Origin of the sequence: Shewanella sp. ZOR0012 (assembly GCF_000798835.1) — a bacterium.
Lineage (GTDB): Bacteria > Pseudomonadota > Gammaproteobacteria > Enterobacterales > Shewanellaceae > Shewanella > Shewanella xiamenensis.
This window is the reverse complement of record NZ_JTLE01000094.1, coordinates 2960821-3018491: the sequence shown is the minus strand read 5'-3', so window position 1 is coordinate 3018491 and position 57671 is coordinate 2960821. Positions and strand designations below refer to the sequence as shown.

49 protein-coding genes and 1 pseudogene (1 of these 50 running past the window's edge) are annotated in these 57671 nt (G+C 46.2%); 29 read left to right on the top strand and 21 right to left on the bottom strand.

The window, feature by feature from the left end:
- The 3 genes in view from ftsX to ftsY are tightly spaced (at most 3 nt apart) and all read right to left on the bottom strand, a layout consistent with a single transcriptional unit that may run on beyond the window.
- A protein-coding gene (gene ftsX, locus L976_RS14930; protein ID WP_047537939.1) for a permease-like cell division protein FtsX crosses the window boundary here: on the bottom strand, positions 1-815 show its 5' portion. Its footprint begins 151 nt before the window's first position; the window shows 815 of its 966 coding nt (coding positions 1-815); the start codon lies at positions 813-815; its stop codon lies off the left edge, out of view.
- Complete coding sequence (gene ftsE / locus L976_RS14925) at positions 812-1513, bottom strand: cell division ATP-binding protein FtsE (RefSeq protein WP_037423627.1); 702 nt, start codon at positions 1511-1513, stop codon at positions 812-814. The genes ftsX and ftsE overlap by 4 nt, the downstream gene beginning before the upstream one ends.
- Before the next feature lie 3 nt (positions 1514-1516).
- Positions 1517-3118: a signal recognition particle-docking protein FtsY gene (gene ftsY / locus L976_RS14920; protein ID WP_047537934.1), complete on the bottom strand. Its 1602-nt coding sequence runs from the start codon at positions 3116-3118 to the stop codon at positions 1517-1519.
- Positions 3119-3331: 213 nt separating this feature from the next.
- Between ftsY and rsmD the strand changes: the two genes are divergently transcribed.
- Positions 3332-3979: a 16S rRNA (guanine(966)-N(2))-methyltransferase RsmD gene (gene rsmD / locus L976_RS14915; RefSeq protein WP_047537931.1), complete on the top strand. Its 648-nt coding sequence runs from the start codon at positions 3332-3334 to the stop codon at positions 3977-3979.
- A gap of 1 nt (position 3980) precedes the next feature.
- Positions 3981-4253 (top strand): DUF1145 domain-containing protein, encoded by a 273-nt coding sequence (locus tag L976_RS14910; RefSeq protein ID WP_047537927.1) that lies wholly within the window; start codon positions 3981-3983, stop codon positions 4251-4253.
- Here the strand turns inward: L976_RS14910 and L976_RS14905 are convergent.
- Positions 4210-5223: a GlxA family transcriptional regulator gene (locus L976_RS14905; RefSeq protein ID WP_052184073.1), complete on the bottom strand. Its 1014-nt coding sequence runs from the start codon at positions 5221-5223 to the stop codon at positions 4210-4212. The two genes, L976_RS14910 and L976_RS14905, sit on opposite strands and share 44 nt — an antisense overlap.
- Positions 5224-5307: 84 nt before the next feature.
- On the opposite strand from L976_RS14905, the gene L976_RS14900 reads away from it, so the two are divergent.
- Positions 5308-5844: a cysteine hydrolase family protein gene (locus L976_RS14900; protein ID WP_047537925.1), complete on the top strand. Its 537-nt coding sequence runs from the start codon at positions 5308-5310 to the stop codon at positions 5842-5844.
- Positions 5845-5912: 68 nt separating this feature from the next.
- On the opposite strand, the gene cymA is transcribed toward L976_RS14900, so the two are convergent.
- Complete coding sequence (cymA, locus tag L976_RS14895; RefSeq protein WP_037423641.1) at positions 5913-6476, bottom strand: NapC/NirT family cytochrome c CymA; 564 nt, start codon at positions 6474-6476, stop codon at positions 5913-5915.
- 410 nt (positions 6477-6886) lie between these two features.
- On the opposite strand from cymA, the gene L976_RS14890 reads away from it, so the two are divergent.
- The 6 genes from L976_RS14890 (at position 6887) to L976_RS14865 (ending at position 13487) form a co-directional block, all read left to right on the top strand.
- Positions 6887-7249, top strand: a complete 363-nt coding sequence (locus L976_RS14890; RefSeq protein ID WP_047537921.1) for a hypothetical protein — start codon at positions 6887-6889, stop codon at positions 7247-7249.
- A 90-nt stretch (positions 7250-7339) separates the two neighbouring features.
- A complete protein-coding gene (locus tag L976_RS14885) occupies positions 7340-7795 on the top strand; it encodes a DUF2057 family protein (protein WP_047537918.1) in 456 nt (151 codons plus the stop codon).
- A 107-nt stretch (positions 7796-7902) separates the two neighbouring features.
- On the top strand, positions 7903-8343 hold the full coding sequence (locus tag L976_RS14880) for a hypothetical protein (RefSeq protein ID WP_047537915.1): 441 nt from the start codon (positions 7903-7905) through the stop codon (positions 8341-8343).
- A gap of 218 nt (positions 8344-8561) precedes the next feature.
- Positions 8562-8822, top strand: coding sequence for a heavy metal-binding domain-containing protein (locus L976_RS14875; RefSeq protein WP_047537912.1), 261 nt, complete (start codon positions 8562-8564; stop codon positions 8820-8822).
- Positions 8823-8843: 21 nt separating this feature from the next.
- On the top strand, positions 8844-10334 hold the full coding sequence (locus L976_RS14870; RefSeq protein WP_047537909.1) for an efflux RND transporter periplasmic adaptor subunit: 1491 nt from the start codon (positions 8844-8846) through the stop codon (positions 10332-10334).
- Positions 10335-10343: 9 nt separating this feature from the next.
- A complete protein-coding gene (locus tag L976_RS14865; protein ID WP_047537907.1) occupies positions 10344-13487 on the top strand; it encodes an efflux RND transporter permease subunit in 3144 nt (1047 codons plus the stop codon).
- Positions 13488-13559: 72 nt separating this feature from the next.
- On the opposite strand, the gene L976_RS14860 is transcribed toward L976_RS14865, so the two are convergent.
- Positions 13560-15134, bottom strand: a complete 1575-nt coding sequence (locus tag L976_RS14860; RefSeq protein WP_037423671.1) for a hypothetical protein — start codon at positions 15132-15134, stop codon at positions 13560-13562.
- A 194-nt stretch (positions 15135-15328) separates the two neighbouring features.
- On the opposite strand from L976_RS14860, the gene L976_RS14855 reads away from it, so the two are divergent.
- A complete protein-coding gene (locus L976_RS14855) occupies positions 15329-16498 on the top strand; it encodes a ribonuclease T2 (RefSeq protein WP_047537904.1) in 1170 nt (389 codons plus the stop codon).
- A 232-nt stretch (positions 16499-16730) separates the two neighbouring features.
- Here the strand turns inward: L976_RS14855 and L976_RS14850 are convergent, their stop codons facing one another.
- The 3 genes from L976_RS14850 to plsB all read right to left on the bottom strand — a co-directional run bounded on the left by L976_RS14850 (position 16731) and on the right by plsB (position 21325).
- Entirely contained in the window at positions 16731-17513 is a 783-nt protein-coding gene (locus L976_RS14850; RefSeq protein WP_037423677.1) for a VOC family protein, read from the bottom strand.
- Positions 17514-17645: 132 nt separating this feature from the next.
- Entirely contained in the window at positions 17646-18902 is a 1257-nt protein-coding gene (mtr, locus tag L976_RS14845) for a tryptophan permease (RefSeq protein WP_037423680.1), read from the bottom strand.
- Positions 18902-21325: a glycerol-3-phosphate 1-O-acyltransferase PlsB gene (plsB, locus tag L976_RS14840; RefSeq protein ID WP_037423683.1), complete on the bottom strand. Its 2424-nt coding sequence runs from the start codon at positions 21323-21325 to the stop codon at positions 18902-18904. The genes mtr and plsB overlap by 1 nt, the downstream gene beginning before the upstream one ends.
- A gap of 285 nt (positions 21326-21610) precedes the next feature.
- Here plsB and lexA point away from each other — a divergent pair, with 285 nt between their 5' ends.
- The 6 genes from lexA to L976_RS14810 all read left to right on the top strand — a co-directional run bounded on the left by lexA (position 21611) and on the right by L976_RS14810 (position 27744).
- Positions 21611-22231: a transcriptional repressor LexA gene (gene lexA / locus L976_RS14835; protein WP_037423686.1), complete on the top strand. Its 621-nt coding sequence runs from the start codon at positions 21611-21613 to the stop codon at positions 22229-22231.
- On the top strand, positions 22228-22740 hold the full coding sequence (locus L976_RS14830) for a cell division inhibitor SulA (protein ID WP_037426610.1): 513 nt from the start codon (positions 22228-22230) through the stop codon (positions 22738-22740). The genes lexA and L976_RS14830 overlap by 4 nt, the downstream gene beginning before the upstream one ends.
- A 405-nt stretch (positions 22741-23145) precedes the next feature.
- Positions 23146-24687, top strand: coding sequence for a cytochrome c oxidase subunit II (gene coxB, locus L976_RS14825; RefSeq protein WP_047537899.1), 1542 nt, complete (start codon positions 23146-23148; stop codon positions 24685-24687).
- 9 nt (positions 24688-24696) lie between these two features.
- Entirely contained in the window at positions 24697-26289 is a 1593-nt protein-coding gene (gene ctaD / locus L976_RS14820; protein WP_047537896.1) for a cytochrome c oxidase subunit I, read from the top strand.
- Position 26290: 1 nt separating this feature from the next.
- Positions 26291-26872, top strand: coding sequence for a cytochrome c oxidase assembly protein (locus L976_RS14815; protein WP_047537893.1), 582 nt, complete (start codon positions 26291-26293; stop codon positions 26870-26872).
- Positions 26869-27744, top strand: a complete 876-nt coding sequence (locus tag L976_RS14810; RefSeq protein ID WP_047537890.1) for a cytochrome c oxidase subunit 3 — start codon at positions 26869-26871, stop codon at positions 27742-27744. The genes L976_RS14815 and L976_RS14810 overlap by 4 nt, the downstream gene beginning before the upstream one ends.
- A 28-nt stretch (positions 27745-27772) precedes the next feature.
- Here L976_RS14810 and L976_RS14805 read toward each other — a convergent pair whose 3' ends face one another.
- Complete coding sequence (locus L976_RS14805; protein ID WP_047537887.1) at positions 27773-28003, bottom strand: DUF2909 family protein; 231 nt, start codon at positions 28001-28003, stop codon at positions 27773-27775.
- Between L976_RS14805 and L976_RS14800 the strand changes: the two genes are divergently transcribed.
- The 5 genes from L976_RS14800 to L976_RS14780 all read left to right on the top strand — a co-directional run bounded on the left by L976_RS14800 (position 27948) and on the right by L976_RS14780 (position 32140).
- Entirely contained in the window at positions 27948-28859 is a 912-nt protein-coding gene (locus L976_RS14800; protein ID WP_047537884.1) for an SURF1 family protein, read from the top strand. The genes L976_RS14805 and L976_RS14800 overlap by 56 nt on opposite strands.
- Positions 28860-28926: 67 nt before the next feature.
- The gene (locus L976_RS14795) at positions 28927-29472 is read left to right on the top strand and encodes a hypothetical protein (RefSeq protein WP_047537881.1); all 546 of its coding nucleotides are present in this window, start codon (positions 28927-28929) and stop codon (positions 29470-29472) included.
- Positions 29472-30545 (top strand): COX15/CtaA family protein, encoded by a 1074-nt coding sequence (locus tag L976_RS14790; RefSeq protein ID WP_047537878.1) that lies wholly within the window; start codon positions 29472-29474, stop codon positions 30543-30545. Before L976_RS14795 ends, L976_RS14790 begins: the two co-directional genes overlap by 1 nt.
- Positions 30546-30547: 2 nt before the next feature.
- On the top strand, positions 30548-31450 hold the full coding sequence (cyoE, locus tag L976_RS14785) for a heme o synthase (protein ID WP_037423713.1): 903 nt from the start codon (positions 30548-30550) through the stop codon (positions 31448-31450).
- 60 nt (positions 31451-31510) lie between these two features.
- The gene (locus tag L976_RS14780; protein ID WP_161808791.1) at positions 31511-32140 is read left to right on the top strand and encodes an SCO family protein; all 630 of its coding nucleotides are present in this window, start codon (positions 31511-31513) and stop codon (positions 32138-32140) included.
- 15 nt (positions 32141-32155) lie between these two features.
- On the opposite strand, the gene L976_RS14775 is transcribed toward L976_RS14780, so the two are convergent.
- Positions 32156-33202 carry a polysaccharide deacetylase family protein gene (locus L976_RS14775; RefSeq protein WP_047540553.1) on the bottom strand — a complete coding sequence of 349 codons (1047 nt, stop codon included), beginning with the start codon at positions 33200-33202 and terminating at the stop codon, positions 32156-32158.
- A 22-nt stretch (positions 33203-33224) separates the two neighbouring features.
- Between L976_RS14775 and L976_RS14770 the strand changes: the two genes are divergently transcribed.
- On the top strand, positions 33225-34592 hold the full coding sequence (locus L976_RS14770) for an MATE family efflux transporter (RefSeq protein WP_047537872.1): 1368 nt from the start codon (positions 33225-33227) through the stop codon (positions 34590-34592).
- 77 nt (positions 34593-34669) lie between these two features.
- Positions 34670-36607, top strand: a complete 1938-nt coding sequence (locus tag L976_RS14765; protein ID WP_047537869.1) for an alpha/beta hydrolase family protein — start codon at positions 34670-34672, stop codon at positions 36605-36607.
- Positions 36608-36674: 67 nt separating this feature from the next.
- Here L976_RS14765 and nfuA read toward each other — a convergent pair whose 3' ends face one another.
- The 7 genes from nfuA to L976_RS14730 all read right to left on the bottom strand — a co-directional run bounded on the left by nfuA (position 36675) and on the right by L976_RS14730 (position 43901).
- Entirely contained in the window at positions 36675-37253 is a 579-nt protein-coding gene (gene nfuA, locus L976_RS14760; protein WP_037423725.1) for a Fe-S biogenesis protein NfuA, read from the bottom strand.
- A 251-nt stretch (positions 37254-37504) separates the two neighbouring features.
- On the bottom strand, positions 37505-39253 hold the full coding sequence (urdA, locus tag L976_RS14755; protein WP_047537866.1) for a urocanate reductase: 1749 nt from the start codon (positions 39251-39253) through the stop codon (positions 37505-37507).
- 92 nt (positions 39254-39345) lie between these two features.
- Complete coding sequence (locus L976_RS14750) at positions 39346-40110, bottom strand: nucleoside-specific channel-forming Tsx family protein (protein ID WP_047537863.1); 765 nt, start codon at positions 40108-40110, stop codon at positions 39346-39348.
- A 173-nt stretch (positions 40111-40283) separates the two neighbouring features.
- Positions 40284-41528: a sensor histidine kinase gene (locus L976_RS14745; RefSeq protein WP_047537860.1), complete on the bottom strand. Its 1245-nt coding sequence runs from the start codon at positions 41526-41528 to the stop codon at positions 40284-40286.
- Positions 41515-42192, bottom strand: coding sequence for a response regulator transcription factor (locus L976_RS14740; RefSeq protein WP_047537857.1), 678 nt, complete (start codon positions 42190-42192; stop codon positions 41515-41517). The genes L976_RS14745 and L976_RS14740 overlap by 14 nt, the downstream gene beginning before the upstream one ends.
- Positions 42193-42194: 2 nt before the next feature.
- Positions 42195-42941, bottom strand: coding sequence for a response regulator transcription factor (locus tag L976_RS14735; RefSeq protein WP_047537854.1), 747 nt, complete (start codon positions 42939-42941; stop codon positions 42195-42197).
- 171 nt (positions 42942-43112) lie between these two features.
- A complete protein-coding gene (locus L976_RS14730; protein WP_047537851.1) occupies positions 43113-43901 on the bottom strand; it encodes a ComF family protein in 789 nt (262 codons plus the stop codon).
- Between the two features lie 25 nt (positions 43902-43926).
- On the opposite strand from L976_RS14730, the gene bioH reads away from it, so the two are divergent.
- Both bioH and L976_RS14720 read left to right on the top strand, forming a co-directional pair.
- Positions 43927-44721 (top strand): pimeloyl-ACP methyl ester esterase BioH, encoded by a 795-nt coding sequence (gene bioH, locus L976_RS14725; protein WP_047537848.1) that lies wholly within the window; start codon positions 43927-43929, stop codon positions 44719-44721.
- A gap of 61 nt (positions 44722-44782) precedes the next feature.
- Positions 44783-45337 carry a hypothetical protein gene (locus L976_RS14720; protein ID WP_047537845.1) on the top strand — a complete coding sequence of 185 codons (555 nt, stop codon included), beginning with the start codon at positions 44783-44785 and terminating at the stop codon, positions 45335-45337.
- A 57-nt stretch (positions 45338-45394) separates the two neighbouring features.
- Here the strand turns inward: L976_RS14720 and L976_RS14715 are convergent, their stop codons facing one another.
- The 3 genes and pseudogenes from L976_RS14715 to L976_RS14705 all read right to left on the bottom strand — a co-directional run.
- Positions 45395-47368: an LTA synthase family protein gene (locus tag L976_RS14715; protein ID WP_047537842.1), complete on the bottom strand. Its 1974-nt coding sequence runs from the start codon at positions 47366-47368 to the stop codon at positions 45395-45397.
- Positions 47369-47583: 215 nt separating this feature from the next.
- Entirely contained in the window at positions 47584-49950 is a 2367-nt protein-coding gene (locus L976_RS14710; protein WP_047537839.1) for a Tex family protein, read from the bottom strand.
- Positions 49951-50079: 129 nt separating this feature from the next.
- A pseudogene (locus L976_RS14705) lies at positions 50080-50454 on the bottom strand (GreA/GreB family elongation factor); the annotation flags it as partial.
- A gap of 139 nt (positions 50455-50593) precedes the next feature.
- On the opposite strand from L976_RS14705, the gene gmtY reads away from it, so the two are divergent.
- Genes gmtY through greB form a run of 4 tightly spaced genes read left to right on the top strand, consistent with a single transcriptional unit; the run spans position 50594 to position 57187 of the window.
- Positions 50594-51898 carry a gamma-mobile-trio recombinase GmtY gene (gene gmtY / locus L976_RS14700; protein WP_037425931.1) on the top strand — a complete coding sequence of 435 codons (1305 nt, stop codon included), beginning with the start codon at positions 50594-50596 and terminating at the stop codon, positions 51896-51898.
- Positions 51895-56046, top strand: coding sequence for a gamma-mobile-trio integrase GmtZ (gene gmtZ, locus L976_RS14690; RefSeq protein WP_052184001.1), 4152 nt, complete (start codon positions 51895-51897; stop codon positions 56044-56046). Before gmtY ends, gmtZ begins: the two co-directional genes overlap by 4 nt.
- 1 nt (position 56047) lies before the next feature.
- Positions 56048-56671 (top strand): gamma-mobile-trio protein GmtX, encoded by a 624-nt coding sequence (gmtX, locus tag L976_RS14685; protein ID WP_050991297.1) that lies wholly within the window; start codon positions 56048-56050, stop codon positions 56669-56671.
- 21 nt (positions 56672-56692) lie between these two features.
- Positions 56693-57187, top strand: a complete 495-nt coding sequence (gene greB, locus L976_RS14680) for a transcription elongation factor GreB (RefSeq protein ID WP_037425926.1) — start codon at positions 56693-56695, stop codon at positions 57185-57187.
- The last annotated feature ends 484 nt before the right edge of the window (positions 57188-57671 follow it).

Here is a 57671-nt window from a genome sequence, read left to right as displayed (position 1 = left end):
GCTAGGGCAGAATCGAGATACCAAACCAACAAGTTAATGATAAGCCAAGCTAATACACCGCCAATCACTCCGTACCAAATACCGGTATAAAGGAAGGGACGTTGAATAAATGCCTCAGTTGCCCCGACTAACTTCATCACTTCTATTTCACTACGGCGATTCATAATGGCTAAGCGAATCGTGTTACCTATCACTAATACCACCGCCAAGACGAGTAACGCCGCAATCGCCATTACCGTGCGTTCGAGTAAACGCACCACAGCCTGTAGCCGCTCTAACCATTCAATATCTAAGCGACCAAAACTGATTTCAGGCTCGCGCTCAAGCTTAGTCAATAATTCGCGAGCTCCCACTGGCGTGGAATAGCGCTGGGTTGGTGTCACGGTAATTACCGCGGGAAGCGGATTTTTATCAAGATAGGCTAACGCTTCACCAAATCCAGATAGACGCTGAAACTCCTCAAGCGCTTGATTGCGGTCGATATACTGTACCTTTTCTACCTCGGGATAAGCGCGGATACGCGTTAACAAACTTTGAATAGTCTGCTCGCTGCGATTTTCATCGATAAAAAGTGAAATCTCCGCCGCGCTATTCCAAGAAGTGGTAATAGTCTCGGCATTTTTAACTAGCACTTGCAATGCTGCGGGCAAGCTTAAGCTCACCCCAAGCACAGCCATCGTCATCAAAGAAGAAACGGGACTGCGCCATAACTCGCCCATACTCGCCATGGCTTGCTGCACATGACGAATAAAAAACATCACGATGCGCCCTGAAATGGGCAACTTACTGCGCGTTAATTTGGCGTTATCACTCATAGCGCATTACCTCGAGCAGTCGCGTGTCCATGATGTAATTCCTGGGCACCGAGCATACGCCCTTGCTTCAAGGTAAAAGTGCGGTATTTCATCCGCGCGATCAGTCCCAGATCGTGGGTGGCAATGAGCACGCTCGTGCCTGCATCGTTAAAGGTTTCGAATAGGCGCAAAATATCCATCGACAATTTAGGGTCCAAGTTGCCCGTCGGTTCGTCGGCCAGCAATAGTGGCGGTTTATTAACGATCGCGCGGGCGATACCGACACGTTGCTGCTCACCACCGGATAACATGATGGGGTTATGGCGCTCTTTGCCATATAAACCCACCATATCCAATGCGCCAGCGACCCGTTTGCGGATCTCGCCATGGGAGAAACCTTCAATCACTAATGGTAAGGCAACATTGTCGAATACGCTTCTGTCCATCAATAGATGATGGTTTTGGAAAATCATCCCAATATTGCGACGCAAATAGGGCACGTGTTTGGGGCTGATTTTGGCAATATCGTGGCCATTAATCGCCACACGGCCAGTGGTGGCGCGCTCGATCACTGTGATTAATTTCAACAGGGTACTCTTACCCGCACCCGAATGGCCGGTTAAGAATGCCATTTCACCTTTTTGTAGATGAAAATTCACTTCCTCCAGCGCCATTTGGCCACCAGGATAAATCTTACTGACCTGCTGAAAATCAATCATAAATTAGCTATCCGCTTTCTCTTGAGTGAACAAGGCATCAATAAATTCTTTAGAATTAAAGGTACGCAAATCATCAATTTGCTCACCCACGCCAATATAACGTAGCGGGATTTTAAACTTGTCGGCAATCGCAAACACCACGCCGCCCTTGGCGGTACCGTCGAGCTTGCTGATGGTCATGCCGGTAACGCCAACGGCTTCTTGGAATAGCTGCGCCTGGCTAATCGCATTTTGGCCAGTGCTCGCATCTAAGGTCAGCATCACTTCGTGTGGCGCTTCTGGGTCGAGTTTCTTCATCACTCGTACTACTTTCTTTAACTCTTCCATCAGATGCGACTTGTTTTGTAAGCGACCCGCTGTATCAGCAATTAATACATCAATTTTTCGGGCTTTAGCCGCTTGCAGCGCATCAAAAAGTACCGAGGCACTGTCGGCGCCGGTATGTTGGGCTATCACAGGGATATTATTGCGTTGGCCCCAAACTTGTAATTGCTCCACAGCTGCTGCGCGGAAGGTATCGCCCGCCGCTAACATCACAGACTTACCTTGGCGCTGGTATTGCTTTGCCAGTTTGCCAATCGTGGTGGTTTTACCCACACCGTTAACACCGACCATAAGAATCACATAGGGGCCGTTAGCATTTTCAGGCACTAATGGGATTGCCACAGGATCGAGTGTCTTTTGCATTTCATCACGCAGCAGATCGTATAGGGCTTCGGCATCCTTTAATTGCTTGCGAGACGCGTGTTCCGTCAGGCTGTTAATCAAGCGAGAAGTGGTTTCTACACCTACGTCGGCGATCAATAACTGTTCTTCCAGTTCCTCAAACAGTTCATCATCGATTTTTTTGCCACGAAATAGGCCGATGAAACCGCTACCAATATTTTCGCTAGTACGCATTAAGCCGCGTTTTAGACGCGCGAAGAAGCTTTCTTTGGCGGGTTTGGCCTGGGGTTCGGGTTGTTGCTCAAGGGGTTGTTCAGCTTGGACCTGTGCAGCGGCAATTCGCTCTGCTTCTGCTTGGGCTTCAGCGGCCTGTTCTTCGGCAACTCTTTCGGCTTGTGCTTGTTCAGCGGCTAACTGCTCTGCCTGCGCTTGCTCCGCTGCTAAGCGCGCGGCTTCGGTCGCTTGTTGTTCGGCTAAACGCGCAGCTTGCTCTTCGGCAATGCGCTGGGCTTCCGCTTCTGCTTGAGCTTTTGCCGCTTGTTCTGCTGCAACTCTTTCCGCTTGCGCTTGTTCAGCGGCTAACTGCTCTGCTAGAGCTTGCTCCGCCGCTAAATGCGCGGCTTCGGCGGCCTGTTGTTCGGCTATACGTGCAGCTTGCTCTTCGGCAACACGCTGGGCTTCTGCTTCTGCTTCTGCTTGAGCTTTTGCAGCTTGTTCTGCTGCAACTCTTTCCGCTTCTGCTTTTTCGGCCGCTAATTTGTCGGCTAGAGCCTGTTCGGCGGCCGCCTTTTCAGCCGCGAGACGGGCTTCTTCAGCTTGCTGCTTTGCTAATGCTTCGGCTTGCTCGGTTTGCGATGGAGTAGAGACTGGGGTTTGCTCGACAACCTCATCTTGTGATTTATCTTTACGAAACCAGGAGAAAAAACCTTTCTTTGCCATGTGTAATTCCAGCGCTCTACTTCAGTGTTGAATTTAAAATAAGACCCTGCCGTTATACCAGATTACCGCGGCAATTACGCCCAAAAAGTCGGCAATTAGTTCTGCTCTATCAGCCTTCTCACCTTTTACTAGGAGTTTGATATAAAATAGTGGCCTTTATAAAGGTGGCATAGTCTACCACTTTCTTTCTTCAGGCAAAATCACGGGGGCACTTTGGCTAATAATCGTGCAAACAACAAGCAAGTGACCAAGAGTCAAACGGCCAATAAGAAAGCCGGTAGCGGCCAAGTGCGGATCATTGCAGGACAATGGCGTTCGCGCAAACTGCCCATCCATGATTTAGACGGCCTGCGGCCGACCACAGATAGAGTCCGCGAAACCCTCTTTAACTGGCTTGCCAATGATATTGCCCACGCAAGGGTGCTCGACTGCTTTGGTGGCAGCGGCGCCTTGGCGCTTGAGTCCCTCTCACGCTATGCCAGTTACGCCAAGATTATCGAGTTGCAACGTCCAGCTGCCATGCAACTTAAAGCGAATCTCAATACCCTCAAGTGCGACAATGCCGAGGTACTCAACGCCGATACTTTAGTCGTGCTGCAAAATGGCTGCGAGCAAGGGTTTGATGTGGTGTTTATCGATCCGCCTTTCCGCAAAGGCTTAGCAGAAAAAACCATTCAACTGTTGGACAGCCAAGGTTGGCTTAATGATGGCGCGCTCATTTATGTGGAGGTTGAGTCGGAATTAACTCACATGGCAGTCCCTGCGACTTGGCAACCGCTCAAAGACAAAACCGCAGGGCAAGTTAGCTATCGCTTATATCAATACCAAGCCGAAGACTCTCCGGCTAACACCAAGGAATAGCATGTCGTTACTGATCAATATGGGCAAAGCCATCACCCTAATAGCGTGGCTGATGATGGCTTATAACCTTGTTATGCCTTTTGCTGGCAATATCGGCATTATTCTCAATATCTTGCTCGGCATTACTTGCTTGATGCATTGCTTCCAGGTTGCCATCTTCCATATGCTGTTTAAAAATCTGCTGACGCTGCGCAAACAAGATTATCTGCAAGTGTTTATCTTCGGCGTATTTAGTTTATTGAGCTATCGTCGACAGGTGTTAGCGCAGGCGTAAGCGCACTAAACCTTTGTCGAAAGGCACTCGGTGTTAAACCGGTAATACGAGTAAACGCTTTGCGACAGGCGCTCACATCCTCATAGCCAACTTGATGCGCTATGGTCTCGAAACTCAGTGGACTATTTTCGAGTAAGTCGCAGGCCTTTTGGATCCTGAGTTTTTGTAGGTATTCATTAGGCTTATGCCCTGTCGCTTTCACAAAACGTCGCAAAAAAGTTCGCTCGCCCATACAGCACTGCTGCGCCAAAACCGCAACATTCATCGGCTCACCATAGTCGGTTTGTAGGCGATTTTGCAGACCCAAGATCACAGCATCCCCATGATCTCGTTTAGGTAAAAACTGTTGGTAATAACGCTGTTCACGCCCACCGGTATCGATAACAAGGTACTTACCCAGTTGGCGCATGACTTTCACATGGCAAAACTGCGCGACTAACTCTAGCCCCAAGTCGAGCCAGGACATCATGCCAGCAGCCGTGATGATATCGCCCTCGTTAACCATTATTTTTTCGATCTCGAGTTTCACCTGTGGATATTGGGTTTCAAACGTTTCCACTAATCCCCAATGGGTTGTCGCCTTGCGGCCATTGAGTAAACCCGCTGCGGCCAGCACAAATGCTCCCGCACAGGCAGAACAGAGAATAGCTCCTCGGGCATGTTGCTGCTGTAACCATAATCGCAATGAAGGCGCTGCATTGAAGTAAAGCTCAGTCTCGATGCTCGGCGGGATAATCACTAATTGATAGCACTCTTCGAGATTCATCTCCTCTAGGGATAATCGAGTCACTGCAAAACTGCTTGAGCTTAGGGATTTATTTTCGTCAGCTAACATCAGCTTATTAGCCACCAGCAACATCTCTTCTAAGCCAAATACGGCTGAAGTTAAGCAACCGGGTATGGCTAATATCGCCACTTTTAATGGGGATGGCTCGGCAAAGTTTGTCAATTTAAGCACCATAGATGTCATTTCTGCCACTCTTAATGGCAATGAATCTACCGCAAACTCTCCTTCGAAGACATCTTTTGCAAGAGAAACGAACAGGAGAAAAATATGTCGAGCTTAAACCAGATCCCAGCGAACAGCGCCTTAGTGATTATTGATGTGCAAAATGACTACTTTCCCCATGGGGCTTACCCACAATGGCAAGTCGATGAGGCATTAGCGCGCACCTTGCACTCAGTGCAATGTGCCCAGCAACAGGCAATACCGATTATTCTCGTGCAGCATATCGCCGATACTGCTCAGGGTGACGCCCCCTTTTTTAACTCACACACTCAAGGAGTTGAAATCCATCCAGCGCTTTTAGCTGAGCTACCCAATGCTCCAATTGTGGTAAAACAATTTGCCGACAGTTTCGATGGCACAGAGCTAGCCAACTTACTCCAAGATATGCAAATCAAGCATTTACTCTTATGCGGTATCATGACTCAAAACTGCGTGACCCATACAGCGCTATCACCCGCGGCACAAGCCTATTCAGTGCAAGTGATTGCCGATGCCTGCACAGCTCCCACGCAAATGGTGCATCAAATTTCGCTAAGCGCCTTGTCCCGCAGAGTGGCATTAATCAATAGCCAAGACTTATAAGACGAGAAAGCAAAAAGCCCTCGAAGAGGGCTTTTTATTTGAATATCAAGCTATTGAAGCGCTAAACCTTATCCTTTTGGATAGGGGTGAGCAACACCTTTGTGGCAGTCCACGCAGGTCTTTCTTGCTTCAGGATCTTTCTTGAAGTTGTTGGTGTGCATTCTCACAGCCATTGGCTTCATTGTTTCAGGTTGATTTTCATAAATACGAGTATGGCAATGTTGACAGTTAGCAGAGTCATTACCACGGAAGTAAGCTAAAGCTTTGTCAGCTTGCTCTTTGCGGTTTTCGTCTAGCCAAGCTTGAGTGTTAAAACCATCGATAGTTAAGAAACCGTATAAGTCCTTAGATACGATGATTTTCTTGATCAAGTAATCCACTGGAGCATGTGGTAAGTGGCAGTCTTGACATTGTACGGTCACACCAGCACGGCCACCGCCATGGGCAGAAGCTAACACTTCATTTTTCAATGAGTGGTTGCTATGGCAGCTCATACAAAATGCGTCTTCACTCGTCGCATGTAAGGTTTGTTGGGTTGCAAAGTAGCCCACAACACCAATAACGATACCAACAACCAGTAGCGCTAGGATGGAATATTTCGCGCTGGGTTTAAATAGTGCACGCCAGTTCATCACTCTATCTCCGAAAATATGGTCAAAATTAGTTTTTATAAGACTATTTTATATTTTTTCATTTATTAGAAATTTGATTTCAAGCCTAAAATGCCGATTAATGTAAACTTAAAAGCGCAAAATGAGACTTAGCTCTAACTCTGAATAATACGACTCGCTAAAACCAGCTTAGCAGAGCATTAGGGTACTTCAACTCTCACTAATACATTCATCATTATGCTAAGCGACAAATGATTAAGTACTACCTTAAGAAGCTAAGGCAATGAAATCATTTTTAGAATACAAAAATGTGATCAAGACGACATTTAACCTTTGCTATAAAAGCCTGACGCCTAAAACTAAACTCAAAATGAAACTTTTTATGCAATTTGTTGGTCTTTAAGGATAGGTACATTGGCAACGGTTTTTTTATGGCTAAGTTTTGGATCACCATAGCACTGTTATTTTCACTTATCGCTCAGTCGGCGATGGTGAATGCTATGCCAACTTCAGCGATGAATGACTTTCACGATATATCCAGCATGCAAATGGTTGATGGCAAAATAAATTGCACTATGCCCGATTGTCCCCCAGACGAATGCATGTTGCATTGCCAAGACTCTCTTACCAACCATTGCAAAACTCATTGCGTTGCACAGCTTTACCTCTCAACATCACAACCACAACTCGCGTTGATGAGTCATGCTAGTAATCGTATTACGAACAAAAGCTGGGCGATTCAAACCGCCGACCTTGGGTTGACCACACCACCACCCAACTCCGATTTGCTGTAACCGATCTTAATCATTAAATCGATTCAATCGCTCGCGAAGCTGCCACCACGATTTGGCGCTCACGCGAACACGCAAATTTTGGAGTTTATTATGAAAACGACCTTATTTAGTAAAATTTTCGTTGGCGTTACATTCGTCATCAGTACTATTGCTATCAGCATGACGGCGAGTGCTGCGACCTTGAAAGGCACTGATACACTCAATGTGGTCAGCATTAATGGCCAAGCAACTAAATCCTTTAAACCAGTACAACTACCTGAAGGTAAAGTGCTAATTGAAGTAAAATATCAAGATCTATTCAGTTATCGCGCCGATGATAGTGGCACTTGGGTGAAGTCTGAGCCTCTATTCTTTACCCTAGATGTTGCACCGCAGTCGAATTACCAGATCAGCACTCCAACATTAACTAGCGAGGCTGATGCCAAACGTTTTATCAATAACCCTCGTATACAGCTCAGTGTAGATGGTGCCACACCACTGCCACTCGTCTTGCAAAATCACAGTCAGTTAATGGCAGAGATCTTGCGAAATCAGGTCGCTAGATAATCCAACCTTAGGAGCGATGAGCGGAGGCATTAACTAAAATGTGAGTTAACGCATTGCAGCATAATGCCTCTGTGCTAGAATCCAAGCGTTCATTATCTGGAATTATTATGCATCAAACACTTAGTCGTTATTTATTAGTCATATTCACTTTACTCGCATTGGTCGGGCAAGGTGTTGTGTCTAATGGACACGCTATGGTGATGCGCTCAATGGAAATGGGCGCTATGGTTCATAGCCTTTCCAACCAAGGAATGGATCACGCGGCAATGATGCAAATGAACACCGAGCACCACGCTGACGCCAGTGCAATGGCCAATACAAATTGCTGTAACGATCAAATGCTTCCCGGCGCAAAACAGCATTGTTGTAATGGCACCACGTCCTGTCTTAACGATTGTGGACATTGCTTGACGATCTCAGTTGCTGGTACGCTTTTCAGTCCACATCTTTGGCCCAGTGTGAGTCTGAGTGATACCCCTATGGCCACTCCTATGCCTCATTTCCACTCTATCTCTTTATCGTCGGCCTTCAAGCCACCGATAGCCTAGTCCTAGCCTCATTGTGCCCTTTTTTCAGGGCGAACCAAGCTAACTATTTATTTTGCCGTTTATTGTGGTGCCCTCTTATCAAGCACCCAGAGTAAAGCTAAAACGTTGACTGTGCACGATGCTACCCATGGCATCAATTTTGAGTATGCACTCAAGAAATAAGCTCAATCACGTTTTTGCACTCATATTCGGCCCTAAAACCCGATGGAGTGAATAATATGAAAACCTTAACTAATCTTGCCTTAGTTGCATTTTTAATGACCAGCACCAGTGTGTTTGCTACAGCAACACCCCATGAGCATCACCACAACAATGCCGCGCCACAGGAACAAGCTGTAGCCTATGTTTGCCCAATGCATCCCGAAGTTACAGGTAACAAAGGTGATACTTGCCCTAAATGTGGCATGAATTTAGAGCCTAAAGCGACGACAGAAAAAATGGCTGACGGTGCAATGCACAAAGATCACGCGCACCACTAAGCTAGGCTGGAGATGAGGCATATGAACCAATTTTACAAAGTAAAAAAACCGTGCACTAAGGCTGTATTGATACTCAGTAGCCTTCTGCTGGGCACTCCTTGGTTAACCCAGGCTCAGCTTGTTGATCCTGCGGCTCAATCAGAGGCGGGGCATCAGCATAACAGCAATAGCGCCAATCAAGTCAAAACATATACTTGCCCTATGCACCCTGAAGTAGAAAGCCATGAACCCGGCCGCTGCCCTAAGTGCAATATGTTCCTCGTTGAGAAGGAAGAAACAAGCAATACTGCACAACATGAGGAACATCAAGCACATACACAAAACGCCAACGCGGCTCAAGTGTTTGATACCCCAACGCCTAAAGCCAATAACTTAGTCAAAAATCAAAATTCTGGCGCAACGATTAAGTATGTGTGCCCAATGCATGCCCACATCATTAGTGATTTCCCAGGTACTTGCCCTATTTGTGGGATGAATTTAGAGAAGGTCGAAACAGGCGGTAATACGCAGGAAATTAACATTAATGTCTCTGGCGGAATGCAACAAGCACTTGCCCTTAAAGTCGCCAACGTTGAGCGCGATACCCTATGGAAGTTTGTCGAAACCGTGGGTCAAATAGACTATGACGAGAGCCAGATCAGCCATATTCATGCCCGCGTTACTGGCTGGGTTGAAAAGCTAATGGTTAAATCCATGGGGGATACCGTCAAAAAGGGGCAGCTACTTTATGAGATCTACTCACCCGATTTAGTCAATGCTCAGGATGATTATCTGCTCGCCTTAGATACAGCGAAAACCTCCGGTAGCCAAAGATACCAAGATCTGGTTCGCAGGGCAGGCTTAAGGCTGTCGTTCTTAGGGTTTAACGAACAACAAATCAAACAATTAGCCAGCTCACGCCAAACCCAATATCGAGTACCGTTTTACGCGCAACAGGAAGGTGTTGTCGAAACACTCTCCATCCGTGACGGTATGTATATTGAGCCTTCTACTGAAGTCATGTCATTGGTCGATCTTTCTAAGGTATGGGTCATCGCCGATGTGTTTGAAAATGAACAAAGCTGGATTAAGGTTGGGCAAAAAGCCGAAGTCTCTGTGCCCGCGATGAATATCAACGGTATTGAAGGCACAGTTGACTATATCTATCCCGAGCTAGACCCTGTTACCCGTAGTTTGAGAGTGCGCGTGGTACTAAATAATACCGATGTATCTTTAAGACCCAAGACACTCGCTAAGGTTTCGCTCTTTGGCGGCCCAAATAAGGATGTACTCGTGATCCCACAGGAAGCGCTCATCCAAACGGGTAAAGAAAATCGCGTAATAGTGAAACAAGCCGATGACAGCTTTATCGCAAAAACTGTCACTGTAGGCATGATGAGCCAAGGCAAGGCCGAGATAGTCTCGGGCCTAAGCGAAGGTGAACGTGTCGTCACCTCAGGGCAATTCCTGCTCGACTCCGAGGCCAGCCTCAAGGGCAGCCTAATGCGTTTAAGCAGCGGTCATCAGCACTAGGAGCGCATTATGTTGAAATATATTATCGAGTCCTCGATCAGACAAAGACTTATGGTGTTAATTATCGCCATCATGGTTACTGTCTGGGGCGTGCAGGAGTTGCGTAAAACGCCACTCGATGCCCTGCCGGATTTATCCGACGTGCAGGTGATCATTAAGACCCCTTATCCAGGGCAAGCACCAAAACTGGTTGAAGAACAAGTGACTTACCCATTATCGACCGCCATGTTAGCCGTACCCGGTGCAAAAACCGTGCGGGGTTTCTCGATGTTTGGTGACTCTTATGTGTATGTGATCTTCGAAGATGGCACCGACATCTATTGGGCGCGTTCACGGGTGTTGGAGTATTTAAGCCAGATCAGCAGTCGCTTACCTAAAGGGGTACAACCCTCACTCGGCCCCGATGCCTCTGGCGTGGGCTGGGTGTTTGAGTACGCGCTGGTCGACCGCTCCGGCAACTTAGATCTCTCGCAACTTAAAAGCCTACAGGATTGGTATCTCAAACTTGAGCTACAAAGTGTTGCCGGTGTCTCCGAAGTCGCAACCGTCGGCGGTATGGAGCAGACCTATCAGATCGTGCTCGAGCCAGACAATATGGCGATCTATAAACTCGATATCGCCAGCGTCAAAGAGGCGATAGAAAGAGCCAATAGCGAAGCTGGTGGTTCGGTGGTCGAAATGGCCGAAGCCGAATATATGGTGCGCGCCAAGGGTTATCGTCAAACATTAGCTGATTTTCGTGAAATCCCATTAGGGATTACTAGCCCTTCCGGAACAGCTTTACTACTCAAAGATGTCGCTACCGTGCGCAAAGGCCCCGCTGCTCGCCGCGGTATTGCCGAGCTTGATGGCGAAGGCGAAGTCGTGGGCGGCATTGTGGTGATGCGGTACGGTGAAAACGCGCTTTCCACTATCGATGCGGTTAAAGCTAAATTGGAAGAGTTAAAAACAGGTCTGCCTGAAGGGGTGGAAATCATTCCAACCTATGACCGCTCTCAATTAATTCAAAAGTCTGTCGACAACCTATTCAGCAAAGTCATTGAAGAAATGTTGGTAGTGGGCTTGGTTTGCCTATTATTTTTACTGCATGCACGCTCAACATTGGTCGCGGTGATTACTTTACCGCTGTCGATTCTTATTGCCTTTATCGTAATGAATAAAATGGGGGTGAATGCCAATATTATGAGTCTTGGTGGCATCGCTATTGCCATCGGTGCAGTAGTGGATGGTGCGATCGTCATGATCGAAAACCTGCACAAACATTTAGAGCACTTTAAAACCGAACATCAACGCGAACCGTCGGTTAAAGAACACTGGGAAATTGTTAGCGCAGCTTCTATCGAAGTGGGTCCTGCACTGTTTTTCTCACTGATTATTATCACCTTAAGTTTTGTACCCGTATTTGCGCTAGAAGCGCAGGAAGGACGCTTATTTGCGCCACTGGCTTACACTAAAACCTTTGCCATGGCGGCAGCGGCATTATTATCCATTACGCTAGTGCCAATTCTGATGGGTTACTTTATTCGTGGAAAAATTCCTAGCGAGCGCAGTAATCCCATCAGCCGAGTGCTAATTGCCCTGTATCAACCGTCGTTGAAACTGGTGTTGAAGTTTCCAAAAGTAACCCTACTAATTGCTTTAATGGCACTGGCCAGTGCTTGGTATCCCATGACTCGTATGGGCAGCGAGTTTATGCCTGCGCTCGAAGAAGGCGATTTACTCTATATGCCAACGGCATTGCCAGGCATTAGCGCCAGCAAAGCCGCCGAAGTGCTACAACAGACGGATCGTTTGATTAAAACCGTCCCTGAAGTCGCTCGCGTATTTGGTAAGGTGGGGCGGGCCGAAACGGCGACAGATCCTGCGCCACTCACCATGCTCGAAACCACAATCATGCTAAAACCCCACAACGAATGGCGTGAAGGCATGACCTTAGATGGCATCATTAATCAGTTACAGCAGACGGTAAAAGTGCCGGGCCTCACAAACGCTTGGGTACAACCAATTAAGACACGTATCGATATGCTATCAACGGGCATTAAAACCCCCGTGGGCATTAAAATTACCGGTGCAGATGTCAATGAGCTGCAAGCCCTAGGCACCAAAATTGAAGCTATCTTAAGCAAGGTCCCACACACTAAATCAGCCTATGCAGAACGGAGTGGTGGTGGACGCTACATCGACATCACGCCAAAACTGGATGTTGCCGCTCGTTATGGTATGTCATTACAAGATATTCAGGATGTAGTGCGTTACGCCATTGGTGGTATGGATATTGGAGAGTCCGTACAAGGTGCTGAGCGTTACCCTATTAACCTGCGCTATCCAAGAGAGCTGCGTGACAATATCGAGAAACTGCGTGAATTACCTGTGATCACTAAATCGGGAAATTACTTACCACTTCGCAATTTAGCCGATATCGAAATAACCGATGGTGCACCAATGCTCACCAGCGAAAACGGGCGCTTAATCTCCTGGGTATTTATCGATATTGAGGGCACTTCTATTGGGGAATACATTAACACCGCGAAGCAAGCTTTAAATGCCGAACTCAAAATGCCGCCCCGTTATAGCTACAGCTTTGCGGGCCAGTATGAGTATATGCAACGGGTCGATGCCAAACTAAAGCAAGTCATCCCAATGGCATTAGGAGTCATCTTTATCCTACTGATGATGACCTTTGGCTCTACCATGCAAGCGAGCATGATCATGCTGAGTCTACCCTTTGCCTTAGTCGGCAGCACTTGGCTATTGTATCTACTGGATTACAACATCTCTGTTGCCGTCGCTGTTGGTATGATTGCCCTTGCTGGGGTAGCAGCAGAATTTGGGGTGATTATGTTGGTCTATTTAAATAACGCCATCAAACATCGACAGGAGAAAAACCTTTACCACAGCGTTGAAGACTTAAAAGAAGCCTTGATAGAAGGTGCGGTCATGCGGATACGTCCTAAAGCGATGACAGTTGCCACCATCTTCTTCGGCCTACTCCCCATTATGTGGGGCGCAGGTTCGGGTAACGATGTGATGCAAAAAATCGCCGCCCCAATGGTCGGTGGAATGGTGACAGCACCAATACTGTCGTTGTTTGTACTGCCGGCACTGTATCTTCTCATTTACTCGCGTAAATTAAAGCAAGACGCAGTTCACTGATAGTACAGGTATAAAAAATCCCCCAAACCATAATAGTCTGGGGGATTTTTATTCAACCGCATTTAAAAGGGCTTATTGAACCGTGTTAACAAACACAGGGTTAGAATAGAACCACAGGTCGTTATAGTTACGATCATTAATCTTGTTATACCAAGACTGTACCGATTCATCTTCAGCTTGATTAATCACAGCTGACTTCAAAGGATTGCCTCTTTCCGTCAAATTAGCTTGGTTATAATCTAAATTAGTCCCACGCAGACGGAAATATTGATGCCGATCCGCGATAAAACTGTAACTCATACTGTAGTAGCCATCGGCATCTTTATGCCAGTCGGCACGAGTAAAGGTTTTAACGACTAAGGTTGAATCGTTTGTTTCTTTTCTGTAGGCCGCGGTCCCAGGCTCAGCACGCTGACCCACGTTACCCGCAATCAAGTCTATATGGTTTACACCAGGGTTAATTCCAGCATAAATTTCATTACCTATATCGGACTCTTTATTATTCAACGCCGGACTTTTAAAGCGAATAGTGAGTGTTAACTTATCGCCAGGTTTAGCCACTAAAGTTTGTCCCATGGTGACACTATTCTTATTGCCATTTTCAAGCTTAAAATCCAAGGCATCGATCAAATCACCAAACACAGAAAAGCTATTGCCCGAGCGTAATCCCTTCAAAAGCGCTGTAGTATCTTTGCCATCGACCCAAGTGTAACTTTTCGCATATTCACCGGGATAATAACTACTGGCGTAGGGAGTACGTGTTTTGAAGTGAATATCCGAGTTACCCATGTTCCAAATTCGACGACCTTCACCCAATAATGCATCCCACCAGCCACCGACCTCAGCAACAACCGGATCGACGCCGCCGTACACTCCACTACTACGCTCACCATAGTCACCACGATTACCACTGAACTGGCCACCGACAAGACCTTCAACCATAAAGAAAACATTCGGAGCAACATCGTTCAGCTCTCTAACATCTTGAATCGTATAACTGGATAAATAACGACGAGGATGATTCAGCATCCCGTAGCTGCTGTCTGGATAATGAGTCTCTAACCACTTCAAAGCAGCAATAGCATCCTCATGAGTCTTATTTTGACGGGTATCCCCCGCAGCCGTCCATGCAGCAACATCTTTGGGATCAAAGTTCGTAATATCATTTTTACTACTAAATCTGTACTCAAAGGTCTTAACCGCAGACAGAACTTTGGCTTCATCACCTAAAATACCAATGTTAAAGTGCTCATGGGTTGGCATATCCCACTCAAAACTTGAATAAGCAATCTTGCCCTCATAGTTAGGCATGTTCTTCTTTAAACCGGGAATTTCATACTGAGTTAACGCATCGTAAAATAGTAATCCACCGACGTCGTTATCATCATTATCTTGACTGTTGTTACGCATATGATTTGATAATGAAACATAGTCTAAACCGAAGTCACCAAAGGCCCATTTCAGAATATCAGACTGGGTTTCACGAGCATCCTGCGAAACCGCAGTGTGAACGTGTAAATCACCTTTTAGCCAACGCCCACTGGGCTCAATGGGTGTAGGATCAGTCTTATCAGAGTCAGAATTACAACCAGATAGCACTACTAGAGACGATAATAAAACAACATTGAAATTTATGACCTTATGCATGAATAACCTCTTTATATTCAAAAGTTTTAGCAATAAAACCCGAATATAAGTCGAATGCATGACACCCTAATGACACTGATGTTTACGATCCATAAAATAAGCCTCTCAGTTTACAACGCTTATATGTACCATTAACGCAGCGCACCACAGAATTGAATTGACTCGACTCACTGCTGTAGAAAGGATGCCATCACATGACTAAGCCATCTTGTTTAATCATCAGCCAAATATGGCCACAAAGACTTTTCCTTAAAAAAAGATTACATGTTTTACTCGCTTCGTTCAGTTTATGCTCTGCACTAATCATGTCAGCAGCACCCGCATATGCCGCCCCCGCCACAGGGGAATTTGTGGCCAATAAACGCTGTGAGTTGTTTCAGTCTAAAAATAAACAAACCAATCCCGATGATTGGCAGAGCAATATCGGGGAGCGTTATCCCGTTACGGAGATTTTAGGAAACAGCGTCAATCCTGACTGGATTCGCGTCCGCACCAATGCCATCAGTTCACCGTTACGCTGGATTAAAGGTGATTGTGGACAATACAATACCAATGTAGCAGCGGCAGAGACTTATCAGCCAAACTCAACCAAAGAGCATGCGCAAACCACTACAGCCTCTGATATCAAAGCCATCAATCGTGAAAGCCTAAAAGAACGAGGTACGCCAGAGAAACGCCAAGGCCATGTGTGTCAAATCGAGGATAACTACGACTCCCATGTGCTCGCCTTAAGTTGGCAAAGCACCTTTTGTGAACTCTATGGCAGTCGTAAAGCAGAATGCCGCGCCTTAAGCCAAACCAGTGATGCGCCTCAATGGCAACACTTTAGCCTGCATGGCCTCTGGCCTAATCGCCAGCAATGTGGCACTCGTTACGGCTTTTGCAGCAGCGTAAAACAACAACCGAGTGACTTTTGCGATTATCCTGAAGTACCACTCAATGCCTCTGTGCAAAAGAATCTGGAAGAAGTGATGCCTAGTGCTCGCTACGGCACCTGTTTAGAACGCCATGAATGGTGGAAGCACGGTACCTGTCGTAATCAAGACCCCAATGACTATTTTTTACTGGCGACTCAGCTGACGCAGGAAGTCAATGCCTCGACATGGGTACAACAATTTATCCATGAAAGAATTGGTAAAAAAGTCACACAACAAGAGTTGAATCAAAGCTTTGATACTAGCTTCGGTAAAGGTGCACACACTAAGATCACGCTTGATTGCGCCAAGGGACTCTTAAGCGAAATCCGGATTAATCTTCCACAAGAGATCAAGCTATCAGACTCAATTCCGAGCCTACTTGCTAAAGCACCGAAGGCGAAAAAGACTAACTGCCCAGACCCACTCTCTATCGACAAACCAAACTAACTTAACCTGAACTTGGGGTAACGAGTGTCGAAAAAATCTAAATTTAACAAACCAAGATAACACCATAAACTATTGTTTTTAAAATACAATTTCTCATGACTGAATGCGCAGATTTTTGTGCATATCAAGGCGCTCTGTCGTATGCCATAGCGAGCTATGGTTAGACAGAGCAACACAGAGAGGCCCAAAAGATGCCTATTCAGCGGCGCTACTTATCCCTGCTCAGGTTAACTTATTGGTTTTCATTTTGGGATAGGTGTATTACCGCGAAAGTAGCACCTTGGGCGTCAGCAATCACCGCAAAACGTCCCACATCAGGGATATCGCTTGGCGGCACGCATAGCTGTGCGCCCAGCCCCTGCGCCTTAGCGGCAAAAGCATCACAATCCGCCACCACAAAATAAGGCATCCAATGGGCGGGGATCTCGCCCCATTCCGGCATCATTTTCATCATGCCCCCCATAGACTGACCGTCAATTTGCCACTCGGTGTAATCGATGCCGGGCACATGACTGGGGAGCGCGGTCCAAGGAAACACTTGAGTGTAAAAACTGGCTTCGGCGCTAGGTTCACGGCAAGCCAGCTCCACCCAACACAGGGTATTTTCTTCACCTTGGCGACGTGAGCCCGAGTGGTTTTTAGCTTGCCACAGGGCAAAGCGTGCTCCTTCGGGATCGCTCACCTGCGCCATCACGCCCGCATCACCCACCACATGCGGTCCCATGTGCAATTGCCCACCCGCAGCCAAGATGGCGGCAACCGTCGCTTCGATATCCTTAACCGCAAAATAAATCCGCCAATGGCTAGGGATCTGTGGTTCCGACTCAGGGATTTGATACATGGCCCCTAAATCGTCCCCCTCCAGATTGAACAGCGAGAAATGACCATTAGGAATTGCCATTTCCACCGCATTCCAACCAAACAGCGCATGGTAAAACCCCTGTGCACCCTGCCAGTCATGGCTCGCCAATTCGACCCAACAGGCCTGTCCCTGTGCGTACTGAGTAATCCTCATTGCAGACTCCAATCAAACAGATAATGTGTTCGAGTTAAGCTGGAGTTTATGCAACTGTCCAGTTTTGGCGGTAAAAAGATGAATACAAAGAAAAAGCCCTCAATTTGAGGGCTTGATTTGCGAGCGAAATACTTAGGAGAACTGCGGTAATAAATTCGCCATCGCGAGTAGATGACAAGCACCCGTCACGACACCAAACAACACCACAAGGATAATTAACGGTGTGCCACCAAAGACCCTAAAACCTTGATGGTTAGGGAAGAGTTGTCTCGACTTGTAGGCCATCAGCGCTGGCACAATAACAGCCCACACGGTTGCCGCTAAGGCTGCAAATCCAATGGCAATTAAAAAGCCATCGGGAAACAGCAAACCAAATATGGTGGGCGGCACAAAGGTGACAATCGCCGTTTTCATCCGGCCAGAGCGCGTATCGTCGAATCCGAATAAATCGGCCAAATAATCGAATAAACCTAAAGTCACACCGAGGAAAGAAGACGCCACAGCTAAATTAGCAAACAGGGTTAACATGCTGTTTAACCAGCTGCTTTCCATTACCTTTGACAGGGCGCCGACTAACACGCCCATATTGCCACCCTGGGCAATAATCTCACTAAACTGGCTGCGGGGAATATTGCCCATAGTGGCGACTAACCAGCAGGCATAAATGATCAGCGCGATAAAAGTCCCGACAAAAATGGCTTTGAAAATGGTCGATGAATCTTTGCCATAATACTTCACCAAACTCGGCACATTTCCATGGTAACCAAAACTGGCTAGACCAAATGGCAAGGCCGCCCACAGATAAGGCATAAAGCTTTGCTTTCCATCCGGTTCGAGCAACTTAGTCACATCGATTTCGATCAGCAAATTACCAATCGCGAGGAAGAAAGTGATGATCATCCCGCCGAGCATAATGGTCGTAATACGATCCACCGCCTTGGTACTGATCAACACGATACAGGCGAGCACGACAGCAAATACTAATCCGGCGACACTTTGAGGCAGCTCAATCCCCATACCTTGGAGGCTATGGTTAACAATCGAGCCACCGCCACTGATGTAGGCGTAGGTTAAGATGTAGAGCACGAAGGCAATGGACACCCCATTCACGATGCGCCAAAACTGGCCTAAAGTTTCCTTGGTCAGGGTATCGAAACTCGCTCCCGGCTCGAAATGCAGGTTGGTTTCGAGCAGTAACAGTCCCGACATCAACATGCAAAACCAAATACCGAGTAACATCAGTACCGAGTAACCAAACCACATGCCAGCGCCCACGACAGGCAAAGAAAACATCCCCGCCCCGACTGTGGTACCGGCAATAATCATGGCACCACCAAGCAAAGACTTGCCCACCGGCTTATTCTTCGCCGCATTCATATGGTTAGCCATTAAGCGATATGCTCCGCGGTCACGCTGGCGACAATCGTCTGCCTTACAGAGGCTCTGAGTAAGCTATTAGCTTGATCGCGAATGCGCTCAACATCAGATTTATCTTCCTTACCAGAGAAATAACCCAACTCTTTTAGCTTAACACTCAAGGTGTTATAGAGTTTCTTATCGTAAAATTCTGGTGCGGTAATGCCATGCAGCGCCCCTAAACGTTGGGCAAGCAGATGGCTTTCAGACTCGAGATCCGAACGCTCCATCTTAGGTCTGTGGGCCAGCAGATTGAAGATAATGGCATAGCGTTGCAAGGTCTCACTAACGCTGCCAGCCAACAATAACATTTGGCTGGTGTGCTCGGTCACAACCGACAACATATCGCTTTCCTGCACTAGACCTTGCTCAATAAACAGCTCGAGCACTTGATTCACGTAGCTTGGGAGATCTTTGATCCCCATAAACAACTCCGCCTTCAATAACGGATAAAAGTCGTTCACTATCCCAAGGATTTGCGCTCTTGAAATCTGTTTATTATTGATTAAACAGCTGGCAATTAATGACGGAATAATAAATAAGTGAATGATATTATTGCGATAGTATGTCATTGACGTCGCTTGTTTTTCATCAATTGACACTATCTCACCCAAAGGATCGGCGTTGATGGAGAACTTGTTCAGCTCTAATCCTTGTTGTACTAAGTGCTTACCATCACCTTCGGCAACCGACGTAAACGACGTGTAAGGCACACGCTTAAGCAGGGTCAGGTATAAATCTAACTGACGCTCGAGCAAACAACGCTCTAAGGCATTTTGCTCCGACGCCAACAACACTAAACTGGTCAAGGTAATAGAGCTGGCGGCAGCGGCGTCGTTAATCCGCGTCATCACCCGATTTGCTAACACGTTCACCGCTGGGGTTAACCAAGTCGGTTTTTGCTCAGGATCATCAGCCACTTCACTGCGCCAGTTAGGTGCCGTTTCATTCAAGAAATTTTGCAATGTAATCGGCTCACCAAAGTTGACATAACCTTGGCCAAAATTACCTAATTTACGAATAGCACCAAAGACTTGCCATACAGATTCTTTCTGTTTTTTCTTACCGCTTAGCTCTTTGTGATAGGTCGCCACTTCCATCACGTGATCGTAGCCTAAATACACAGGCACTAAGGTGACTGGGCGTTCGATACCACGCAACACACTGTTGATCGTCATAGCGATCATGCCCGTTTTCGGCGCCAATAGACGACCGGTACGAGAACGGCCACCTTCAGAGAAATACTCAACCGAATATCCCTTAGCAAACAGCTGATCGAGGTATTCACGGAACACGGCCGTATAGAGTTTGTTGCCGTTAAAACTACGGCGAATAAAGAAAGCCCCGCCACGGCGGAACAGCGGCCCCGCAGGCCAGAAGTTTAGGTTGATACCCGCAGCAATATGCGGTGGCACCATACCTTGGTAATACAGAATGTAAGATAACAGCAGGTAATCCATATGGCTGCGATGGCAGGGCACATACACAATCTCATGACCATCGTGGTGTAACTGCCGAATATGCTCAGCACCTTTGATGTTAATACCGCTGTAGAGCTTGTTCCATAACCACGTTAAAAAGCGCTCAGCAATACGTACGAGACTATCGGAATAATTTGCTGCAATTTCATCAAGATATTCAATTGCCGTTTCACGCGCTTGGGTTTCAGAAATCTTCTTGCTCGCGGCTTCTTCCTGAATCGCCTTACGTAAGGATTCAGATTTCAGCAAGGAATGGAATAACGCCTGACGATTAGGCAACACAGGCCCCGTCATCACCTTACGTTGGCGACGGAAATGCACTCTCGCTACTCGAGCCAATTTATGGGCAATGCCCATATCGGTACCATGTTCGTCGGCCATGTAACGCAGCGATACCGCATTAGAAAATTGCACAAAGTTATGACGACCTAAGAATAAGATCATCAAACACTTGCGTAACCAAGTAGGGTTCTCGCGCTCAAGCACTGCCGCCTTCATGGTGTCGTCTTCTTTACCCGGAGTACGACCCCAATACAGACTCACAGGCACCAGCTGGATATCTAACTCTGGCTTTTCCTTATGGACGGCCAACAAACGCATAAAACATTCGAGGAATGGCTCATTACTGGCGCGTTCACCAAATAAAGGCTTACGACCTTCAAGGCATACCACCCGTGGCGCCACAACGCCATTCACCACCAGCGGCTCGTAAGGGCTTGGCAAACCAAGTTTCGTGGTGATCTCGCTTAACGCAGCAATATCACTCAGGGATTCTGTTTTCATTACATAAGCAAGCGGTCTGGAGGCATCCAGATTCAGATCGGCAAAGGGATCCTGTGGCACAACAATAGTGTGCACTAAGTGCTTTTGGATCCAACGTAATGATTTCAACCAAAGAGAGTCTTGTTTAGGCATTATTCTTATGCAATGTAAGTACGTTCATTAGCCCCATAGAATACCAGATTCTAGAGAATATACCCAAACAACCTAAAGATGCAGGATTCAGCGGCTGATTTTAATGACTTAGTAACGCACTTTAGGCGACACCATTTATTGATACCGTGCAAATGGCATTCACCCCATAGATGACGATTACGGTTATTTGCAGATCTAGCTGACCAAGTTAAAAGTGGTTAATACTTGCACTACCAATAATACTGTATATACTAACAGTAACTGTATAGAAAAACAGGAAAGACCATGAGACCGTTGACGCCACGCCAAGCCGAAATTTTAGAGCTGATTAAACGTAATATTGCCGAGACTGGCATGCCACCCACTCGGGCCGAAATTGCCACCCGTTTGGGTTTTAAAAGTGCAAATGCCGCAGAAGAACACCTTAAGGCATTGGCGAAAAAAGGCTGCATCGAGATCATGCCTGGTACTTCCCGCGGGATCCGTCTCCCTGTAGAGGAAGAAGATAACCGCGAAACAGGCTTGCCACTGATTGGCCAAGTGGCAGCGGGTGAACCTATTCTCGCCCAAGAGCATGTCGAACAGTATTACCAAGTCGACCCCAGCATGTTCCACCCTGCTGCCGATTTCCTGCTGCGCGTAAAAGGCGACAGTATGAAGAATATCGGCATCCTTGAGGGTGACCTGCTTGCCGTTCATAAAGTACAACAAGCGCGCAATGGACAAGTTGTTGTTGCTCGCGTTGATGATGATGTAACCGTAAAACGCTTTGAAAAAAAAGGTAATTTAGTCTACCTACATGCCGAGAATGAAGACTATTCACCGATTAAAGTCGATTTGAGTTTCCAAAGTCTAACAATTGAAGGGCTCGCCGTAGGGGTGATCCGCAATGGAGATTGGCTATGAACAAACTATTAGGTAATGCCCCGCGTCACCCCGGTTTATGGCTCGATACGGTTCGAGATACAGAGACCGACTGGCAGCATACATCAATAGTCACTATGCCAACTCAGAGCCAAGGGCGCCAAGAGCTGACACAGCTGAGCAAACAACTTGCCCAACTGAGCCAACAGGGAAGATGGATAGTGCTCATCAACCCACCTAGTATTGGCTACAAGCAGCTATTAGCAAACGCAGGTGTGCGTATGGATCGCGTACTATTGGTTCACGCAAAAGATGAGGTCGAAACCCTTTGGGCGATGGAAAAAGCCTTAACCAGTGGCACATCTAGCGCAGTGATTACTTGGATTAACGCCCTAGATACTCGCGATAATCGTCGCCTACAAATTGTAGCAAAGAGCGCACGTGCAATGGGTATCGTGCTTGAAGGTTCAACGAATGACCAACCTTCTAGCACCAATCTCACACAATCGGCTAAATTTACTCAACCCGCATTTTTCAGCTCTGTTCATTAAAAATTTTTCACACCGTATTTAGCCTTGAAAGCCGCCTCACCTGTGAATGTGAGGCTTTTTTTTGGCAATTTTTCAGACAATTAGAAAAAGAAGTGATCTTGATCAATTTTTAAACAGCAAGTATGTTTGATTTAGGCGCACATGATATATCGCCTGTTTAGGCAGAAATATCGCGTTATTTTCGAATATCGCTCGCCCACAAAAATTGAGAATAATGGGTTTATTCAGCAGTATGTGCCAGTGTGGCTAATACCAGCAGTAACAATACTTGATCAAAAGTAAGCCGCCAACGCACGTTGAAGTCAGAAACACTTTTTTGGGAACTGAAGAGTTTGCATAGAGTTGAGACTTACTGTGTTGCTCTTCTTTGTAGTTGCTATTTGCAATTAGCAGAGGAGAAGTCTTGTGAAGCAATGGTTGTATTGTTTACTCGTGGTGCTATTCGCCCCACCGTTGGCCGCAGCAGACATGCGGTTCAATATGACGCCTGGCGTAACAGAAATCAGTGGCAAGGTATACCACCTGCACATGACGATTCTGTATATCTGCTGCGCGATAGGCTTAGTGGTTTTTGGCGTTATGATTTATGCCATGATCAACCACAGAAAATCCAAGGGCGCGGTCGCGTCACACTTCCATGAGAGTACAAAAGTTGAGATCGCTTGGACGATAATTCCCTTTATCATTCTGATCTTAATGGCGATTCCGGCAACTAAAACTCTGATTGCCATGGAAGACCCCAGCAATGCCGATCTCACGGTAAAAGTCACAGGATCGCAATGGAAGTGGCATTACAGCTATTTCGATCAAGATATTGAGTTTTACAGTATTCTCGCCACACCAAGACCTCAAATCGAAGGTAGTGAGGCCAAGGGAGAGCACTACTTACTCGAGGTCGATAAGCCCCTTGTCCTGCCTGTAAATAGAAAAATCCGCTTTCTGATGACTTCTGAAGATGTTATCCATTCATGGTGGGTACCAGATTTTGCAGTGAAAAAAGATGCTAACCCAGGGTTTATCAACGAGGCGTGGACCCGTATCGATAAACCCGGCATTTACCGTGGTCAATGTGCCGAACTTTGCGGCAAAGATCATGGATTTATGCCGATAGTGGTTCAGGCACTGCCCGAAGCCGAGTTCGATGCTTGGGTTGCAGAACAAAAACAAGCTGCCAATGCCGCAGCGCAAGCCGCACAAGCCGCCTTATCACAAACACTGAGTAAAGAAGAGCTGATGACTCAAGGTGAGCAAGTTTACCTTGGTCACTGCGCAGCCTGCCATCAACCTAATGGCGAAGGTCTCAAAGGCGTATTCCCACATCTCAAAGGCAGCCCCATCGCTACTGGGCCACTGAGCGGTCATCTTGAAATCGTGCTCAATGGTAAAACGGGTACGGCCATGCAAGCCTTCAGTAAACAATTAACGCCCCAAGAAATTGCCGCAGTGATTACCTATGAGCGTAATGCGTGGGGCAATAACACTGGGGATGCGGTGCAAGCCAAAGACGTTGATGCCCATAAATCCGGTGGCACCAATAGCGAACCAGTAACAACGACTCCGCCCCCCTCAACCACCGATGCGCCCAAAGCGGCGACAGAGCCCATCGCCAGTGTCGACCCCGCGAGTCTTCCCACGCTTAGCCATGATGAACTGATGGCCGAAGGAGAAAAGACCTATGCCACAGTTTGCGCCGCCTGCCACCAGCTAACGGGTGCAGGTATGCCTCCCGCCTTCCCCGCCCTTGCTGGTAGCGTTATTGCAACAGGCCCAGTCGCCAATCACATCGATATAGTGATGCACGGTAAACCGGGCACGGCGATGCAGGCATTTGGCAACCAACTCACACCACAACAACTTGCTGCCATCATTACCTATGAGCGCAATGCGTGGGGCAACAATACCGGCGATACAGTGCAACCCGCTGATATTGCACGCCATGGACAGTAGGGGATTAAGATGAGCACACTGACTCAAGATCAAATTGCCGCCCATGATGAACACCATCACGGTGCATCTAAAGGCATCATGCGCTGGTTACTCACCACTAACCACAAGGACATTGGCACCCTGTACCTATGGTTTAGTTTCATAATGTTTTTAACCGGTGGTGCGATGGCCATGGTGATCCGCGCCGAACTCTTTCAGCCCGGATTACAACTCGTTGAGCCTAACTTCTTCAACCAAATGACCACAGTGCATGGGCTAATCATGGTATTCGGCGCAGTGATGCCAGCCTTTACCGGACTAGCTAACTGGCTGATCCCGATGATGATTGGTGCGCCTGATATGGCGCTTCCACGTATGAACAACTGGAGTTTTTGGATCCTGCCCTTCGCCTTTGCAATATTGTTGAGTTCATTGTTTATGGAAGGCGGCGGCCCTAACTTTGGTTGGACCTTCTACGCACCACTCTCGACCACTTATAGCCCCGACAGCACAGCATTATTTGTATTCTCGATCCATATCATGGGGATAAGTTCGATCATGGGTGCCATCAACGTGATCGTAACCATAGTCAACCTGCGCGCTCCCGGCATGACGTGGATGAAGTTACCACTGTTCGTATGGACCTGGCTGATTACCGCCTTCTTGCTGATCGCCGTTATGCCCGTACTCGCTGGTGCCGTCACTATGGTGTTAACCGATAAGTTTTTCGGTACTAGCTTCTTCGAGGCGGCAGGCGGCGGCGATCCTGTGATGTTCCAGCATATCTTCTGGTTCTTCGGTCACCCCGAAGTCTACATCATGATTTTGCCTTCCTTCGGCATTATCTCTGCCATAGTTCCTGCTTTCAGCCGTAAACCATTATTCGGCTATGCATCCATGGTGTATGCCACGGCGAGTATTGCGATTTTGTCCTTCCTCGTGTGGGCGCACCATATGTTCACCACCGGTATGCCTGTGTTTGCCGAGCTGTTTTTTATGTACTGCACTATGCTGATTGCCGTGCCGACAGGGGTAAAAGTGTTTAACTGGGTAGCGACCATGTGGCGCGGCTCACTGAGTTTTGAAACCCCAATGCTGTTCGCGGTGGCCTTTATTATTCTGTTCACTATTGGCGGCTTCTCTGGCCTGATGCTCGCCATCACGCCAGCCGACTTCCAATACCACGATACTTACTTTGTGGTGGCTCACTTCCACTACGTGTTGGTCACGGGTGCGATTTTCTCCATCATGGCAGCGGCCTATTACTGGCTACCAAAATGGACCGGGTATATGTACAGCGAAAAGCTCGGCCAGTGGCATTTTTGGTGTTCGGTGATTTCGGTCAATGTGTTATTTTTCCCGATGCATTTCTTAGGTCTTGCGGGTATGCCAAGGCGAATTCCCGATTACTCGATTCAATTTGCCGATGTAAATCAAATCGTGTCGATTGGGGGTTTTGCCTTTGGCCTATCACAGCTGATCTTCCTCGTGCTGGTAATTAAGTGCATTCGGGGCGGTGAAAAGGCGCCCGCCAAACCTTGGGAAGGCAGCGAAGGCTTAGAGTGGACCCTACCAAGCCCAGCGCCCTATCACTCTTTCACCACGCCACCCGAGGTGAAATAACATGCAAGGCCAACCCCATCAGCAAAACATCAAGTCCAACCGTGAGCTCATTAGCCTGTTGGTGCTGGGCTGCCTTGCGATGTTTGGCTTTGGGTTCGCCTTAGTGCCGCTCTACGATGTGCTGTGCGAAAAACTGGGTATTAATGGCAAAACCTCTAATACTGCCAGCAGTTATCAGGCGATCACTGTGGATAAGAACCGGGTGGTAACGGTGGAGTTTATCTCGCAGGTGCAGACGGGCATGCCGTGGAAATTTGAGCCACAAACGAAACGGCTCGAAGTGCATCCAGGAGAACTCATTCACACGGCATTTTTGGCGCAAAATGTCTCGAATAGAGCAATTGTGGGCCAGGCGATTCCTTCAATTTCGCCCGGCCAAGGCGCAGCTTATTTCAATAAAACCGAATGTTTTTGTTTTAACCAACAACACTTAGCCGCCGCGAGTCGCGCCGAGCTGCCGTTGATCTTCTTCGTGGATCCTCAATTACCCGAGTCAATCCACACTTTAACCCTCTCTTATACCCTCTACGACATTACCGACAAGCAGTTAGCGTCTGCCATAGAGCAAGGAGCTGCAAAATGACCACTAAACATGAGACTTACTACGTCCCCGCCCAGAGTGCTTGGCCGATTGTTGGTGCTATCGGCTTGTTTTTAATTGCCTTTGGGGCAGGACATTTTGTTCATCAACTCAAATCTGGCGCTTCCGGTGGCGGCTATATTCTACTAGCAGGCATAGCCGTCATCCTGTTTATGCTGATAGGCTGGTTTAGAACCGTTATTCAGGAATCGATGACGGGCCTTTACTCCCATCAAATGGACAGATCGTTTCGCCAAGGCATGAGCTGGTTTATCTTCTCCGAGGTGATGTTCTTTGCCGCCTTCTTCGGCGCCTTATTTTACGCCCGCATGGTCGCAGTACCTTGGCTCGGCGGCGCGTCCAACAATGCCATGACCCACGAAGTCCTGTGGCCACACTTCGAGGCCGTTTGGCCACTCGTCACCACACCAGATGGCACCAAAACCGAAGCCATGCCATGGAATGGACTACCGCTGGTCAACACCATTGTGCTGCTAACCTCCTCTGTCACGCTGCATTTTGCCCATACCAGCTTAGAAAAGGGTAAGCGTTCGGCCATCACCCTCTGGTTGGGACTCACGATTTTGCTCGGAATTAGCTTCCTTGCTTTGCAGGCAGAGGAATACAGCCATGCCTACCATGAGATGGGGCTAACGCTCACCTCGGGCGTGTATGGCAACACCTTTTTCCTGCTGACGGGTTTCCACGGCATGCATGTCACCTTGGGCACTATCTTTCTATTAGTCTTGTTTTTCAGAGTGTTAAAAGGCCACTTTAGTGCGGATAAACATTTTGCCTTCCAAGCAGGCAGTTGGTACTGGCACTTTGTCGATGTGGTTTGGCTCTGCCTGTTCGTCTTTGTTTATGTGCTTTAAATATTCGTTGAAACAATAAGTTGAAAACTTAAGGCGTGGGATTGAGACCAAGCAGTCCAGTCCCTAAAGCCACCAGCAAGAGCAGGATAACCAGTACAGAAAACATCACCCTACGGCCCAAATAGCGGCTCATTGGCACCGGGTGTTCAGCGGTTTGGTCGTCACCTTTAACCATAATAATTAAGGCTCTGCCTAGGTTAAAAATGATAAACAGCAACAGCAGTACTAAAACACACTTAAAAATGAGCGGGATGTTCATACGCTATCCTTATGTTTTGCTCGCCAAATTGATTTGGTTACCAAGATTTATTTGGTTGCATAGGGGAGTGTCGTTACTACTGATATTGACTGTGGTGGTATTCGTGGTTTTGGTCAAGCTGGGTTTGTGGCAAATGGATAGGGCAGTTGAAAAAACCGAACTGTTAGCACAAATGGAGGCCAGACAATCCGCTGCCACACTCAATCCTGAACAGCTCATCGCTGAATTGGCTAAAGGCAGCGTCACGGGCTACCGCTTAGAAGTTCAAGCAAAACCCGCGAATCCACAAATCTGGTTGCTCGACAATCAGGTCTATCAAGGGCAAGTGGGCTATCTCGCCTTTCAATTACTGCAAATAACGTCAGCAAATCAGGCAAGTAATGCCGAGCAGCCTTGGTTGTTACTCGAACTAGGCTTTATCGCCGCGAAATCCCACCGAGATGCCTTGCCCGAAGTCAGCCCCATAGTCGGTGAACTGGCTCTTACAGGCCGCCTCTATCAAAAACAGATTAATCCCTTGAGCCATCATTTATTGGCAGAACCCTTCACCACGGAACAAGGCGAACGGATTCGGTTTCAAAATCTCAATCTACCCGAGATGGCACAAATGTTAGGACATCCCATCCTACCCGCGGTGTTACAACCCGATGTCTTACCCCAATTACAACCAGCGCAGACCTTGCCTCACCCTTGGCAGCCTTTCCCCCTCTCTGCCGAAAAACATTGGGGTTATGCGTTGCAATGGTTTGCCATGGCAACAGTGTTTGCGGGGCTGATGGGTTGGCAAGCAATGAAATACCTCAAAAAATCACGACAACGACATCAAGCCGATAAGGAAGCGACTAAGACCGAGTGACAGATATCAGCAAGATGTTAATAAAAAACAATAAAACAAAGCATTAGGGACAATAAGAGGAGCAAATATGGACTCCCAACAAACAGCCAAATACCGCGCATTGGGGTTATTACTACTGGCCTTTATCGCGCCTGTGGTCATCGCTAAGTTAGTGCTGAGCATGCATTGGTATCAAGGCGGCTCCACCAACTACGGTGAGCTCATCAGCCCAGAAACCAGCTATACCAGTCTTGGCCTTAACAATCCTCAGCCTAAGGAATGGCAACTGCTGTATTTATTGCCCGCAAAGTGCGATGAAGCTTGCCGCGAACGCTTGTATATCCTGCGTCAGAGTCATACCGCCTTAGGGCCAGATCAGGCTCGCGTCGAACCGCTTATTCTTGTGAATCCAGACAGTGACTTAAACGCATTAACCAGCTTTAACTTCAACACTCAGCCCGCCAGCCAAAGCCTCAGTCAATGGCTTGACCAACAACAGCTGATTATTGTCGATCCACTCGGCGCACTCGTGCTGCGTTACCCCCAAGTGCAAGGCAAGGCGGCACATTTAGCTCAGGGTAAGGCCTTGGTCGCGGATCTCCGTAAGTTATTGAAACTATCGAGGGTAGACTAATGCAACTGACTTGGCTCCTCCGCGTCACCATAGTCTTTACCCTGTTAGTAATTTTAATGGGGGCTTACACTCGGCTCTCGGACGCAGGACTTGGCTGCCCAGATTGGCCAGGGTGCTACGGCCATATCAAAGTGCCCACCCACGACCATGAGATCTCCCATGCCCAAACCCTATTTCCCGACCACGATATCCATCCCGAAAAAGCTTGGCTCGAGATGATCCACAGGTATATTGCGGGCGCCTTGGGCATCCTCGTCTTACTGGTTTTTATTCTCTGCCTAAAAACATCCGAAGCTCCCAAAAAACTACCTTTGGCCATAGTGTTACTCATCATATTTCAGGCAGCGTTGGGGATGTGGACTGTGACGATGAAACTAATGCCGATTGTCGTGATGTCCCATTTAATTGGCGGCTTTAGTTTACTCTCGCTCTTGCTATTGCTGTATCTGCGAACACGACCCAAGCGAATTTTCGAAACCGCTGATATTCACAGTCAGCGTGTTGCGGATGCAGGATTTAATGGCTCCCATGGTTCGCGGATTGGCACGAGCCTTAAATTCATTGGCCAGAGTAAACACTTGCCGAAACTGGCGCTGTTGAGTCTGCTGGTGCTTATCGGCCAAATCATGCTCGGCGCTTGGACCTCCTCCAACTATGCGGCCCTCGCCTGCACAGCTTTACCGATTTGTGAAGGTAATTGGATGGACAACCTCGCTATTGCCGATGCGTTTTCCCCTTTCCAAGGGCAACACCCAAGCTTTGAATTTGGCGTATTGGATTACCATGCCCGCATGACCATTCATATCGCCCACCGCGTTGGCGCCATTATTACCGCCAGCCTATTGTTGTTGCTCGCCTATCAATTATTTTTCAGCACTCAGCTCAAGGCTCTAAGCCTATTGTTGGTCGCCTTAGTGATACTGCAGGTCAGTTTAGGGATTTCAAACGTGGTGATGCATTTACCACTGGGGATTGCCGTTTCCCACAATGGCGGCGCGGCATTATTGCTACTCGCCCTAGTCGCAATTAACTATTTTCTTTGGCATAAGCCATCTTCAACATCGAGGGTTTAACCATGGCAAAACCGCTCTCAATCAGTAGTCACCCTAGTGTTAATGTGGCTTGGCGTGCCTATTTCGAGATGACCAAACCTAAGGTGGTGGCTTTAATGCTACTCACCGTCTTAGTCGGCATGTGCTTGGCAATGCCAACGATATTACCCGTACAACCTTTGGTCGCAGGACTTTTAGGTATCGCCATGATGGCGGGGTCAGCCGCAGCCTTAAACCACCTGATAGATAGGCGAATCGACGGCATGATGGCACGCACTTACAATCGCCCACTCCCCAAAGGACGGGTCTCGGCGACGAGGGCACTGCTGTTCGCAGCACTCTTAGGCAGTTTAGGTTTTGTGATCCTCTATGTTTTCACTAACCCGCTCACCGCTTGGCTCACCTTTGCCAGCTTGATTGGTTATGCCTTGGTTTATACCACCTATTTAAAACGGGCCACCCCGCAAAATATTGTGATTGGCGGTTTAGCGGGCGCGATGCCACCCTTGTTGGGCTGGACGGCAGTGACAAATCAATTCCATGGTCATGCACTATTGCTCGTCATCATCATATTCCTGTGGACGCCGCCGCATTTTTGGGCGCTGGCGATTCACAGACGCGCAGAATATGCCAAAGTAGATATTCCCATGCTGCCCGTGACCCATGGGGTAGAATTTACTAAGACCTGTATCTTGCTCTATACGATTTTGCTGGCGATAGCTTGTCTATTGCCCGTATTAGTCGGGATGAGTGGACCGCTCTACTTTGTGTGCTCAAGCTTGCTCAGCACTGGATTTATCTATAAGGCGTGGCAATTAAAGTATCAGGATCGTGAAGGACTGGCGATGCAAGTGTTTCGCTTCTCGATTTATCATTTAATGTTGTTATTTATGGCATTACTGCTCGACCACTATCTTTGGGCGTAATGTGCAACGCTCGATGGGCATAGGACGGGCATGGCCTGAGGACAAAATATGCAACAAAGAATCTCCAACAAGATCTTAGTGATAGCGATTCTATTAATAGGATTGGGCGGACTATTTGCAGTGAAGTTCAATCCACCTAAGCCCGTTGAGTTAGAGAGTGGTTTTTTGTTTCCAGAGGCCTTCGAGCTAGCGCCCTTTGAGCTTATCGATCAACAGCAACAACCCTTTACCAATGCGAATTTGAAAGACCAATGGAGCCTATTTTTTATTGGTTTTACTTACTGCCCCGATATCTGCCCAACTACCTTAAACAAACTCGCCGCCGCCTATCCTGAGCTGAAAAAAATTGCGCCCATTCAAATCGTGTTTTTATCCGTGGATCCGAAGCGGGACACCCCAGATAAACTCCTCACTTACGTGAATTTCTTTAATCCTGAGTTTAAGGCGGTGACGGGTGAGCAAACCCAAATATTCCCCCTCACCCGCAGCCTAGGACTCACCTATGCTATGGTAGGTGAAGGAGAAAATTATCAGGTCGATCATAGTGCGGGCTATGTGCTGGTTTCCCCTCAAGGCACGCGGGTAGCGGTGTTTAAACCCGCAGTCACCTTAGGTAAAGCACCTCAGATTCTAAACGAGGCCTTAATCAGCGACTTCGATAAAATCGTCAACAGCTATAAACCTAAATAGCCATCGCAGATGAGACTATTCTTTGACCCAAGAACCGTCGTCTTTCGGTCTCACCCAAGGCTGAGAAAACCAGTAAAAACCATTGCGCGTCTTACTTGGTGCCGTACAGTTGTAGCGCGAGCGGCCAGCTGGCAAGGCTAAATCGGCTTGAATGCTAAACTCGTTTTCACTTAACCAAGTAGGTGTTTTAGCGCCTTGCCCTTGGATATAACACATCACTTGCTTGGCCGAAATATCGCTCATATCGAGCTTCACCTTAAGCTCGGGGCGCCAATTTCCGCCCTTAAGCTCAGGATCGCTAGGTGTTTGCTCAAGCACTGGCATATTGAGACTGTATAACTTGGCTTTTAGGCTCTTTAAATCCGCATATTGCCCCGCCACAGGGAAGCGCGGCAATGCCGTGAGTGGCGAATAAGGGCCTGCCGCACCAGACTGCTGGCCAAAGGCAACGAAGCCATTTTCGGTCAACATATCTTGAATCGCCTGATTGTATTCGCCATAGGGATAGGCCAGCATTTTAAAATTCTGCCCAGTCGCCTCGCGAATCGCATTTTCGGTGTCCTGAATATTGGCCTTAATTCGCGCCAACCATTGGCTTTGAGATTCATTGTCCAGCCTGCGGATCAAATGCTCATGGGCCCAGCTGTGGTTAGCAATATCGGCCCCTTCCTTGGAGAGCGTGATGAGCTGCTCCCAAGTCATCATCTCGGTAAACTTTTGTTTAATAGGCTCAATTGCCACAAATAAGGTGTAGGGAAAACCAAATTCCTTTAGGATGGGATGCGCTGTGGTCGCAATGCTGTGATAACCATCATCGAAAGTAATCGCCACCGTTTTGACGGGTAAATCTTGTTTGTTTTTTATCGCTTCGACCACCTGCGATAACGGAATCACCTTAAAGCCATCATTAGCCAAGAACTGCATTTGCTCACGAAATTGTGCAGGCGTGACGCTCGTCGCCGCCGGCGTGGTTTCTGACACATGGTGATACTGTAAAATGACCACGGCATTGGCCGAAAAAGTCATCAACCCGAAGAGTGCCAATAACGCACGTTTAACCATAATGTGAATACCTCCAATATCAATGACTACTGCAAAATCTACCGCACTCGCGCTGCTGTTTAATGGCACCAAAAATCGCCAACTGTTCGCGCTTGCACTGCCGATGATCCTCTCCAATATCACGGTTCCGTTATTGGGATTAGTGGATACCGCTGTGATAGGGCATTTGAGTGACGCCTATTATTTAGGGGGCGTCGCACTCGGGTCAACGATTATCACATTAATCATTTGGTTATTAGGCTTTTTACGAATGGCTACCACAGGCTTAGTCGCACAGGCCTATGGCGCAAACGATACCGCGAGCCAATTAAAATTGCTGGTTCAAGGCGCGATGCTGGCGACTGGACTGGGTATCGCGGTGATCCTATTGCAGCTCCCGATATTGAATTTAGCGCTCGGCCTCTCCGAGGCGAGTATGGAAGTGGAGCGTTATTGCCGAGAATATTTTCAAGTCCGCGTTTGGTCGACGCCATTCGCCCTACTCAATTTAGTTATGCTCGGCTGGCTCCTTGGCCGGCAACAACCCAAGGCGGCGATGTGGCAGCTTATCCTCGCCAACTTAGCCAATATTATCCTCGATGTACTGTTTGTAATGGGATTCGGCTGGGGTGTAAAAGGCGCAGCACTCGCTTCAGTATGTGCCGATATCACCGCCTTTAGCGTTGCACTCTACATGGTATTACAACAGCTTGAGCTGTCATCTCAATTTAAATTTGACCAATTGCGTGTCCATCTGACGTTTGCCGGTTACGGCAAACTGCTCAAACTCAATAGCGATATTTTTATCCGCAGTCTATGCCTGCAAGCTGCCTTCGCCTTTATGACCTTTCACGGTGCAGGTCTTGGGGACAATACCGTCGCAGCCAATGCAGTGTTATTAAATTTACTGCTATTAATCTCCTACGCCCTCGATGGCATCGCCTATTATGCCGAGGCGGAAGTGGGCAAAGCCTATGGTCAAAAACGCGCGCAGCAATTGCATGAAGCCGTGGTGCTGGCCTGGTGTTGGTCTGCCATCACAGCAGTTGGGTTTACACTGATCTTTAGCCTTTGGGGAAGCCATATTATCGAACTGTTGACCAGTATTGATAAGGTCAGAACCACAGCACAGACTTATCTGATTTGGTTGGTATTGCTACCGCTTTGGTCTTTTAGCTCTTACCTATTCGATGGAGTTTATATCGGTGCGGCGCAGGGTAAAGTGATGCGTAATAGCATGATTATCGCGACATTTGGCGCCTTCTTTCCGACATGGTATTTACTACAATCGCTATTGCCTTCTGAGCAGGCTAACCATGCTCTGTGGGCGGCCATGACAGCCTTTATGTTAACGCGTAGCCTGACCCTTGCAGCACATTATCGCTTTAGTAAGACATTTATTGTTAGTTAACTCAGTAAAGACAGTAGCTTACTTAGGTTTGACCGATTAATATACGCACAACTTTTGTAATATAAATGTGATATAAAATGAAAAGGATTTTACCTCTACTGCTCCTGTGGCTAAGCCTGCCACTGCTTGCCCAAACGGTACCACAACTTCCCGTCGAGGCTTTTGCTAGTATTCCCGATGTCAGCTCTGTGCAATTGTCACCCGATGGTAAAAAAATTGCCTCCATTGTTCGTGTCGAACAACCTAAACTCAAGGGAACCGTTGTCAGCATTCTCGATTTAGAAACGGGTGAAAAAGACGTTGCAGTTCATACTGATAACCAAAAATTTGTAATGCTGTCGTTAAGGTGGGCAAACAATACTACATTGTTAATAAAAGCTCAGTTTCCAGCAAATCGTTATGGAACACCAACAACCGAAACCCGCCTAGTTAAGTACGATTTAACCACTCGAAAGACTTCGAGTGTACTTGCTCCTAGTGTTATCGATCGACTCAGTTGGATCCCCCAACATCAAGGGCAAATTATTGATATGATGCCAGATGACTCGGAACATATTCTGCTATCCCTTGATGGCATGGGCCAAAATGTAGGGGAAGACAGCGTACTCAAAGTCAATCTGTCACAGGGAAAGTCCTCCTACATTCAAAATGCTAAGCGTAATATCATCGGCTGGGTTACCGACAGGCAGCACAAGGTCCGAATTTCCATCTATAACGATGATACTGAATACCGCATCTACGAACAGCCCGAACAAAAAGCAGAGTCTCGCTTGCTTTGGAGCTTTAAAGCTTTCTCTGAAGAGAGTGTCTGGCCACTGGGGTTTGATGCCGACCCGAATATTCTGTACGTACGCGCCTATCACCAAGGATTTGAAGCTATCTTTAAGGTGAATTTAACCGATCCTAAGCTCACCAAGGAGCTGGTGTACGCCAACGAAAATACCGATGTCGAAGGCGATCTCATCTATTCAGAATTAAAGAAAAAAGTTATTGGGATCAGTGAGGGTGATGGCGAAGAGTATACTTTTTGGGATCCTGAATATGCGGGCCTACAAAATGGGCTGAAAGCGGTATTACCCAATGCTCACAACTACATCACCCAATTTAGCGCCAATGAACGCCGCTATATCGTCTACTCCACCAGCTCGACTCAGCCCGGCACCTATTACTTTGGCGATAGGGATGAGAAGGCGCTGTTTCCGATTGCTGAGAGATATAGCAAGCTCAGCAGCGAGCAACTCGCCGACACGCAATACTTAAGCTACGAAGCGCGGGATAAACTCAAAATCGATGCTTACCTGACAGTGCCAAAGGGCCTCGAAGCCAAGCAACTGCCAACCATTATCTTCCCCCACGGCGGCCCCATTAGTTACGACAGTAATGACTTCGATTATTGGGCACAGTTTTTTGCCAACCGTGGCTACGCAGTATTCAGAATGAACTTTCGGGGTTCAGCAGGCTATGGCTATGAGTTTATGAAAGCCGGCCTAAAAAGCTGGGGGCTCGAAATGCAAAACGATGTGGAAGATGGCACGCGTTACCTAATCAATCAAGGGATTAGCGATCCGCAACGTATCTGTATTGTCGGCGCGAGTTATGGTGGTTATGCAGCACTCATGGGCGCAGCAATGACACCCGAACTGTATCGCTGCGCAGTCAGTGTTGCTGGGGTGACAGACGTAGCTTACCTAGTAAAATCCAGTCGCCGTTTTACCAATTATGAAGTCGTCAAAGAACAAATTGGCGATGACTTTAACGTCCTCTATGAACGCTCGCCCATCAGCAAAGCCGATAAGATCACCATCCCAGTATTACTACTGCATGGCGATAAGGACCGAGTGGTCAAGGTACAACACAGCCGCGAAATGTTTGACGAGCTAAAATCTCGTAAGAAAAACGTCGAATATATTGAGCTTGAAAATGGTGACCATTATTTGAGTAACAATGACCACAGATTAACCACCTTTAAGGCGCTGGATAAGTTTTTAGCAGATAACCTAAAAACTCAGTTGTAGCATCAAAGCCAAATATAAAAAACGCGACTCAAGGTCGCGTTTTTTATATTTAGCTCAACTCAAAAGCTTAAGCGTAAGAATGCTCACCGTGTTGGTGATCGGTTACGTCACGCACACCCGTTAATTCACCTGGGAACATATCTAACAGTTGTTTTTCGATACCATCCTTTAAGGTGATATCCACTTGCGAACAACCATTACAACCGCCGCCGAACTGCAATACTGCAACGCCTTCTTTGGTGATCTCCACCAACATAATGTTGCCGCCATGGCTTGCTAATTGTGGGTTGATTTCTGATTGGATCACGTATTCGATACGCTCCACTAAAGGCGCATCACCCGCAACTTTACGCATTTTCGCGTTTGGCGCTTTAAGGGTTAATTGCGAACCTAATTGATCGGTCACAAAGTCAATTGAGGCTTCTTCTAAGAAAGGTGCACTCTTTTCGTCTACCATAGCGCTAAAGCCATTGAATGCTAATTCAATATCATCGCTCTCAACGGCATCAGGTGGACAGTAAGACACGCCACACTCAGCTTGTGCGGTACCTGGGCTTATCACAAATACACGAATATGAGTGCCTTCAGGTTGATCTGCTAACAACTTTACAAAATGGGCTTGAGCCGCATCGGAAATCGTAATCATGGAAACCAGCTCCGTCAGGGGATACCTGAGTGTTTTAGTAAGAATTAGCCGTATGATACTCCTAGTCACTCGCGCTTTGTAGTCCCCTTGGGCGCAAGTTTATGGATTTTTGCCATAGTGATCACGATTCAAGCCTTATTTAGCAATTTATAAATAACACTTAAACATCAGCATTATGCATGAGTAAACAAGCATTAATAAAAAGAAAAGCGACTCAATTGAGTCGCTAAAAAGATCCTATAAAAGACAAATTATTTTGCAGCTTCTTGTCCCGCGATACGGCCAAAAACAATGATATCTGTATAAGCATTACCACCGAGACGATTGGTTCCGTGGGTTAAACCCGTCACTTCACCCGCAGCAAACAAGCCCGGGATCACCTTTCCTTGTTCATCCAGTACACGAGTACGTGTATCAACCACAAGGCCGCCCATCGTATGGTGCACAGAAGGTGTCGCTTTTAAAATCCAATAAGGTCCTTTACTTAAATCGACTAATCCTGAGCGATGATTAAAGGCCTCATCCTTTCCTGTTGCGGCATAGTGATTAACGTCTTTAATCGTTGATAACAGCTTATCTTCAGGAATATTAAAGACTTTAGCGGCTTCTTCTAGGGTATCGACCTTGTACATTAGCCCGTCTTTGGTGAATTCCTTCAGTTCACCTTGATGCATTTCAACTGTATGGGCAACGTTTTCAATATCTTGATTCCAAAGCACATAAGTATAGCGGCCAGGCTGGGCTAGAATGGCCTGTGAAATCACATCTCGGCGCTCCAATTCCTCAACAAAACGCTCACCCTTCTGGTTGATTAGCACCGCACCAAAAAAACGAGAGTCTGCAATCAAGGCAATCGCGCCCGAGGTTGGGCTACAAATAGGATATGACTGGATATATCCCATGTTTTTAGCCGCTGCGTGAATTTTCTCAGCCATTACAATGCCATCACCAGTGCCGCCCGCATGGCCTGTACTACCATAGCGCTCGTCGAGTTCTGGATTGTATTTCTTACGCATCTCCATATTAGAGGAGAAGCCACCCGTCGCAATCACAACACCGCGTTTAGCATGGTAAGTGATGGTTTTGCCATTATGTGTCGCTTCTACACCCACAATGCGACCCGTTTGATCTTGGATTAACTTTTCAGCCTTAGTATTGGTATGGATCGGTAAACTGACTTCATCAGCTTTAATCGAAAACTTACTAATGACCTCAGCCCCAGTGTGACCTTTAGGGATTAATGCCCGTTTAACGCTGTGTCCACCAAACTGAAATAATTGATCTGCGTAGAATTCTACTTTGACGTAGTCCCTTAGCCATTCTGCTGCACCGACGGCATTATCGACCATGGTTTTAACCATTTCTGGATCACCTTTGAAATCGCCACCTTTTAGCGTGTCGCTGATAAACAGCTCTTTGCTATCGGTAATCCCCATATTTTTTTGCACCCAACTACCGGCCACATTCATCTCAGCACCAGAGATCAATGAGTTACCGCCAATAATTGGCATTTTTTCAATAATAACAGCGGAGCGACCCGCAGCTTTCGCCTCTAAACCCGCGCTAAAACCTGCTCCACCCGAGCCAATAATCACCACATCATAGGTATATTCTGCAGGAGTTAACGCCTCACTTTTCTTAGCAGAAGCCGTTGCAACAAGAGTAACTCCCGCGGCTTCAATACTTTTCCCCACGGCTTCTTTAAGCGCTTTAGACGTTACGGTGGCGCCAGCAATACCGTCAACCTCGATAGAGTTATTATCAATAATTGCCTGTTTAACATCTTTAAATACGGCGCCAGCAAGGACTTTATTTTCCTTTTGCTTGAGTACATCAATCGCAACAATATGTCCGTCTTTAAATGTGGTTTCGACCTGCACTTCGCCATGCTTACCTTGAGCGGTTCCCTGGCTTTTTACTATTTGATGGGTCACTTGACAGCCAGCAATAATTACTGTTGCAGTGACAGCAATACCAATAATGGATTTTTTATATTGCATTACAATTCCCTTATTATTTTTGATGAAAAATAGAACAACACCAAATTAAATGAGATTCTACTTATTAAAAATTCAATCTATTTGACAAACCGTTAAAACTGATAACCAACAGACACACCGTATTCAATTCCATCATTATATTGTGATCCCCAGCTATCATAATGAGTGACATATATTTTTGAAAAAATTGAATCAGTGAGGCTTGTTTGTAACGTTGTGATTATCTGATGGCCATAGCTGTCATATGAAAATAATGCTTGATGCGCTTTATCTCTATCAATTTGCGCCTCATAATTAAAACTTAAGCTATGTTTAAACCCTAGTAATTCAAACGGATACTTTGCATTTAAAACTACTGCATAACCTGACAGGTCGTTAAACTTCTCAGAGGTAGGGGAAAAGCTACCTATGGTATAATTTAAACCGACCCCATAGTTGAGTGATAGATTTTGAATTTTCGCATTATGGGTAACACCTAAATAAAGATTATCTTCAACTAGCGTTTCACTCGCAGAGATAAAGTTCTGAGTCCAAAAGTTGAACTGCGATTCTCCGAGCTTATTTTCAAGTATCAATAATGACTTAATGGTAGTTTTGCCATCAAGATGCTTCTGATTTTCCGCGATTTCAGCAGGATTTTCGAGCTTAAGATTAGCAAAGTAAGTCCCCCAATCAGCAATTCCCAAATGATTCAACTTTACAAAAGGCTGATTAAAAACACCTGGGTTATCATGTTTTGCGTCACTGGTATAAAACTTATAACCTAAATCCACGCTAGTTTTATTCACATCAGCACATACTGAACCACTAAATACTATTGTACTAACTAAAATAGATGCCACACTTTTTTTACACATAGAACCCTCTCAACCATGTATTCTAGGAAGTATTTTTAAATACCTGCCAACCAGTAAACCTTATATAATAACGTTACTACGAATAATATGATGACTATGTGATCTAAGCACGACAGTGCTTTTGCATTTTAAAAGTGTGTGGTTTTATGCAGTAAAATTACAACTCCAATTATTTAATTGTTAGACATTTCTAATCTAGCGGTAAATAAATTATTTTTAGATGAGCTAGTAAAAATCCAACCCAGTTGATTTGCGAGGCGCTTCACCAGTAAAAGCCCTAAACCAAATCCATGGCGACCATTACTATTATAGGAATTAGTTATTTCTACATAATAACCATCTTGAGTAATGCTAATATCCACCCCACCATGTTCAATACTATTCCTTAATAAATTGCTTAATATTATTTTTAGCGGATGAAGTTGAACGGGCAAACAAGTATCGTCAGAAAATAATTGAATTTTTTGCTCATGACCATGAACCCGTTGCTGCTCCTCGATAATACTGGCAAGTAAAGGCGATAACGCGACGTTTTCCTTTTCTAAGCTGGAACACTCTTTATTAGTCAACCACAGTAAGGTTTCAATGAGTGACTTCATTTGATTGGTCGCTTGGGAAGCATACAGCGTTGGCCCTGTAAGCTCACCTTGTTGTAATGCGAGGATTTCGAATGAAGATTGGCATATGGCAACTGGCGTTCTTAACTCATGGCTAGCAAAGCGTAAAAAATTAAGTTCGCGTTGCTGAGCCTCTTGAAGCTGTAAAATCGAGTTATCTAAAGCATCAACAATAGCTTTTAATTCAGCATATTCTTGTTGCGGCAAACTCAGTTTGCCTCCGGCTTCCCAGTCATGCTGCTTAATCGCATGGCTAATTTGATGCACAGGCGTAATCACTTTGCTTTGCATATAAAACGCTAAGCTTGCACTGGCACAGAAGGTTATCAGCACTAGCAGCAAAATGGCCGTCATGTTTTTAGGGGCAAATTGCAAGTCATGGGTAACACTAAACTGCAGCCAAACGTAGAGCGGCTGGCCAGCTTGGGTGTAGTACACACTCAGCGCGTTAACAATGGGGCCTTCTGCATGCTCATAGCGAATTTTGCTCGCATCTGTTAAGACTTCATTGTGACTTAACTCACGAATGTGTGGCGGAATATCTAGCCAATGAGAATAGACGGTTAAGTTATCGGTTTTTAAAATCGGCTGATGCTGTAATGGTTGCTGAGTTGGCTGCGCCACCTTCAGTAATGCTTCGGCTGCTTGCCCTGCATTATGCATTGTGACTTCATGCATAGAAATCATACCTGCACACATCATGCAAAGCGGGATAAAACTATTCACGCCTAAGGTTATTAATAGAAAAATCACTCCCCACACTTGATAGCTACGCTTAAGGCTAAATTTAGGCGCTTGCATTGATGTCATCCCTAAGGCTTAAGCCAACGCCACGAATTGTATGTAATATTTGCCGCTCAAAGGGGCGATCGATCACTCGGCGCAAAAGATGAATATGGCTGCGCAAGCTGTCACTATCTGGTGCACAGTCGGGCCAAAGCATTCGCTCAATCTCTTCTCTACTCACTGTTTCTGGACTACGACGCGCTAATAAAGCCAGGATCTGCCATCCGGTTTTAGACAAAACCAACAGTTGCCCTTGCCGATACACCATGTGGTTTGCAAAATCGATTTCTAGGTCACCAATAGTCAACCTTTGGGGCGCGGGACGGCGCTGGGCAACCACCTTTAGCCGCGCGACCAGCTCCTCCATCGCAAAGGGTTTGACTAAATAATCGTCCGCGCCAACAGCAAAACCACTCAAGCGATCATTCAGACTACTACGTGCAGTTAACATGATTACTGGTGAGGGAATACACTGTGCTTTCCAGCGTTCACACGCCTCAATGCCATCACCATCCGGTAAATTAAGATCGAGAATAATGGCGTCAAACTGCTGCTGGCTGATCAATATTTCGGCTTGCGCTAGGTTGAACGCGTAATCACACTCTATGCCACTCAATTCAAGATATTGGATGATGTTGTTAGAGAGCAGCCGATTGTCTTCAACCAGTAATACCAACATATTTAGATCAACTCATATTGATGGGCGAGATGAATTAAGTTTGCTCGATTCGTCGCCCCAAACTTCCTACGCATTGATTCCATATGGTATTCAACTCCCCTAATACTTATCGGGAGCTGGATTGAAATTTCATCATTCTGCAGGCCGTTTGCGACCATAACTAAGATATCTCTCGCATTATCTTTCAGTAGAGAACTTTGAAGAAACGGATTAAACAATGACTTATTACATTCAAATAGCTTGTTTTGGGCATCCTTTAAGGTCGCGCTCAAATCCGTTAATTGGATATCCGAATCATCCAGATGACTCAGCAGGATAAAGCGACCCACCCAATGTCTATTGCTATGGCATCCAACGGGCCAACTTAATACGGTTTGAATATGGTGTTTATTGAAAAGTCGGCGGACCTTGTCACTTTTCTCACACGACAAACGATACATATAAGATTTTGATGTATCTAACGAAAAACCAAAATTAAAGTCACTAGCGGCAATCTGACTTAAATAAAAACGCTGCAATTGGGCAACTTTTGGGGATGAAGCTACGCTGGCAGTGGGTTTACGCAGCGAGGCTTGCGAGAACAGGTTGGTTTCTTTTGGAAAGTGATAGTTTTCATACGCACAATGTGCGACCCCTTGAAACCAGAATCCACTAAAACCGTGCGGTTTCAAAGCAGTACTTATCGCCTGAATAACGTCTTGTAATGTCGATGCCGTATTGGCATTTGATAGCGCCCGTTTAGCGTCCATAAATACCCCCAAACAAAATATGATTAGAAGGTATCTCAATACAAGCAACAAACAAAACTTATAGATACATATACTTACATTTGATCTCAAAACTAAAAGTTATTTTTTACATCCCGTTTTTTTGACATAGTTTTGACGTTCGTAACGCTAAACTGCAACGATCTTTGCTAACTATAAGTCGATTGCCTCCAACAAGCCTGGCGCTTCGGCTCGTGCAAGACACCATATTTGAACATGCACGTATCGCGCTTCAAATAAACGGGCGATTTCCGCAACCGTCGTGCCTGTCGTCACCACATCATCCACTAACGCAATCCGTTGATAGGCAAAATCGGCATTTAACTCAAAGGCATCCTGTAGATTTCGTCGCCGCTGCGCGCCATTGAGTCCAGCTTGTGGGCGGGTATCTTGCAACCGAACCAATCCGTCACTGATCAGAGGGAGCGAGAGCTGCTTCGATAATTCATGTGCGATGAGCCAAGCTTGATTAAATCCGCGTTGCCTTAATCGGTTGGGGTGTAAAGGAACTGGTACTATGGCCTGGGGTAGAGTGGTTAATCCTTGCTGTTCAAGCTGACCAACGCGCGTCACTAAGGCTTGGCACAATAAGGGTAAGGCGGCAAGTTGTCCCTGATATTTGATAGCGGCTATCCAAGGGCCAAAGCCTTGATGATAACTACAAGGAGCGATGACTTTTCGCGGCTGATGCTTTTGGCATTGACCACAATATTCCAGCTCAAGTTGCATGGATTTGCCGCAACCTAAGCAAATGGGGCAGTGATACAAGCCAGTTTGCAGGCATACCTGGCAAAATCCTGCTTCCGTTGAATTTAGGGATTGGTGGCACAGTAAGCAGCGGTTAGGTAAACTGCCAGCCAAGCAACGATGCCCCCAATGCGAGACTAAGCGTAATAGCTTCGCCCCCTGTTGCGACCAAATCCATTTGCTATCACCCGACATACAACATCCTATTTGAGGTATTTTAGTGAACGCTACAACGTCTACTCATCATCCCCAACTGCATATCGAAACCATTGGCCAAGGGCCAGATCTGGTGATGATCCACGGTTGGGGGGTTAATAGCGCCGTGTTTACGCCGCTGCATGAGCAACTGTCTGAGTATAGAGTGCACTATGTCGATCTGCCGGGTTTTGGCTTAAGCCAACCGATAGCGGGCGATTTATCTGCTTGGGTCGATGCGTTAATCAGTAGCTTACCCGCCAATGCAATTTGGGCTGGCTGGTCGCTGGGCGGTTTAGTGGCAACTCAAGCTGCCATTCGCTATCCATTGCGGATTAAAGGACTAGTCACTATCGCCTCTTCCCCCTGTTTTATGGCAAGGGAAGCAGAAGCATGGCCCGGTATTCCGCCACAAGTGCTCAGTATGTTTGGCGAGCAGCTTGGGCAAAACTTACCTAAAACCATTGAGCGCTTCTTAGCAATTCAGGCCATGGGCAGTGAAACTGCCAAAGACGATATCAAACAGCTACGGGATTTAGTCTTAGCTCGCCCACTTCCCGATGCTGCGGCATTAACTCAAGGCCTTGATATGCTGAATCAAGTTGATCTGAGACCGCAGTTATCGAGCATCAGCCAACCTTGGCTACGGATTTGGGGCAGGCTTGATGGACTCGTGCCCAAACGCGTCCAACCTAAAATGCCAACAGCAAGCCACATCACCGATGTGATGCTCGCCAAAGCATCCCACGCGCCATTCGTGTCACATAGGCAAGAATTCTTACAAGCACTCTTACCTTGGTTGGCACAATTCAAGGACTAATGCTTTATCTTTGTGCAATTAGTGGCTAGTATTTAACCATTAAGGCTACAAGGAATTTTTCATGCTGCTTGTCAGTAACTACCCCCAAGTTCCGCTAGCGACCACGAATGTCGCGACGGACTCGGCTCGGGTCGACAATCAGCTAAAACCAGTGGTAATCCCACCTCAGGCTGCGACTAAAGGCCATGAAGAACGCGCCTTTAACCCGCAAAATGAACGTACTGCTGACCAAGCTCAGCAACAGGCTCGATTACTTGAGCAAAATCAGCAACAAGTTCAACAAAAGCAGCAGCAACAGCAATCCTCGCAGCAACAGAGTCAACAACAGCAAGAAAAACAAGCTCCAGTTGTGGCTGCTGATCGCGCACTTCCTAAAACGCTTAGGGTGCCAGTCCGAGGTCCTGCGGCCTTGCAACGCAAGGATATTCGCTTAAAGGTTGGCCAAAACAATACTCCGCCAACAAATACTAATGCAAAAACCAATACCAGCGCCGCTCGTCAACCTATACAAGGGGAGTCACCTCAGTTTTATCAACAAGTTGGGCAACGTATTAGCCAATATTATGCGCAACAGACTCAACCAGAGGCCGAGCCCGCCATGTCGTCATGGATTTGATGGGTTATGGCGTGTAGAAATAAAAATGCCGCTGATTAAGCGGCATTTTTTATGCGGTTATTTGCTCAAGTTACCCGAGCGATACAGCTCTTGCTGGTAGGCTAGGCTGCCCCACAGAGCCCAACTTAAGGCCTTTTTCTCCAGCGCCTGCGCCGCTGGCGCATAAGGCGTTAAGTGCTCAGTTTTTTCATCATATTGGAAACCTTGCGCCGCTTTCTCTGGCTGCAGGATCACCACATCCTTGCCTTCCATCAACGCAAAATTTTTGTCGTATTGCATCAGTGCACGTCCAGGCCAATCATCGCTGACCTGAGTTAAGTCACGCCCTAACATAGGGTAAGAGTCTGAAATACCAATCAAAGATAACAAGGTTGGCGGTAAGTCGATTTGACTCACGATACGGTGATCGCGTTTTGGTGCAACATTATCCCCAAGGATTAACCCAGGAATACGGAAACGCGATACTGGCACCAGATCCGCACCACCGACTCGACTGTCATGGTCAGCTACCACAATAAAGACGGTGTCCTTCCAGTAGTCGGCATTTTTGGCCAGCTTAAAGAACTCACCAATCGCATAATCGGCATATTTTGCCGCGTTATTACGGGTTTGTTTTGGTTGCTCATACAGCTCAATACGGCCATCGGGAAATTCGAATGGATCGTGGTTACTCGAGCTAAACACTAAACTAAAGAACGGTTTACCTTCGCTATGCAGACGCTCAAACTCACTATTTGCCTTACGCATTAAATCTTCATCAGAAGCACCCCAAGAGCCGACAAACGCAGGAGATTTATAATCCTTCTGATCGATAATGTCGCTAAAACCATTCCCGAGGAAGAAGCTACGCATATTGTCAAAATGGCTCTCACCACCATAGATAAATTGGGTGGTATAGCCGTGATTTTTTAACAATTCAGCGATACTGAAGAAACCCGTCTGGCTCTTGCCTAATTTCACCACCGCACGGGCTGGCGTAGGGGTAAAACCAGTCGTAACAGCTTCAATTCCGCGCACAGAGCGTGTGCCAGTGGCGTAGAGATTATCGAAATACCAGCCTTCCTGTGAGAGGGCATCGATATTTGGCGTTAACGGCAAACCACCTAAACTCCCCACAAAACGGGCTCCCAGACTTTCTTGCAGCAGGATCACTAAATTTTTAGGCTTTCCGGTATAACTGGCTTGGTTAAAGCTCAGAGAGGGAAGTTCATTTGAGGTAAACGCACTCTCAGGGCGACCGCTCTCCTGCCTAATGACCTTGATAATCTCATCTTTGTCCAAGGAGCCATACACCTTAGAAGCATCTTCCTCACTGCCCATTTGTTTGATCGCAAATACTAAAGAATAAGCGGAGTTAATCACTAAGGAGTTTACTAATGGATCATCGGCAAATGCCACCATCGCAGGGTTAATCGGTCTATGACCTAAGGTTGAACGCGCACCCAATAGGGTCAAAATGATAACCAGCACGGCTAACACCGGGCGCCAATACCAACGGGGGAAACGCAGGTTTTTACACAACTTACCGCTCAATACCCAGCCGCCCCATAGGGTTGCGATACTCAGCACCACAGAAAAAATCAGCTCAAGCTTGCGTCCCGCCCACAGCATCGACAGCACTTCTTTGGGATAAATCAAATACTCCACATACAAACGATTAGGGCGAATGCCATATTCCTCAATAAAGGCGGGCGTCGACACTTCGAGGAATAAGATAGTCCAGAGGCCTATGGTTAGCCATAAACGCAGAATCCATTGCCATGCTCGGCCAATCAAATGATCGCCCGAAAATATCGCCGTACCTAAAGCAGCCACACCCCATAACCAACATAGGGTTGCAATATCGACACGAATACCTTGCAGCAACAAATGCGACCAACCGTCAACAGCGGCTACACGTTCGCCCTGCCACAGGCCTAAACCGATTCGGCTAGCGGTAGCAATAGCCAGTACTAACAGACTGAAAATAAGAATGACGCGAAAGGGCCCGTGGGCGCCCTTGCGTCCACCAGCAGATAAACCTGACTGCATGTATTACCCCAAAAACATTAAACGCACACTCAGCTTTGGAGTGTCAATTTGAAAAATTACCAGAAGTTGCTATATGACAACCGATCTGGCTTAAGGTTGCATTAAATTGCCGCCTTTATATTACCTGTCGTAGCAAACATGCAACAATTTTGTGATTGAGGGGTAAAAAATGTCGACTCGGGCACATGCTAATGCCCGAGTCGCATCGAGATGACTTACTTTTTCAGTTTAGCGAAAGCATCAGCAAAGGCATTGCCCATCGCCGCATTGACAGGGGCTGGCTTGGGTGCTGACCGCCCAGACTGAGGTTGTGATGATTTGTGTTGTGACGCTTTGTGCTGATTCGGCTTGTTACCCTGATGCTTACCCTGCACTGGCGTGCGAGTTTGCGACTTACTCTGATCAATCGCCTCATCCAGACGCATACTCAGGCCAATTCGGCGGCGCTCCACATCCACTTCCATCACCTTCACTTTTACCACATCACCCGCTTTGACCACGGTATGGGGATCGGTAATAAATTTGTCGGTTAATGACGAGATATGCACTAAACCATCTTGGTGCACGCCGATATCCACAAAGGCACCAAAGTTAGTCACGTTGGTGACAACGCCTTCAAGGATCATCTCAGGTTTCAGATCCTTAAGCTCTTCAACCCCATCTTTAAACTTAGCGGTTTTAAACTCGCCACGGGGGTCGCGGCCAGGTTTATCTAGCTCGCTAAGGATGTCGGTCACTGTCGGCAGACCAAACTCAGGAGTCGTAAACTCCTGCGGTTTGATGTTGCGTAATAATTCTGAATTGCCGATAAGGCTGGCCACATCGACTTGTTTGGTCTTGGCAATCGTTTCGACCAGCGAATAGGCTTCGGGGTGAACCGCTGACATATCTAATGGATTATCGCCGTCACGAATACGTAAAAAGCCTGCGGCTTGCTCAAAGGCTTTAGGGCCTAAACGCGGTACTTTTAACAGTTCTTTACGATTTTTGAAGGCGCCGTTGGCATCGCGGTAATCCACCACGTTTTTGGCCAAGGTTTTATTTAAACCTGCAACTTGCGATAGCAAAGGCACAGATGCCATGTTTAAGTCCACGCCCACACCGTTTACGCAATCCTCGACCACGGCCTCGAGCGAGCTAGAAAGCTGGCTTTGACTCACATCGTGTTGATATTGACCAACGCCAATAGACTTCGGCTCAATCTTCACCAGTTCCGCTAATGGGTCCTGTAAACGACGGGCAATTGAGACCGCACCGCGAATCGAAACGTCTAGCTCAGGGAATTCCAGCGCCGCCAGCTCTGATGCGGAATACACCGAGGCGCCCGCTTCGCTCACCATCACTTTGGTCAGCTGTGGTTGGCTATCCTTGAGGCTGGCGATCAACTCAGCCGCTAATTTATCGGTTTCACGGGAGGCGGTGCCGTTACCAATCGCAATTAACTCTACCTTATGCATTTGCACTAAGTTGGCCAGGGTACGAATCGACTTGTCCCATAAATTCTGTGGTGCATGGGGGAAAATCGTGGTGTGTGCCACCAACTTACCCGTGTTATCCACCACGGCGACTTTAACGCCAGTACGTAGACCTGGGTCTAGGCCCATGGTTGCCTTGGCGCCCGCTGGCGCGGCCATCAGCAAATCACCCAAGTTACGGGCAAATACGTTAATGGCTTCCGCTTCGGCGCGCTCACGCATTTGCGAGATAAACTCGGTTTCCATTTGCAGGGCAATTTTAATTCGCCATGTGGCAGTAACGACCGTTTTGAGCCACTGATCCACACTGCTATCGCCCAGCTTTAAACCTAAATGGTCACTAATGATGACTTCGCAATAACTGCCTTGACCGGCCTCTGCACCGGGATCGGCATTCATCGATAATGACAGGAAGCCTTCATTACGGCCACGGAGCATCGCTAAAGCGCGGTGAGATGGCACTTTGGCCAAAGGTTCGTTGTGCTCGAAATAATCACGAAACTTCGCGCCGTCCTTTTCTTTGCCGGCGATAACACGGCTCTCTAACACACTGTTTTGGCTTAAATGTTCACGAACTTTACGCAGTAATTCCGCATCTTCGGCGTAGCGCTCCATTAGGATATAACGGGCGCCTTCCAGCACCGCTTTGGTGTCGGCAAAACCCGCTTCTAGATTCAGATAACCCGCAGCCAATGCTTCAATATCGGCATTGCGATCCGCTAACAAGGTTTCGACCAGCGGCTCTAATCCCGCTTCAATGGCAATTTGGCCCTTAGTGCGGCGCTTAGGTTTGAAGGGAAGATACAGATCCTCGAGACGCGTTTTACTATCGGCGCCTTCGATTTCCCGTTGCAGCTCAGGCGTTAATTTACCCTGTGCTTGAATGCTGGATAAAATCACCTGACGTCTGTCATTTAACTCACGCAAATAACCTAAACGGCTGTACAGCGTACGTAACTGGGTGTCGTCTAAACCACCAGTCGCCTCTTTACGATAACGGGCGACGAAGGGAACAGTGGCACCATTGTCGAGCAAATCTATGGTGGCAGTGACTTGATGCTCACGAACATTGAGTTCCTGAGCAATAATTTGGGCAATAGTCTGCATAAATAAAGTATCGTGCCTAACGGTTTGATTAATCCTAATTGCGCCCAAGATACCACAGGCGCAGTCGTTGTTTCATATGATGCGAGCGATTTGCCGCTGAAAATCGCCGAGAGTTTGATCTCGGGAGGTTTATTCCCCCTCGTCCGCGAGCGCCGAGTTAAGCAAGGTGTCGAACGGCGTATAACGGATTTCGTTGATATACCATGTCTTTGGGCCAGAGGGCGTTTGCACCACCACTTCATCATCAACTTGTTTGCCGATAAGCGCCCGTGCCATGGGGGAATCAATAGTGATATAACCCAGTTTAGTATCGAGCTCATCTTTACCGACAATCCGATAACGCACGCGCTCACCCGCGTCGTTTTCAAGCTCAAACCAAGCACCAAAGTAAATTTTGCCTTCCTGCTGGGGAGAATAGTCGACAATTTTGAGCTCTTCGAGGCGCTTAACCAAATAGCGAACACGGCTATCTATTTGACGCAAAAGCCTTTTATTATAAGTGTATTAGTACCACTCTAGTACACATACTAAAGTAAATAAAAAACAGTAATGACAACCAATTTATTAGCTTACTTAGTTACCTTTGACATAATAAGAACCATTAACTATATACTTAATTACTATAACTGTCGGGGAAGGTGTTTTGGCTTACGTTCTAAAGAGGCATGTAAACTATAAAGCGAATCAGTCAGCTTTAATGGTTACTCTTCCGGCAATTTTTACTGAAAAGGGTCTCCTTGTATCGTATCTTAGATTCCTCTATTCAAAACGTCACAGATCTCAATCTTGGATTGAACGAAATGTATTTGCAATAGAACTACTACTGAAATTTATTAATGCCCATGTAAATACTTCTACTTCGGCCACGGAGATGCTTCGCTCTTTTGTCGATACCCTTTGCTTTGGTTCTATAGATAACTCAAACGATGACCAATCTGGTTTGTACTGGCAATCAAGAAGGGTTGAAGATGTTAACGTACTACTTGGCCACATCAACTTCTATTGCGACTATCTAGATGAACTTCATGGTCATGAGCTACCCAATTTAAATCCATTAAGAAAAGCCACTACAGCTGAAGAGAGAATGCGCTGGTGCGCTTACTATAAACGTCAGTCAAACTGTTTCTTAAACCATCTTAGCAATCCATCAAAACATCAATCCTCTGTGGTGCGCAACATTCAAGGCCCCTTGAATCATTTACTGGCGATTGAATCAGTACATCGTTTCCCAGAAAAACATTTCGAACGTTTCTTACAATATGGTTTTCTCAATACCCGAACCGGCTACATGGATTTCGGGAGCCTGTTAATTGTGATGCTGATGCATTATGGCGGATTAAGATTATCTGAATGTTTTCATATCTATACAAGTGACATTGCTATTGATACTAAAAATGGATCTGCAATAGTTTCGGTTTTTCATCCTAGTGATGGTGTAAGTCCTGAACCAGGGTTTTCAAATCGCAGAGACTACTTAAACTGTCGCTTTCATCAAAAGCCACGTAATGAATACAAACGATCCCATAAGCTGTATTCCGGCTGGAAGCAACCTCTGCTAACAAATCGAAACCTATCATTTGATGTAATGTTATTTCCTAATAGCAAAGCAAGTGAGTTCACTTGGTTACTGCAGCAATACCTAGCTGTAAGAGTTGATGGAGCTCATCCATATCTTTTTACCAACTCAAAAGGTGAGCCAGAGTCAAAGAAAAACTTCATTCAAAAACACAAGCGGGCTGTGGAGCGGGTTGGTCTTGTATCAGGGAAACATCTCGGCACCAGCCAACACTCTCACAGGCATTCCTATGGTTATCGACTAGCAACATCAGGCTTCAACCAATTAGAAATACAAAAAGCGATGCATCATAAAAGTCCCGATAGTTGTCTTGTCTATATAAAACCACAAGACAAAGAAATTAGAGACAAGGCGAGAGAGCTTGGATTATGAGAAAAAACTTCTATCCCACTTTAGCTGAGGCCCAACGGGCAGTAGAGGTATTGACCATCACCAGTGTAACGAATTATCAAGATCGTTATCGGGAAGACCCACGCCTTCCTTCCGGCCCACATAATGTCTATAACAGCGAATGGAAAAGCTGGCCAGCATTTTTAGGGAAGGAAGTGAAAATCCATTATCAGACTCTAACTGAGGCTCAAAAAGCCGCACAAGCATTGGGGATTGCTAAATGGTCAGAATACAAGCTACGTTACAAGGAAGATCCGCTCTTACCCTCTTGCCCTCACCATATATATAAGCAAGACTGGCAAAACTGGCCAACATTTCTCGGTATGGAAGCAAAAAATTTCTACGCTACAATTCTTGAAGCCATGCACGCCATACAGATATTAGGTATCTCCACACAGCCAGAATATGCACGACGTTACCGTGAAGATCAACGTTTACCCTCTTGCCCTCATATCGCCTACAAGAATGAATGGAAAAACTGGCTAAAATTTCTGGGAAAGGAAGTGAAAAACTTCTATCCAACCCTTACTGACGCACAAGAAGCCACAAAAAAATTAGGCATATCCACACAGCAAGAATACACACTGCGCCACAGTAAAGATCCACGTTTACCCGCTTGCCCTAATCAAACCTATAAGCAAGACTGGAAAAACTGGCCAGCATTTCTGGGCAAAAAGAGAAAAAATTTCTATCCATCTTATATCGAAGCTCAAAAAGCCGCACAACTGCTCGACATACATACCCGAGCTGAATATAACAAGCGCTACCATGAAGACCCACGCTTACCCTCTTCCCCCGATAACTTCTACAGCCAAGATTGGCAAAACGTGAAGGCATTTCTTGGCATAAAGGAAAAAAAATACTACCTCACTTACGCCGAAGCACAGAAAGCTACGTTAATGTTAGGCATCACTAAATCATGTGAATATTATCAACGGTACAAGGAAGATCCTCTCTTACCAGCAACCCCAAGTAACATCTATAAACAAGACTGGAAAAACTGGTCAAGATTCCTAGGTCAGGAAAAAAAATGCTTATATCCCACCTTAATCGAGGCTCAAGATGCCACACGAAATCTAGGAATAAATACACAATTAGACTATAAACAACGTTATCGTGAAGACCCTAGGTTGCCATCTAATCCACATAATTACTATGTTCATCAATGGCAAAATTGGCAGAACTTCTTAGGTGAAAGAAAGAGATTTTACTCCAATCTCGCTGATGCTCAGCAAGCTACACAGAAATTGAGCATCATTACACAGCAAGAGTACAACCTGCGTTATAGTGAAGATCCACTTCTACCTGCTACTCCCAATAGGGTTTATGCTCAAGATTGGACAGGGTGGCCAACATTTCTCTTACCTAAAAAAATAACGTGCATAGAATGTTTAAAAAAAGCATGCAGAACTCTTGGCATAAAAGATTCTCGACATTACCGACAAACACAAAAACAATACAAACAATTACCTGTAAACCCAAATAGAAAATTTACAAATTGGATAGATTGGTTCGATCTGTTAGATATCCCTCGTCCATACCCATATGAAAAACTGCGCTCGATAGTTATAGAGCAAAAATGTCGTACTCTGGCAGATTATAAAAAAATGCGCGTAAAGCTAAATGATCCCCATATTCCTGCATCCCCGATTGAGTTATACAGAGGAAAAGGGTGGACAAATACATTTGACTTCTTCGGCACTACAAGACCATATCAAGTCAAGTATTTTGAGCCACAGTGGAAAGGATGGGCCAACTCGATAACCGAATTTTTAAAATCTGCAAAGGGGGGGGACACCAAAGCAAAAGATCTTTGTGAGTTTGTTCGAGAATATATTGAGCCTAATAACCTTGACACTTCACCACTGGAATACTTAATCAGAGGAAAAACCAACATTCAACCAATGCTCAAATTGTTTGAAAAAGTTCCTATTACACGTAAAAAGAAGTGGCTTTTTTCAATCAATGAATATTTAAACTGGATAATTGTTAATTTTCTAACGATTGAAGATGAAGATACGGGAGAGATATCTCGTATAAAAGGAGCCAAAAATCCTTTTTCACATGTCAATTTCGATGGTGAGCAAATACCAGTATCAATCAATGAGACGAACAAACTAGCCCTACCCTATCAATTCGTAAAAGACGCCAGAGAATGGATCCTACCTCCGAACTCAATGCTCAACCAGACTAGCTACTCAGAACTGCATCACCTTCATAAGTTCTCTGCTGACTGGATTCTTATCGATGATTCATTCCCCATTGACCCCTCAGATCCTGACTGTGTTACTAAAGTTGAAGGTGAAAAAACGTTCCTATGGTTGCCTATTTATTGGTCCTATACCTATGCATTAATGCAGTTACCAGCTAGGGGAAGGCAAATAATTTATTGCGACTCAGGTGAAGCAGATACAGAGATGCCTGACATTCAAAATGGTACTGTCGTATGGCAAGAGAACTTAAGTCATTTAGCGGGTCTCACCACACGTCAAAGCATGGTCAGCAAAACAAAAGATAATGACTTTGGTGTTTACTACACTTCAAATAAGACTAACTTCAACGGCGAAGGTTATGCCATCCCATTTATGCCACTGGAGTTAGCTTACTGGCTGATAAAGTTAAGAAAATGGCAAGAAAAATACAACCCTATCGTAGCACCGACAAAATGGCTTGATTGCACCCGAACTAACTTAAATGAGATCCAAAGAAAACAAAAAGGTATTAACTGTTTCCTCTTTCGAGACTTTCAAGAAAACGAACCAGGTACATTTGGTGGACGCTTAGCAACAAGGCTGGCAGCAGCACTATTTTCCTCATCAGGAGAGCAGTTGGATTCCGCAACCTATAACGGACAAAACTATAAAGAGAGCTACAAACAACTACAACAATTACAGAGTATCCCTATTTCACGCTTTAAGTCGCAATATACGCCTCATTCCATGCGAGTAAGCCTGATCAATGCTTATGCTTATGAATTCGGCATGCCACTAGAAGTGATTATGAAGCTAGTCGGGCACTCGTCTATTATCATGTCTATCTACTACATAAAAAGTGGCAAAACAGGCGCAAATATTCGAGAACGACTAGAGGTCGGAGAAAAGCAAGCATTAAGCAAAAGCACAGATACATTAAGAAGTTTCATAGAGGCTCAACGAATTGAGCAGTGTAAAAGCCAGTTGGTAGCAAATAGCCAAGAATTTCTGCAAACCATAGATAATGTTCGGCCAGCTTCAAGCTATCTATTTAAAGATTTTGGCATGTGCCCTGTTGGTGGCGCTTTTTGTAGCGAAGGCGGGGCTCCAGTGGCAATGAAAGCGAATATCTACCACCCAGTCAATGCGGGGTACCTAGGGGAGCAAAATTGCATTCAATGCAGATTCTTTGTTACTGGACCAGCCTTTATGATGGGACTAGCGGCACTGTTTAATGAAATAAGCTTAGCTGTTAATACTCAATCACATCGCTACGCAAAGTTAGAAGGCGAGCTAAGTCAAACTGTAACCCAAATCGATGTGATCTCACATGAAATCTATCAACAAAAATCCCACAATGAGCAATTGGATAAACTCGAAAAGGAGAAAGGACAACTCCAAGCCGAAAGACGGAAACTAAATTCCGAGATAGAGACTAGAGCGAAGAAAATGGACTTATATATGTCTGATATGAATTCCATCCATAAACACCTGATTAGCTGCAAAAACGTTATCAACCAAGAAAAGCCTCGAAACAGTTCCAAGCTGCATTTGATCGTACCTCATGAGTTTGAAATAAATATTAAGCTGGATGATGTCAGTGGTTTCCAGCAGCTATCTGAAGTATGTGAAAATGCCGAACTCTATCATAGCTGTAGCGACGAATTAGCCGTAACCAGACGCAGTCAGGCTCTCGATAAAGTATTGATTCAAAATGGGTTGAACCCACAGTTTGTGTTCCTTAGTGAAGAGCAACAACTAGCTGTTGGCAATCAAATGACTCAACTAATGCTCACAAGACTGCAAAGCTGGGAAAAGATCGATAAGCTTATTAATGGCAGTCTAGGGTTAAACGACTTCACAGAGACCGATGCGTTATCGACACGTGATATCAAAGAGTTATTCGCAAAATCTACCCCTCTAAAGTTGGTAAATTAATATGTCAGAAATCTCCCCTCAAATAGTACTTGAACAACTAAAGAAGACGGTCTCTTCACGCATTCAGAGTTCACTAGATGCTATTTATCAAATTTGCATTGAACAGCAAGAAAGAGGGCTAAGCGAATTTGGCTATTCTACTATTGCACGGCTTGGAAAGGGCCGTGGAGTCCCAGCAGCTCAGAGCATTCGCAATAAAACAGGAGAACCATATAGAACACTTATTGCTAGCTTCGTAAAAACCATAGAAAAATCTGAAAAATCGAACACAACAACAAGCAAAAGTAAACGCTACGCATGGATTGATGAACTAAAAGATCCTGTTGTAAAACTTCAAGCTAACATCCTCTATTCTCAGAAAATTGCAGCGGAAAAATTAGCAGAAGAAATCGCACCAATCGATCAAGTTATTGAGATATTTGACGGCGATTCATCCGCATCAACAACCGCTAAACTCACCAACTTGGAACGTGATGCTTTAGAGCACCTAATCTCATCGGAGTTTTTGCGCCGACAACGATTGGAGCTAGGCCCAAATGGAAGTATATTAACCGTCGATAAACAAGAGACATTTTTCCCTGTTGCAACCTTAGATGCGATTAAAAAAGCATTACAGTATTTGTAAACAAGGACTAGGAATACACCGTTGAAAACCAACCTAATTACCCGAGAAGGGTTCGAGAAACTCAATAAAGAACTTAATTACCTCTGGCGTGAGTACAGACCTGAAATAACGAAGAAAGTGACTTGGGCAGCGAGTCTTGGTGATCGCTCAGAGAATGCTGATTACAAGGAAAACAAGAGATTACTTAGACAAATTGATTCGCGTGTGCGTTATCTGAGAAAACGCATTGAAGCTGTGAAGGTTGTCGAATATTCCCCCCAACAAGATGGAAAAATATTTTTTGGTGCTTGGGTACAAATCGAAAATGATGCGGGTGATACAAAGAACTTCCGTATAGTTGGCCCTGACGAGATCTATGGTAGAAATGACTATATTTCGATCGATGCGCCAATGGCTCGTGCTTTGCTGAAAAAAGAAGTAGATGACGAAGTTGTGGTCAGTACACCATTAGGTGAGCATACCTGGTATGTAAATTCTATTTCCTACAAAAATCCTCAAAAAGAGAATGGAAAATAGAAAAATCTTTTAAAAACAAAATAATGATGAAAACCAGCGGGTGAAATCCTAATCATCGAAATACGCAGCTCACGGATTTGGGTGACTTCTCAGCGTGACTCCAGTATCAGAAATACCGAAAGTTCTATATCTGAAAAATGGTGATGAGTTCTTTGCTATTTGTGGACAAATACACGGTGAATTCACCCTCAAGAAGGGAAATCCCTAATTGTTAACCAAGGTTTGTAGTCTGCATGCTGGCCACCACCTCAACCTTCCTTTATCCACTTGGCAAATTGCTGCTCTGAACAGCCATTTAATCGTGAAGCCATAAAAAACCACCGATATTAGCTCGTTAGTCGAGCATAATGACGATGGTTTTAGTATGCAACTTTATTACCTCTCTTTTTTAGAGCTGATGAGCTTATAGTACTATCAACCTAAACGGTAATATTGGTGCTTTCTTTTTGAGTTATGCTTCCAACTTTTTGCTACATCAAAGACA

Coding starts and splice junctions, on each gene's coding strand:
- ftsE (WP_037423627.1), bottom strand. CDS start 1,513: ATGATTGATTTTCAGCAGGTCAGTAAGATTTATCCTGGTGGCCAAATG.
- ftsY (WP_047537934.1), bottom strand. CDS start 3,118: ATGGCAAAGAAAGGTTTTTTCTCCTGGTTTCGTAAAGATAAATCACAA.
- L976_RS14910 (WP_047537927.1), top strand. CDS start 3,981: ATGTCGTTACTGATCAATATGGGCAAAGCCATCACCCTAATAGCGTGG.
- L976_RS14905 (WP_052184073.1), bottom strand. CDS start 5,223: ATGACATCTATGGTGCTTAAATTGACAAACTTTGCCGAGCCATCCCCA.
- L976_RS14900 (WP_047537925.1), top strand. CDS start 5,308: ATGTCGAGCTTAAACCAGATCCCAGCGAACAGCGCCTTAGTGATTATT.
- cymA (WP_037423641.1), bottom strand. CDS start 6,476: ATGAACTGGCGTGCACTATTTAAACCCAGCGCGAAATATTCCATCCTA.
- L976_RS14890 (WP_047537921.1), top strand. CDS start 6,887: ATGGCTAAGTTTTGGATCACCATAGCACTGTTATTTTCACTTATCGCT.
- L976_RS14885 (WP_047537918.1), top strand. CDS start 7,340: ATGAAAACGACCTTATTTAGTAAAATTTTCGTTGGCGTTACATTCGTC.
- L976_RS14880 (WP_047537915.1), top strand. CDS start 7,903: ATGCATCAAACACTTAGTCGTTATTTATTAGTCATATTCACTTTACTC.
- L976_RS14875 (WP_047537912.1), top strand. CDS start 8,562: ATGAAAACCTTAACTAATCTTGCCTTAGTTGCATTTTTAATGACCAGC.
- L976_RS14870 (WP_047537909.1), top strand. CDS start 8,844: ATGAACCAATTTTACAAAGTAAAAAAACCGTGCACTAAGGCTGTATTG.
- L976_RS14865 (WP_047537907.1), top strand. CDS start 10,344: ATGTTGAAATATATTATCGAGTCCTCGATCAGACAAAGACTTATGGTG.
- L976_RS14860 (WP_037423671.1), bottom strand. CDS start 15,134: ATGCATAAGGTCATAAATTTCAATGTTGTTTTATTATCGTCTCTAGTA.
- L976_RS14855 (WP_047537904.1), top strand. CDS start 15,329: ATGACTAAGCCATCTTGTTTAATCATCAGCCAAATATGGCCACAAAGA.
- L976_RS14850 (WP_037423677.1), bottom strand. CDS start 17,513: ATGAGGATTACTCAGTACGCACAGGGACAGGCCTGTTGGGTCGAATTG.
- mtr (WP_037423680.1), bottom strand. CDS start 18,902: ATGGCTAACCATATGAATGCGGCGAAGAATAAGCCGGTGGGCAAGTCT.
- plsB (WP_037423683.1), bottom strand. CDS start 21,325: ATGCCTAAACAAGACTCTCTTTGGTTGAAATCATTACGTTGGATCCAA.
- lexA (WP_037423686.1), top strand. CDS start 21,611: ATGAGACCGTTGACGCCACGCCAAGCCGAAATTTTAGAGCTGATTAAA.
- L976_RS14830 (WP_037426610.1), top strand. CDS start 22,228: ATGAACAAACTATTAGGTAATGCCCCGCGTCACCCCGGTTTATGGCTC.
- ctaD (WP_047537896.1), top strand. CDS start 24,697: ATGAGCACACTGACTCAAGATCAAATTGCCGCCCATGATGAACACCAT.
- L976_RS14815 (WP_047537893.1), top strand. CDS start 26,291: ATGCAAGGCCAACCCCATCAGCAAAACATCAAGTCCAACCGTGAGCTC.
- L976_RS14810 (WP_047537890.1), top strand. CDS start 26,869: ATGACCACTAAACATGAGACTTACTACGTCCCCGCCCAGAGTGCTTGG.
- L976_RS14800 (WP_047537884.1), top strand. CDS start 27,948: ATGATAAACAGCAACAGCAGTACTAAAACACACTTAAAAATGAGCGGG.
- L976_RS14805 (WP_047537887.1), bottom strand. CDS start 28,003: ATGAACATCCCGCTCATTTTTAAGTGTGTTTTAGTACTGCTGTTGCTG.
- L976_RS14795 (WP_047537881.1), top strand. CDS start 28,927: ATGGACTCCCAACAAACAGCCAAATACCGCGCATTGGGGTTATTACTA.
- L976_RS14790 (WP_047537878.1), top strand. CDS start 29,472: ATGCAACTGACTTGGCTCCTCCGCGTCACCATAGTCTTTACCCTGTTA.
- cyoE (WP_037423713.1), top strand. CDS start 30,548: ATGGCAAAACCGCTCTCAATCAGTAGTCACCCTAGTGTTAATGTGGCT.
- L976_RS14775 (WP_047540553.1), bottom strand. CDS start 33,202: ATGGTTAAACGTGCGTTATTGGCACTCTTCGGGTTGATGACTTTTTCG.
- L976_RS14770 (WP_047537872.1), top strand. CDS start 33,225: ATGACTACTGCAAAATCTACCGCACTCGCGCTGCTGTTTAATGGCACC.
- L976_RS14765 (WP_047537869.1), top strand. CDS start 34,670: ATGAAAAGGATTTTACCTCTACTGCTCCTGTGGCTAAGCCTGCCACTG.
- nfuA (WP_037423725.1), bottom strand. CDS start 37,253: ATGATTACGATTTCCGATGCGGCTCAAGCCCATTTTGTAAAGTTGTTA.
- urdA (WP_047537866.1), bottom strand. CDS start 39,253: ATGCAATATAAAAAATCCATTATTGGTATTGCTGTCACTGCAACAGTA.
- L976_RS14750 (WP_047537863.1), bottom strand. CDS start 40,110: ATGTGTAAAAAAAGTGTGGCATCTATTTTAGTTAGTACAATAGTATTT.
- L976_RS14745 (WP_047537860.1), bottom strand. CDS start 41,528: ATGCAAGCGCCTAAATTTAGCCTTAAGCGTAGCTATCAAGTGTGGGGA.
- L976_RS14740 (WP_047537857.1), bottom strand. CDS start 42,192: ATGTTGGTATTACTGGTTGAAGACAATCGGCTGCTCTCTAACAACATC.
- L976_RS14735 (WP_047537854.1), bottom strand. CDS start 42,941: ATGGACGCTAAACGGGCGCTATCAAATGCCAATACGGCATCGACATTA.
- L976_RS14730 (WP_047537851.1), bottom strand. CDS start 43,901: ATGTCGGGTGATAGCAAATGGATTTGGTCGCAACAGGGGGCGAAGCTA.
- L976_RS14720 (WP_047537845.1), top strand. CDS start 44,783: ATGCTGCTTGTCAGTAACTACCCCCAAGTTCCGCTAGCGACCACGAAT.
- L976_RS14715 (WP_047537842.1), bottom strand. CDS start 47,368: ATGCAGTCAGGTTTATCTGCTGGTGGACGCAAGGGCGCCCACGGGCCC.
- L976_RS14710 (WP_047537839.1), bottom strand. CDS start 49,950: ATGCAGACTATTGCCCAAATTATTGCTCAGGAACTCAATGTTCGTGAG.
- gmtZ (WP_052184001.1), top strand. CDS start 51,895: ATGAGAAAAAACTTCTATCCCACTTTAGCTGAGGCCCAACGGGCAGTA.
- gmtX (WP_050991297.1), top strand. CDS start 56,048: ATGTCAGAAATCTCCCCTCAAATAGTACTTGAACAACTAAAGAAGACG.